The 57,671-nt window shown below is 35.1% G+C and carries 55 protein-coding genes, 1 pseudogene and 2 riboswitches; of the genes and pseudogenes, 22 read left to right on the forward strand and 34 right to left on the reverse strand.

Translation table 11 applies throughout. The annotated features are described in order from the left end of the window. Nucleotides 1–1,283 (reverse strand): M1 family metallopeptidase (locus tag ACTXGU_RS01910; RefSeq protein WP_443479808.1); only part of this gene is annotated, 1,283 nt, incomplete at its 3' end. 277 nt (nucleotides 1,284–1,560) lie between these two features. Here ACTXGU_RS01910 and ACTXGU_RS01915 point away from each other — a divergent pair. Next, the gene (locus ACTXGU_RS01915; RefSeq protein ID WP_443479809.1) at nucleotides 1,561–2,271 is read left to right on the forward strand and encodes a DUF3298 and DUF4163 domain-containing protein; all 711 of its coding nucleotides are present in this window, start codon (nucleotides 1,561–1,563) and stop codon (nucleotides 2,269–2,271) included. A gap of 23 nt (nucleotides 2,272–2,294) precedes the next feature. Here ACTXGU_RS01915 and ACTXGU_RS01920 read toward each other — a convergent pair whose 3' ends face one another. After that, entirely contained in the window at nucleotides 2,295–2,816 is a 522-nt protein-coding gene (locus tag ACTXGU_RS01920) for an HAD family hydrolase (RefSeq protein WP_443479810.1), read from the reverse strand. Between the two features lie 230 nt (nucleotides 2,817–3,046). Between ACTXGU_RS01920 and ACTXGU_RS01925 the strand changes: the two genes are divergently transcribed. The 4 genes from ACTXGU_RS01925 to ACTXGU_RS01940 all read left to right on the forward strand — a co-directional run bounded on the left by ACTXGU_RS01925 (nucleotide 3,047) and on the right by ACTXGU_RS01940 (nucleotide 5,918). Beyond that, complete coding sequence (locus ACTXGU_RS01925; protein ID WP_443479811.1) at nucleotides 3,047–3,373, forward strand: hypothetical protein; 327 nt, start codon at nucleotides 3,047–3,049, stop codon at nucleotides 3,371–3,373. Between the two features lie 379 nt (nucleotides 3,374–3,752). Then, nucleotides 3,753–4,628 carry a LysR family transcriptional regulator gene (locus tag ACTXGU_RS01930; RefSeq protein WP_443479812.1) on the forward strand — a complete coding sequence of 292 codons (876 nt, stop codon included), beginning with the start codon at nucleotides 3,753–3,755 and terminating at the stop codon, nucleotides 4,626–4,628. Between the two features lie 229 nt (nucleotides 4,629–4,857). Then, entirely contained in the window at nucleotides 4,858–5,226 is a 369-nt protein-coding gene (locus ACTXGU_RS01935) for a CidA/LrgA family protein (protein ID WP_443479813.1), read from the forward strand. Beyond that, a complete protein-coding gene (locus tag ACTXGU_RS01940; protein ID WP_443479814.1) occupies nucleotides 5,223–5,918 on the forward strand; it encodes an LrgB family protein in 696 nt (231 codons plus the stop codon). Before ACTXGU_RS01935 ends, ACTXGU_RS01940 begins: the two co-directional genes overlap by 4 nt. Nucleotides 5,919–6,103: 185 nt before the next feature. On the opposite strand, the gene ACTXGU_RS01945 is transcribed toward ACTXGU_RS01940, so the two are convergent. After that, the gene (locus ACTXGU_RS01945; RefSeq protein ID WP_443480158.1) at nucleotides 6,104–6,307 is read right to left on the reverse strand and encodes a cold-inducible protein YdjO-related protein; all 204 of its coding nucleotides are present in this window, start codon (nucleotides 6,305–6,307) and stop codon (nucleotides 6,104–6,106) included. A gap of 322 nt (nucleotides 6,308–6,629) precedes the next feature. On the opposite strand from ACTXGU_RS01945, the gene ACTXGU_RS01950 reads away from it, so the two are divergent. Further along, on the forward strand, nucleotides 6,630–6,917 hold the full coding sequence (locus ACTXGU_RS01950) for a DUF6509 family protein (RefSeq protein ID WP_443479815.1): 288 nt from the start codon (nucleotides 6,630–6,632) through the stop codon (nucleotides 6,915–6,917). 92 nt (nucleotides 6,918–7,009) lie between these two features. Here ACTXGU_RS01950 and ACTXGU_RS01955 read toward each other — a convergent pair whose 3' ends face one another. From ACTXGU_RS01955 to ku, 7 genes are all read right to left on the reverse strand, one after another. Next, on the reverse strand, nucleotides 7,010–7,402 hold the full coding sequence (locus ACTXGU_RS01955) for a cytosolic protein (protein ID WP_443479816.1): 393 nt from the start codon (nucleotides 7,400–7,402) through the stop codon (nucleotides 7,010–7,012). Between the two features lie 706 nt (nucleotides 7,403–8,108). Next, a complete protein-coding gene (locus ACTXGU_RS01960; RefSeq protein WP_443479817.1) occupies nucleotides 8,109–8,309 on the reverse strand; it encodes a cold-shock protein in 201 nt (66 codons plus the stop codon). A gap of 159 nt (nucleotides 8,310–8,468) precedes the next feature. After that, nucleotides 8,469–9,923 carry a DEAD/DEAH box helicase gene (locus ACTXGU_RS01965; protein ID WP_443479818.1) on the reverse strand — a complete coding sequence of 485 codons (1,455 nt, stop codon included), beginning with the start codon at nucleotides 9,921–9,923 and terminating at the stop codon, nucleotides 8,469–8,471. Nucleotides 9,924–10,409: 486 nt separating this feature from the next. After that, a complete protein-coding gene (locus tag ACTXGU_RS01970) occupies nucleotides 10,410–10,610 on the reverse strand; it encodes a cold-shock protein (RefSeq protein ID WP_248559582.1) in 201 nt (66 codons plus the stop codon). Nucleotides 10,611–10,899: 289 nt separating this feature from the next. Next, nucleotides 10,900–11,739, reverse strand: a complete 840-nt coding sequence (locus ACTXGU_RS01975; protein WP_443479819.1) for a bifunctional 5,10-methylenetetrahydrofolate dehydrogenase/5,10-methenyltetrahydrofolate cyclohydrolase — start codon at nucleotides 11,737–11,739, stop codon at nucleotides 10,900–10,902. A gap of 40 nt (nucleotides 11,740–11,779) precedes the next feature. After that, nucleotides 11,780–11,863, reverse strand: a riboswitch (ZMP/ZTP riboswitch). Between the two features lie 895 nt (nucleotides 11,864–12,758). After that, the gene (locus ACTXGU_RS01980) at nucleotides 12,759–13,412 is read right to left on the reverse strand and encodes a phosphatase PAP2 family protein (protein ID WP_443479820.1); all 654 of its coding nucleotides are present in this window, start codon (nucleotides 13,410–13,412) and stop codon (nucleotides 12,759–12,761) included. A 137-nt stretch (nucleotides 13,413–13,549) separates the two neighbouring features. Beyond that, nucleotides 13,550–14,380: a non-homologous end joining protein Ku gene (ku, locus tag ACTXGU_RS01985; RefSeq protein WP_443479821.1), complete on the reverse strand. Its 831-nt coding sequence runs from the start codon at nucleotides 14,378–14,380 to the stop codon at nucleotides 13,550–13,552. A gap of 136 nt (nucleotides 14,381–14,516) precedes the next feature. Here ku and ligD point away from each other — a divergent pair, with 136 nt between their 5' ends. Next, complete coding sequence (ligD, locus tag ACTXGU_RS01990) at nucleotides 14,517–15,725, forward strand: DNA ligase D (protein WP_443479822.1); 1,209 nt, start codon at nucleotides 14,517–14,519, stop codon at nucleotides 15,723–15,725. Nucleotides 15,726–15,935: 210 nt separating this feature from the next. On the opposite strand, the gene ACTXGU_RS01995 is transcribed toward ligD, so the two are convergent. Next, on the reverse strand, nucleotides 15,936–17,003 hold the full coding sequence (locus tag ACTXGU_RS01995) for a PQQ-dependent sugar dehydrogenase (RefSeq protein ID WP_443480159.1): 1,068 nt from the start codon (nucleotides 17,001–17,003) through the stop codon (nucleotides 15,936–15,938). A gap of 174 nt (nucleotides 17,004–17,177) precedes the next feature. Next, nucleotides 17,178–18,275, reverse strand: a complete 1,098-nt coding sequence (locus ACTXGU_RS02000) for an MBL fold metallo-hydrolase (protein ID WP_443480160.1) — start codon at nucleotides 18,273–18,275, stop codon at nucleotides 17,178–17,180. Nucleotides 18,276–18,932: 657 nt separating this feature from the next. Between ACTXGU_RS02000 and ACTXGU_RS02005 the strand changes: the two genes are divergently transcribed. Beyond that, a complete protein-coding gene (locus tag ACTXGU_RS02005) occupies nucleotides 18,933–19,871 on the forward strand; it encodes an SDR family oxidoreductase (protein ID WP_443479823.1) in 939 nt (312 codons plus the stop codon). Between the two features lie 494 nt (nucleotides 19,872–20,365). Here ACTXGU_RS02005 and ACTXGU_RS02010 read toward each other — a convergent pair whose 3' ends face one another. Together ACTXGU_RS02010 and ACTXGU_RS02015 are read right to left on the reverse strand one after the other, a co-directional pair. Further along, complete coding sequence (locus ACTXGU_RS02010; RefSeq protein ID WP_443479824.1) at nucleotides 20,366–22,942, reverse strand: GH32 C-terminal domain-containing protein; 2,577 nt, start codon at nucleotides 22,940–22,942, stop codon at nucleotides 20,366–20,368. Between the two features lie 305 nt (nucleotides 22,943–23,247). Then, nucleotides 23,248–23,466 carry a hypothetical protein gene (locus tag ACTXGU_RS02015; protein ID WP_443479825.1) on the reverse strand — a complete coding sequence of 73 codons (219 nt, stop codon included), beginning with the start codon at nucleotides 23,464–23,466 and terminating at the stop codon, nucleotides 23,248–23,250. Between the two features lie 444 nt (nucleotides 23,467–23,910). Between ACTXGU_RS02015 and ACTXGU_RS02020 the strand changes: the two genes are divergently transcribed. Next, complete coding sequence (locus ACTXGU_RS02020; protein ID WP_443479826.1) at nucleotides 23,911–24,852, forward strand: ATP-dependent DNA ligase; 942 nt, start codon at nucleotides 23,911–23,913, stop codon at nucleotides 24,850–24,852. Between the two features lie 352 nt (nucleotides 24,853–25,204). Here ACTXGU_RS02020 and ACTXGU_RS02025 read toward each other — a convergent pair whose 3' ends face one another. Both ACTXGU_RS02025 and ACTXGU_RS02030 read right to left on the reverse strand, forming a co-directional pair. Continuing rightward, nucleotides 25,205–26,017, reverse strand: a complete 813-nt coding sequence (locus ACTXGU_RS02025) for an alpha/beta fold hydrolase (RefSeq protein ID WP_443479827.1) — start codon at nucleotides 26,015–26,017, stop codon at nucleotides 25,205–25,207. A 409-nt stretch (nucleotides 26,018–26,426) separates the two neighbouring features. Beyond that, nucleotides 26,427–26,648 carry a hypothetical protein gene (locus ACTXGU_RS02030; protein ID WP_443479828.1) on the reverse strand — a complete coding sequence of 74 codons (222 nt, stop codon included), beginning with the start codon at nucleotides 26,646–26,648 and terminating at the stop codon, nucleotides 26,427–26,429. Between the two features lie 227 nt (nucleotides 26,649–26,875). On the opposite strand from ACTXGU_RS02030, the gene ACTXGU_RS02035 reads away from it, so the two are divergent. Next, nucleotides 26,876–27,607, forward strand: coding sequence for an endonuclease/exonuclease/phosphatase family protein (locus tag ACTXGU_RS02035; RefSeq protein WP_443479829.1), 732 nt, complete (start codon nucleotides 26,876–26,878; stop codon nucleotides 27,605–27,607). A gap of 167 nt (nucleotides 27,608–27,774) precedes the next feature. Then, complete coding sequence (locus tag ACTXGU_RS02040; RefSeq protein ID WP_443479830.1) at nucleotides 27,775–28,332, forward strand: YkoP family protein; 558 nt, start codon at nucleotides 27,775–27,777, stop codon at nucleotides 28,330–28,332. A gap of 31 nt (nucleotides 28,333–28,363) precedes the next feature. On the opposite strand, the gene ACTXGU_RS02045 is transcribed toward ACTXGU_RS02040, so the two are convergent. Continuing rightward, nucleotides 28,364–29,215: a metallophosphoesterase gene (locus tag ACTXGU_RS02045; protein WP_443479831.1), complete on the reverse strand. Its 852-nt coding sequence runs from the start codon at nucleotides 29,213–29,215 to the stop codon at nucleotides 28,364–28,366. 106 nt (nucleotides 29,216–29,321) lie between these two features. Between ACTXGU_RS02045 and ACTXGU_RS02050 the strand changes: the two genes are divergently transcribed. Further along, a complete protein-coding gene (locus ACTXGU_RS02050) occupies nucleotides 29,322–30,458 on the forward strand; it encodes an MGDG synthase family glycosyltransferase (RefSeq protein ID WP_443479832.1) in 1,137 nt (378 codons plus the stop codon). A 66-nt stretch (nucleotides 30,459–30,524) separates the two neighbouring features. On the opposite strand, the gene ACTXGU_RS02055 is transcribed toward ACTXGU_RS02050, so the two are convergent. Both ACTXGU_RS02055 and ACTXGU_RS02060 read right to left on the reverse strand, forming a co-directional pair. Continuing rightward, a complete protein-coding gene (locus ACTXGU_RS02055; protein ID WP_443479833.1) occupies nucleotides 30,525–31,943 on the reverse strand; it encodes an MFS transporter in 1,419 nt (472 codons plus the stop codon). Between the two features lie 3 nt (nucleotides 31,944–31,946). Continuing rightward, nucleotides 31,947–32,333 carry a MerR family transcriptional regulator gene (locus tag ACTXGU_RS02060; protein ID WP_443479834.1) on the reverse strand — a complete coding sequence of 129 codons (387 nt, stop codon included), beginning with the start codon at nucleotides 32,331–32,333 and terminating at the stop codon, nucleotides 31,947–31,949. Nucleotides 32,334–32,568: 235 nt separating this feature from the next. On the opposite strand from ACTXGU_RS02060, the gene ACTXGU_RS02065 reads away from it, so the two are divergent. After that, entirely contained in the window at nucleotides 32,569–33,276 is a 708-nt protein-coding gene (locus ACTXGU_RS02065) for a DNA alkylation repair protein (protein WP_443479835.1), read from the forward strand. A 241-nt stretch (nucleotides 33,277–33,517) separates the two neighbouring features. On the opposite strand, the gene ACTXGU_RS02070 is transcribed toward ACTXGU_RS02065, so the two are convergent. The 6 genes and pseudogenes from ACTXGU_RS02070 to ribE all read right to left on the reverse strand — a co-directional run bounded on the left by ACTXGU_RS02070 (nucleotide 33,518) and on the right by ribE (nucleotide 39,059). Beyond that, complete coding sequence (locus tag ACTXGU_RS02070) at nucleotides 33,518–34,240, reverse strand: thermonuclease family protein (RefSeq protein WP_443479836.1); 723 nt, start codon at nucleotides 34,238–34,240, stop codon at nucleotides 33,518–33,520. A gap of 119 nt (nucleotides 34,241–34,359) precedes the next feature. Continuing rightward, nucleotides 34,360–35,346, reverse strand: a complete 987-nt coding sequence (dapF, locus tag ACTXGU_RS02075) for a diaminopimelate epimerase (RefSeq protein WP_443479837.1) — start codon at nucleotides 35,344–35,346, stop codon at nucleotides 34,360–34,362. A 202-nt stretch (nucleotides 35,347–35,548) separates the two neighbouring features. Beyond that, a complete protein-coding gene (locus ACTXGU_RS02080) occupies nucleotides 35,549–36,784 on the reverse strand; it encodes an EAL and HDOD domain-containing protein (RefSeq protein ID WP_443479838.1) in 1,236 nt (411 codons plus the stop codon). Nucleotides 36,785–37,285: 501 nt separating this feature from the next. Then, the gene (gene ribH, locus ACTXGU_RS02085) at nucleotides 37,286–37,753 is read right to left on the reverse strand and encodes a 6,7-dimethyl-8-ribityllumazine synthase (RefSeq protein ID WP_443479839.1); all 468 of its coding nucleotides are present in this window, start codon (nucleotides 37,751–37,753) and stop codon (nucleotides 37,286–37,288) included. Nucleotides 37,754–37,779: 26 nt separating this feature from the next. After that, nucleotides 37,780–38,376, reverse strand: a pseudogene (gene ribB, locus ACTXGU_RS02090) (3,4-dihydroxy-2-butanone-4-phosphate synthase); the annotation flags it as partial. A 29-nt stretch (nucleotides 38,377–38,405) separates the two neighbouring features. Further along, nucleotides 38,406–39,059, reverse strand: coding sequence for a riboflavin synthase (gene ribE / locus ACTXGU_RS02095; protein WP_443479840.1), 654 nt, complete (start codon nucleotides 39,057–39,059; stop codon nucleotides 38,406–38,408). Between the two features lie 414 nt (nucleotides 39,060–39,473). Beyond that, nucleotides 39,474–39,620, reverse strand: a riboswitch (FMN riboswitch). 165 nt (nucleotides 39,621–39,785) lie between these two features. Here ribE and ACTXGU_RS02100 point away from each other — a divergent pair. Further along, nucleotides 39,786–40,586 carry an EcsC family protein gene (locus ACTXGU_RS02100; RefSeq protein ID WP_443479841.1) on the forward strand — a complete coding sequence of 267 codons (801 nt, stop codon included), beginning with the start codon at nucleotides 39,786–39,788 and terminating at the stop codon, nucleotides 40,584–40,586. Nucleotides 40,587–40,884: 298 nt separating this feature from the next. Here ACTXGU_RS02100 and ACTXGU_RS02105 read toward each other — a convergent pair whose 3' ends face one another. Then, the gene (locus tag ACTXGU_RS02105; RefSeq protein WP_443479842.1) at nucleotides 40,885–41,670 is read right to left on the reverse strand and encodes a hypothetical protein; all 786 of its coding nucleotides are present in this window, start codon (nucleotides 41,668–41,670) and stop codon (nucleotides 40,885–40,887) included. Nucleotides 41,671–41,900: 230 nt separating this feature from the next. Here ACTXGU_RS02105 and ACTXGU_RS02110 point away from each other — a divergent pair, with 230 nt between their 5' ends. Next, nucleotides 41,901–42,464 (forward strand): YdcF family protein, encoded by a 564-nt coding sequence (locus ACTXGU_RS02110; protein ID WP_443479843.1) that lies wholly within the window; start codon nucleotides 41,901–41,903, stop codon nucleotides 42,462–42,464. A gap of 961 nt (nucleotides 42,465–43,425) precedes the next feature. Here ACTXGU_RS02110 and ACTXGU_RS02115 read toward each other — a convergent pair. Then, nucleotides 43,426–43,761, reverse strand: coding sequence for a DUF4870 domain-containing protein (locus ACTXGU_RS02115; RefSeq protein WP_443479844.1), 336 nt, complete (start codon nucleotides 43,759–43,761; stop codon nucleotides 43,426–43,428). Nucleotides 43,762–43,987: 226 nt separating this feature from the next. On the opposite strand from ACTXGU_RS02115, the gene ACTXGU_RS02120 reads away from it, so the two are divergent. The 5 genes from ACTXGU_RS02120 (at nucleotide 43,988) to ACTXGU_RS02140 (ending at nucleotide 48,643) form a co-directional block, all read left to right on the forward strand. Next, nucleotides 43,988–44,572, forward strand: coding sequence for a DedA family protein (locus ACTXGU_RS02120; protein ID WP_443479845.1), 585 nt, complete (start codon nucleotides 43,988–43,990; stop codon nucleotides 44,570–44,572). Nucleotides 44,573–44,874: 302 nt separating this feature from the next. Continuing rightward, complete coding sequence (locus ACTXGU_RS02125) at nucleotides 44,875–45,435, forward strand: GNAT family N-acetyltransferase (RefSeq protein ID WP_443479846.1); 561 nt, start codon at nucleotides 44,875–44,877, stop codon at nucleotides 45,433–45,435. A gap of 125 nt (nucleotides 45,436–45,560) precedes the next feature. Further along, nucleotides 45,561–46,919, forward strand: a complete 1,359-nt coding sequence (locus tag ACTXGU_RS02130; RefSeq protein WP_443479847.1) for an MATE family efflux transporter — start codon at nucleotides 45,561–45,563, stop codon at nucleotides 46,917–46,919. A 771-nt stretch (nucleotides 46,920–47,690) separates the two neighbouring features. Continuing rightward, nucleotides 47,691–48,173, forward strand: coding sequence for an Hsp20/alpha crystallin family protein (locus tag ACTXGU_RS02135; RefSeq protein ID WP_443479848.1), 483 nt, complete (start codon nucleotides 47,691–47,693; stop codon nucleotides 48,171–48,173). A 44-nt stretch (nucleotides 48,174–48,217) separates the two neighbouring features. Then, entirely contained in the window at nucleotides 48,218–48,643 is a 426-nt protein-coding gene (locus tag ACTXGU_RS02140; protein WP_443479849.1) for an Hsp20/alpha crystallin family protein, read from the forward strand. 116 nt (nucleotides 48,644–48,759) lie between these two features. On the opposite strand, the gene ACTXGU_RS02145 is transcribed toward ACTXGU_RS02140, so the two are convergent. Next, complete coding sequence (locus tag ACTXGU_RS02145; protein WP_443479850.1) at nucleotides 48,760–49,263, reverse strand: GNAT family N-acetyltransferase; 504 nt, start codon at nucleotides 49,261–49,263, stop codon at nucleotides 48,760–48,762. A 588-nt stretch (nucleotides 49,264–49,851) separates the two neighbouring features. Then, nucleotides 49,852–50,712 (reverse strand): CAP domain-containing protein, encoded by an 861-nt coding sequence (locus ACTXGU_RS02150; RefSeq protein ID WP_443479851.1) that lies wholly within the window; start codon nucleotides 50,710–50,712, stop codon nucleotides 49,852–49,854. Between the two features lie 479 nt (nucleotides 50,713–51,191). Here ACTXGU_RS02150 and ACTXGU_RS02155 point away from each other — a divergent pair, with 479 nt between their 5' ends. Then, nucleotides 51,192–51,434 carry a DNA alkylation repair protein gene (locus ACTXGU_RS02155; RefSeq protein ID WP_443479852.1) on the forward strand — a complete coding sequence of 81 codons (243 nt, stop codon included), beginning with the start codon at nucleotides 51,192–51,194 and terminating at the stop codon, nucleotides 51,432–51,434. A gap of 87 nt (nucleotides 51,435–51,521) precedes the next feature. Here the strand turns inward: ACTXGU_RS02155 and ACTXGU_RS02160 are convergent, their stop codons facing one another. The 5 genes from ACTXGU_RS02160 to deoD all read right to left on the reverse strand — a co-directional run bounded on the left by ACTXGU_RS02160 (nucleotide 51,522) and on the right by deoD (nucleotide 57,067). Further along, on the reverse strand, nucleotides 51,522–52,355 hold the full coding sequence (locus ACTXGU_RS02160; RefSeq protein ID WP_443479853.1) for a hypothetical protein: 834 nt from the start codon (nucleotides 52,353–52,355) through the stop codon (nucleotides 51,522–51,524). Between the two features lie 118 nt (nucleotides 52,356–52,473). Further along, entirely contained in the window at nucleotides 52,474–53,379 is a 906-nt protein-coding gene (locus tag ACTXGU_RS02165; protein WP_443479854.1) for a CobW family GTP-binding protein, read from the reverse strand. A 128-nt stretch (nucleotides 53,380–53,507) separates the two neighbouring features. After that, a complete protein-coding gene (locus tag ACTXGU_RS02170; RefSeq protein WP_443479855.1) occupies nucleotides 53,508–54,971 on the reverse strand; it encodes a S41 family peptidase in 1,464 nt (487 codons plus the stop codon). Between the two features lie 486 nt (nucleotides 54,972–55,457). After that, entirely contained in the window at nucleotides 55,458–56,312 is an 855-nt protein-coding gene (locus ACTXGU_RS02175) for a M15 family metallopeptidase (protein ID WP_443479856.1), read from the reverse strand. Nucleotides 56,313–56,365: 53 nt separating this feature from the next. After that, a complete protein-coding gene (gene deoD / locus ACTXGU_RS02180; RefSeq protein ID WP_443479857.1) occupies nucleotides 56,366–57,067 on the reverse strand; it encodes a purine-nucleoside phosphorylase in 702 nt (233 codons plus the stop codon). Nucleotides 57,068–57,286: 219 nt separating this feature from the next. Between deoD and ACTXGU_RS02185 the strand changes: the two genes are divergently transcribed. Beyond that, nucleotides 57,287–57,415 carry a hypothetical protein gene (locus tag ACTXGU_RS02185; protein WP_443479858.1) on the forward strand — a complete coding sequence of 43 codons (129 nt, stop codon included), beginning with the start codon at nucleotides 57,287–57,289 and terminating at the stop codon, nucleotides 57,413–57,415. Nucleotides 57,416–57,671: the final 256 nt, after the last annotated feature.

Genomic DNA, 57,671 nt, shown 5'->3' on the forward strand with positions numbered 1-57,671 from the left:
GCTGCCCTTTTTCCTCCTTGTTGATTAAAAATTTGTGCTAATTTTGAATAAGACTGGCTATAAATATAGTTGCTTTGTGTACTTTGTTCGTATTTATCTAAGGGTAAGTTAGAAGGCATTGGTTTAAGATTATCCAAATTTCTATACTTTAAAAGCTTATTACCCTTAGGCATAAAAAATAACGAGCTAGCGATTTCAGCAAAGCCTTCGTCTAACCATGCATTCTTGTAAGGGTCATTACTAACTAGGCCATAAAACCATTGATGAGCAATTTCATGTACAATTATTTGCTTGATAATATCTTCGTTATAATTGTAATCATAAATTGAAGCTGCTGTTACTATTCCCGGGTATTCCATTCCATTTCCATCAATTATAATATCAAGTTGTTTGTAAGGATAAGTACCTATTGTCTTTTGAAAGTATACAAAGGAATTGGCAGCGATTTTAATATATTCTGCTAAGTTTTCATCAGTTCCATTCATAGTAAATACTCTTATATTCACATTATCTACTTCTTTTTGCATAATTTGAGGATTTTTTAACAAAGCAATAAAAACGTCTTTTACATTATTAATCCTGAACAAACTCTTATTCTTACTAGGAAATATATCATTACTACTCGTAGTGACAACCGTATATTCTTTAGGTATATCTAAATTTATTTTAAAGTTGCAAAATGCTGTATGGTAAGATTCCCCATTAAATGAATAATCCTGTTTATTCCAATCGTTACGATATGTGGGAACCATAGGATACCATTGAGCAAGGTGATAATTAGAACCATTTTTTGTGAATCTGAACCCGTTTTTAGGTAAAGTAAAAGTATAGTTCATTTTAAAGGTGATGTTTTCTTTATGTGGAAGTCTTTCTTTTAGAGGAATACTGAGTTTATCCTTAATAAGAGTATATACCGCTTCTTTATTGTCAATTTGAATAGACTTTATTTTCACTTCAGAGGGGGAATCTAAACTAGGTGAGTTTTTATTTACGAACATATTTGGAATAAAATATAAGGTTAAATTATCCCAGCTTTCATTCGAAATATTTTCAATATTAATAGAAACATTAGCAGTGAATAATCCGTCTGTATCCATAACTAAATCAATATTATAGTTACTTTGACTTCCAGGTGATATAGTTTTTGGAGTATAGTTACTTTTGCTTAATGTTACTTTTGCTTCATTAGAAGTTAACTTTTTTTCTTTGTTAAAAAAGGTACATAAAATAATAACAACAGAGATTAATGATAACATAGATACAAATAATTTATATTTTTTCACTTACCTCTTCCCTCCTCCATTTTAATCAAATCACTATTTAAAAATATATTCTACTTGAAAACCTTCAAACCTCTACATATATTAAGTTTCTTTAATTGTATCTGTAGTGAACTTTAAAAGAAGATTATCAAAAATTTATTTTATTCTCATTTTCAACTATTCCCCCTTCATCCGTGATTATCAATAACCTTGTCCATTATTATTCCTATACACTTTTTTCAACTCCTAAGTATGCTTTCCTCCTAGTTACACACAATAAAGTAAAAAGGAGTCATGTATGAAGAATTCAGTTAAATATCTCATTGTAATTTCGCTTATTCTTTCTTTATTTTTTTATACGTTTCCTCTGCAACATAGTCATGCTTCTCGTTCTGCAAACGCTGCAATTACTACGAAATATTATCAAAACAATAAAAATTTAAAATACCCAATTGTATCAAACATACACAATAAAACCGCTCAGTCAAAAATTAATGCAGTTCTGACTGCTCATATAAAAAAATCAGCAAAAGCCTATCATCAGCTGATGCAACAAATGGAAGAAGATAAAAAAAAGGATTTTTGCAAAGATTCCCCTTCTCGTTGTCAGTATGAATATGTTACTAATTTTGAAGTGAAAAATAACAAAAAAGATAAACTGAGCATTCTATTTTTTGATTATCAATTTACAGGTGGAGCTCATGGAAATACAGTCGTAACTTCTTATAACTTTTCTTTAAAAGATGGTCATCTTTATTCATTAGATGATTTTTTCACATCAGCCAAAACGTATAAAAAGGTAACCTCCTATGCAAAAAATTATATGCTAAAACACCCTGACATTTTTTATCCTGATCCAAAGGAATTTGACTCTTTTCAGATAACGAATCAAACACAGTTCTATTTTGCAGATGACGGTTTAAACTTAATCTTTCAGCAATACGAAGTGGGTCCATATGTTTCCGGACATCCCGTTATCAAGATTCCTTCCTCCCTGTATAGCAAGTAATAAAAAAGCGAAGAAAAGCAATATTACTGCTTTTCTTCGCTTTTTTGTTTTTCAATTTCCTTTTTTAATTTAGCCTCTGGTGCGAATTGCTCTTCCCAATGCGGCGGTTTTATTATTTTCCCATCCTCTTCTCTATATCGAGGCTTTCCATCTTCAAATAATTTTCCCATATTGGCATCTTGAACAATCTTAAATAAATTAAACGGCTTTACACCAGCAATAACAAAACTTCCTTGATTGAAATATTCAATATCTGTTAATGCATCCATTTGCGCAACAAGTACATCTTCAACTGGTTTTTTTTCTTTTAATATTTTCTTCGCTGCATCGTTTAAACCAGAAAGAAATCCTGCAAATAACGTATTAAATGACTCTTCATTACCATTTGCAGTTGCATATAAAAATTCAACCAATTCTTCACCCGTCCACACAGCACGATTCAGTGCCGTTTTTTCATTTAAAGCGGTTGGAGCTTTTGCTACTTCATGACCAAACGCTTCATGAAATTCTTTCACCATATCAAACATTTTATTATTTTGACTCATAGTATCTCCCTTAAACATCTTTTTTGAACAGCACCTATTTTACCATGGATGACATTACTAGTATCATCTTTTTTAAAAAAAGTAGCAGAAGAATTTTAAGCGCAAGTAATTCTTTTATATAACAAGATGTTTTCTTACGAACTTTATATAGTTTATCATACTAGCAAACATTGATTTACTAGTATTTAAGCTCCTGTTATAATACTAATATGGAAAGAGGTGTGTGATCAATGGAGATATTTAGTATTCGTGAGTTAACCGAAGTAATACGTCATGTCGAAATGGAAGGTCAAGGGGGTATTTTCAAAGAAGAAACTGGTCTGCAACCGAAGAATCATCCTAAAGAATTTCTAAATCGAATGAAAAATTATTGTACGGATACGCAATTATTAAAAAAAATTGCTGCATTAACCGAGGATGAAGCACTTCATATATTTGTAAAATCCGTATACGTCGTTCGTTTAAAACAACTAGAAACCACTCATCACCTTGAAGAAAATAGAATTATTGATGAAGTATTTGCCGATTATTTAGTGGAAACTCCTACACTTACATAATGGTAATATTACAACAAAACGTCCCAAAGAGTATGCTCACTTTTCGTACAATCGGAAAATCCGGTTATAAAAATTGATATACTTTCTTTTGGGACATCTCTTTTTCTTCTACAACTAGCAATCATTTTTTTAACCCCCTTCATCCGACATGATCAAATCTTCCTATACGTCTTTATAATAGATTATTAATATTATTTCCAACTATTGTGAATGATCTTCTTTTTCCTTTTGAAAATATTATATCCTATATACGCCCCCTTAAAAATTTTACTCATTTGTAAAAACGTACAAAAAACTAAAATTGTTTTCCGCCCAAAAAATAGGTAAAATAAAGTGAATCTTTTTGAAATTCTCTTTGTCTGAAAGGAAAGTTGTCTCCATGGAAATTCGTCAGCTTAAATATTTTATTGAAGTAGTAAAACAAAAAAATATAACAAAAGCATCAGAATCATTACATATTTCTCAGCCTGCCCTAAGTAAAGTAATAAAAAGCCTCGAGGATGAAATTGGCATTACGTTAATTCACCGCTCCAATAAAACACATGAGTTAACTGATGCTGGTCAAATTGTATTTGAATATGCAAAAAAAATTATCGCTCAAGTGGATGAAATGTCTACCACCTTACTTGATATGACGAATTTAACGAGAGGAAGTATTAACATTGGCATTCCTCCGATAATTGGGAGCTTATTCTTTCCAAAAGTAATTGCTGCATTTCATCGATCTTACCCAAACATACATATTAATATTAGAGAATATGGCGCCGCAAAAGTTGCCAAAAGTGTAGAAGCAGGAGAATTTGAAATTGGTGTATGTGTTCTGCCTGTATCCAATGAAGCGTTAACTATTTTTCCACTTGTTCAGGAAGAAATGAAATTAATTGTGAATGAACAACATCCTTTATCAACGAGAAAAGTCGTCCATTTAAAAGAATTAAAAGACGAAGAATTTATTTTTTACAGTGAAGAGTTTGCTCTTTATGAAATTATGAGAAAAAGATGTATTCTTGAAGGATTTGAACCTAATATCATTTTTAAAAGTTCTCAATGGGATTTTATAGTGGAGATAGTTGCCGCAAATTTAGGAATCACGATGCTTCCACAATCAATTTGCAATAGAACAAATAACAAGCAAGTTCGCATTATTGATTTAAAACCTGTAACAAAATGGGAGTTAGCTATTATTACAAAAAAAGATCGTTATCTTTCTGTTGCTGGAAAAAGATTTATTGATTTTATGATGAAAAAGGAATGAATAGTAAGTGCTCACTTTTACAAATATACCGTTGACAGCAATTTTAACTTTGTAGATGCATTATTACCTTCATGAAAACCATTACATGATTACCATAACTTTTAGTTATATTAAATATAATATCTATGTATTTTACGAATAACAATAAAAGTCGTATGATTAATTTATCAAAATTAACAAGAAATTATTGGTATGTCTTTATTTTTCTTATGGGAAGGGAAATGATCATTTGAAGTTTATTGTTATTATTGGGCAAATTTTATTTATCCATGTCTTTCTTTTTATCGGAATGGCAATTAAATTGGTCGTACCTGTTCCTATTCCAGCTTCCATGATAGGTTTAATCATATTATTAGTTTGTTTACTAACAAAAATAGTCAAAATAGAATGGGTGGAAAAAGGTGCAGCTTGGCTATTGGCAGAGCTATTATTGTTTTTTATCCCATCTGCAGTTGGAATAGTAAACTATGAGGAAATTTTAAACATGAAAGGAATTGAAACAATATTATTAATTGCCGTAAGTACATTTGTTGTAATGCTGGCTACTGGCTTTACTGCTGAAAAAATTTACAATAGAAAGAGACGTTTTTCCAAATGAAAATAATCTTTTTAACAGCACTTACGTATTTATTTTATCTTTTCTCAAAATGGGGCTATAAAAAGTTGGGTAATCCATTATTTAGTCCCTTGCTTTTAACACCTTTATTATTAATCGCTTTTATTACAACTTTTCATATTTCAGCAGGAAGTTATTTGCAATCTTCCAAAATCTTAACCCATTTATTAGGACCCGCGACAATTGCGTTTGCTGTACCCATTTATAAGCATAGACTATTATTAAAAAAATATTATATGGTTATATTAATAAGTGTTACAACTGGAACAATAGTGGCTATTATCTCTTCTTATTTCTTATCTTTATTAATTAACTTGCAATCAGATTTTATTATCAGCATCATTCCTAGATCTATTACAACACCGATTGCCATCGAAGTTTCGGAAGAAATTGGCGGGCTGCCAACTTTAACAACCGTTTTTGTTATCTTAACAGGGATAATAGGCGGAATAATTGGACCATATGCAATTAAGTTATTAGCGTTGAAATCTTCTATTGCGAAAGGATTAGCACTTGGTATGGGTGCTCATGGTGTAGGAACGGCCAAAGCAATGGAATTTGGAGAGCAAGAAGCAACTTTTTCAACGTTAGCAATGATCTTAGCAGCAGGGATTACAGTTATATGGGGAGGTTCTTTAATTCCCTTATTAATGAATGTGATCAGCAGCAGTTAAAGTTTTATACTAAAATAAAAATATCTTTAGGTATGTGAACAAATGTTGTTCACATACCTTTTTTGTACAACATATTGTTTCCATCCAAAAAGAAAAGGATAAAACCATAATATCTGGATTTATCCTTTTTATAATCGGTCAACACCTATCAACTAATGAACTTAGCTAACCTGGCGCTTACGCTATTACTTTGAATATATACTATTATTGTTAACAACTTGAAGTTCTCTTGTTGTTGCTACCATGTCACTTCCGCAAATTGGGCATTTTGGTGTTTCACTGCTTTTAAAATTGTCCCGAATCCAACACTTACACGTTTCTGATACACAATCCCAAACCATCACTTCTTCTTTAACAACTTCTTCGTTATTTTTTCTACCAAAACCCATTGCCAAATGAAGCACCTCCATGAAGCTTTTTTATAATAAAAAAACACTTGTCAACAAAGGAAAAGCAAATAAAATTCCTTACAACAAGCGGATAAAAATAAACTTATCTTTTTATTATAACATATTTCATATTTTTGTCAAGAACATGCATTTAATTCCTCTTTTGTACCTCATCATTTTACTCCCTGTAAAAACAGTTAGCTATCGTGGAAAGAATATGATATTATTTTCAAGGATAATAAAGAGTTTTTATAGGGAGATAAATGACTTATTAGATGAATAGTACTTACTTTATTATGTGAACGAACTGAGGAGGAAAATAATGAAAATAATGGAATATACGGTAGAAAAATTAAATGATCCAACAGGAATCCTTACAGGTGATCGATTTGAGTATTTTTTGCAAATTGAATTAGATGAAGAAGATGAACTTTCGACCATACAAGGTTTGCAGCTGAAAGTTTTATTTTTTGTAGAGGGAGAAAACAGCAAAATTTTAAATTATCACTTTTATAATAGTATGGAGGATAAATATTTAGATTTTGAATTAGATGAAGAAGAATTAGATAAGGTTTTTGTTTTCTGTAAAGAACATTATCAAGACATATAATCAAGAATATAGGCAAAATAATTAGGCTGATTGAAAATGGTTTACGTGATAAACGTTTTCAATCAGCCTAATTTTCGTTTATATGTATTTTCCTACACTTCAACCGTTTTGCCGTCTTCTATAATATGGTGCATTAAATGTGCTAAATAATGTATCGGCCCAAAATCATCTTCTTCCAACTCTTCTTCATCCAATTGAAGATCATTTAAATGTAGTGCGATAAACTGATAAAAGTCTTTTAATTCGAAGGAATAACAAGCTGCTGGAGCTTCTTGATCCTCTTCATATTGAAGGACAAGGTAAGACTCTTTCCCTTTTTCATCAACCGCATCAAAATAAATAAAAAAGCCAATATTCGTATTTAGTTCGAATAACTGTCTTGTACCACCGCTTGTTGCTTGATTAAAATCTTCTTCATTTAACTTCGTAACTACCATATTTGCGATTCCATCTTCTTTATGAAATTCAACTGTATATTCTTTCATAACATTTCACCTCTTTCCTTTCCATTGTAAACAATCTTAACCTTTATAGCAAAAATTAGTTATACAATCTCTTGATTCTTTTTATCTCCATCTTTTTTGTACGCTGTTTTCGTATAGATTGTTGTTATTTAACTCGTAGCCTGAATACACTTCGCTTTTCGCGGACGAGTGCCGAGCCTCCTCGTCGCTATGCTGAAGCCACTGAAAAAGTGATGCTATAAAATATAGTTAGTGACAATCCAAGTAACGAAGAAGTTTTCGTTCGGTTTTCCGAGGCTTACCACACGCTTTCCGCGGGGCGAGCGCCGAGCCTCCTCGTCGCTTTGCTCCTGTGGGGTCTCGCCTTTCTCGCTAATCCCGCAGGAGTCGTGCGGACGCCTCTCCTAACCAAAATAATGGTCGTTTTCAAACTCTCTATACCATTTTCACCCTAATAAATTTAAGTATTTCACCTATAATTTATCTAATTAAACACTTTTACAGTGCCGTCGCTATGCTCCTGTGGGGCCTGAGTCTTTCTCGCTTTTCTAAGCAGGAGTCTACGTGTATTCAGGCTGCTAAGTGCTTCAGCCATGTTTATTATTTTATTCAAAAACAACAAACTTTTAGAAAACATCCTTTTTGTAAAATCATCTTAATCCTGCCTATTATTTGGCTGAAATAAAGAAGCCCGCTAAAAAATTAGCGGGCGTTGCTTCTATAATGGTTAAAGTTTCGTTACTTTCACAGCTTGTGGTCCACGTCCACCTTGTTCAATATCGAAACTAACTTCTTGGCCTTCATCTAATGTTTTAAATCCTTCTGTTTCAATAGCAGAATAGTGGACAAATACGTCCTCTCCACCTTCTACTTCAATGAATCCAAAGCCTTTTTCAGAATTAAACCATTTTACTTTACCTGTTGCCATTTTACTGCCTCCTAGATTTAAATAAAGAAAGATATACTATATATCCTACATTTATTAATTTTACCCAGTTGGCTGATTTTTAATCGAAATGTATGGAAAAAAATCTAGTTCTTGATTCAGAAAATAATAAACAACGATAAAGATCAATAAAGGAAAGAATTATGCTTTATTACGACTTCTGCTTCTTCTTTCTCCACCTGAACCTTTGCGATTGCGGTCATAACTGCGTTCTCCGCCACGGTCATTGCGACGACGACGGCCACCACCGCTAGAACGGTCTTTTTTCGGCTTTTTGCTGCGTAGCGGTTCAACAGCTGTTAATTTAACTGGTGTAGCATCCGGCTCTTTTGTTAATAATTTTAATGCTGCAGCTAATAGTGTTACAGAATCTTGGTCTTCCAATAATGATTCCGCTACACGTTTATATTCTGCATATTGATTTTCTTCAATTGTTTTCTCAATTTTGTTGATAGTAGCTTGCTGATTTCCAGCTAAAACATCTGTTAAAGATGGAAGTGGCTTTTTCGCCATTTTCTTTTTCGTTACATTTTCAATAATACGTAAATGATCTAATTCTCTTGGAGAAACAAATGTAACAGCCAATCCTTTTTTACCAGCACGTCCAGTACGGCCGATTCGATGCACATAGCTTTCAGGATCTTGTGGAATATCAAAGTTATAAACGTGAGAAACTCCGCTAATATCCAATCCACGTGCAGCTACATCTGTTGCTACCATGATATCGATGCTTTGTTCCTTAAAACGACGGATAACTTGATCACGTTTTCCTTGAGGAATATCTCCATGAATTCCTTCTGCAGAATAGCCGCGTTTAATTAAACCTTCCACTACTTCATCGACGCGTTTTTTTGTGCGGCCGAAAACGATTGCTAATTCTGGTGATTGAATATCTAGAAGGCTGCATAATACATCAAATTTTTGACGCTCTTGCACTTCCATGTATTGCTGCTCAATATTAGTAACCGTCATTTCTTTTGCTTTTACTTTTACTAATGCTGGCTCTGTCATAAAACGTTCTGCCAAAGATTGAATTCGTTTTGGCATTGTTGCTGAGAACAATAATGTTTGACGGCTGTCAGGCGTTTCACTTAAGATTCTTTCGATATCTTCAATAAAGCCCATATTTAACATTTCATCCGCTTCGTCTAAGACGATCATTTTAATATCTTGCAAGCGAATTGTTTTACGCTCAATATGATCGATTAAACGGCCAGGTGTTGCTGCAATAATTTCTGGTTTTTTCTTTAATCCACGGATTTGTCGGTTAATATCTTGCCCTCCGTATATCGGCAATGTACGGATGCCTTTCACTGCACCAATACGGTTTAATTCTTCCGCAACTTGGACTGCTAATTCTCTAGTCGGCGCAATAACTAAACCCTGTACTGCTTTGCCAACTTCCACTTTTTCTAATAATGGCACACCAAAAGCTGTTGTTTTTCCTGTTCCTGTTTGTGCTTGTCCAATCATATCTTTTCCGGAAAGTGCAATTGGAATAGATTCTGCTTGAATTGGTGTCGGTTCTTCAAACCCCATGTTAGATAATGCTTTTTCTAAACTATTACTTAAATTAAAATCTGAAAAAGTTGTCAATACTTTTTCCTCCTTAGTTATTTGCTCTGAAATCGATACTTCTTAAGTAGGAATATGTCGAAGCATACAGAATGTTTTTATTGTTAAAGGGATTTAATGCCTTGTTCTCTTATAAAACAGAAAGCATCAATCATCTTTATTTTTCCCTTTATTATGGAAAATGAATCTGTTTCGAAAAAATATCTTTAGCAGAGCGTATTGTAATTTTATAATGTATAAATATATACTCTCCATTTTATTTCACTTTTTTTCATTTCCAGAATAATTAAGGTAAAATCATTCAAAACATTCGGTATACCTCGTTAAAGTGGGAATTATGTGGATAGAAAACTGATGAATAAAAAGGATGAATATAGTTAGAAGAATCATTTTTATTAGATATCCTTTGATTCAGACTAGAAGTTTTTAACTGAATCGCTGGAGTTAGACAGTAAAAAAGGTGATGCATTATGGAAAGGCATCACCTTTAAACTTTACAAAACTGGATTAAGCTTTAGTTACGTTAGAAGCTTGTGGTCCACGGTTACCTTCAACGATTTCAAAAGTAACTTCTTGACCTTCTTCTAAAGTTTTGAAACCTTCAGTTTGGATAGCAGAGAAGTGAACGAATACATCTTGACCTTCTGTAGACTCGATGAAACCAAAACCTTTTTCTGCATTAAACCATTTAACTTTACCTGTGTTCATTGTAAAACCTCCAAAAATGTGTTACACCTTTAAGCACCTAATATAATCTTTAGGAATCGATAAATCTTTGCTACATAAAAGGTCGTAGCCTTTAATGATGCAGGGATCAAAATCGCCTACATTTTATTGCAGCTACGACCACTTATCCATAAAACATATACCGAACTTAATAGCGTTAATTACATGATATATAACTTTTGACCATTTGTCAATCAAGTTTTATCGAAGTTATTATTATAAAATAATTCCCAATACTTTATAATAATGACAAGATTAAAAATAGAACATCTTACAAACAAGCTTCTGCTGAGTCCACCGTATGTTTCAACAGCATACTAATCGTAACTGGTCCAACACCACCAGGTACAGGTGTAATTGCTGATGCCGGTTCATAACATGCATCATAATCAACATCACCAATATTGCCTTTATTGTAGCCAGCATCTAAAATAACTGCTCCTGGTTTTATCCAGTCACCTTGGATAAAATTCGGTTTCCCAACTGCAGCAATTACTATATCTGCTTGCTTTACATGACTAGCAAGATCTGTCGTTCTTGAATGACATGTTGTCACTGTTGCATCTTCATTTAGCAGCAATGCTGAAACAGGTTTACCAAGAATAGGACTTCTTCCTACCACTACAGCATGTTTTCCACTTGCACTAATATTATAATATTCCATTATTTTTAATATCGCTGCAGGTGTACAAGATGGATATTTTCCAAATCCTAATGCAGTTTGTCCATAACCGAAGCTTGTAACGCCATCCACATCTTTGTCAATATCAATCGCTTCAAATGCTTTTCTCTCATCAATTTGATGTGGAACAGGATGCTGAAGTAAAATACCATGAACGTTTTTATCTTCGTTTAATTGATAAATTGTTTCTAAAAGCTGTTCTGTTGTCGTATCTTTCCCTAAATGAATTTTCTTTGAATCAATGCCAAGTCTTGCACACGCATTACCTTTCATTTTTACATATGTTTCAGAAGAAGGATCATCACCTACTAAAATAGTTGCTAAACATGGTGTTATTCCTTTTGTTTTTAATGCCGCTATTCTGTCTTTTAAATCTTCTTTCACTGCGTTTGCTACTACATTACCATCTAGTATTAGTTTCTCTGACATGTATATCCCTCCGGAAAAGTGTTAAAAGATGACTTGTCCCATCTTTTGCCCAGACGACCGGCGATACAAATACACAGCTCCCATATGGTTTATTCCATTATTGTCGTCAGTTACTGTGCAATTTACCTTTTACAAAGGTATCATAACACAGCTGCAGAGCATTTTGAATATAGTTTTTTCTTTTATTATTATACTTATGTGTGATTATTCTTTCGATTTTTATTTCCCTTATAAATCTTTATCTCTTCCAAATTCATTATATCCTTAATCTTTTTGGTTCTTTTCGTATAAATTGTTGCTTTTAAACGCGCAGCCTGAATACACATCGCTTTCCGCGGGCGAGCGTCGAGCCTCCTCGTCGCATACGCTCCTGTGGGGTCTCGTCTTTCTCGCATTCCCACAGAAGTCTACGTGTATTCAGTCTGCTAAGAAACGCTTTCTCAAATGTTTTTTTGTAAAACAAAAGAGCACTCTTGATAAAAAAATCTTTATTCTATATCAATTGAAATACTTTGATATAGAATAAAAACAATTTACCTCGAGATACTCTTTTATTTTATGCATATATTTAAGGATATACACTTTTTATGCGTTAATAATAATGTGTATTCCTAAAACAACGAAAGCCCTGCCTCTCTTTCATCTTTACGGTTCCTAGACCGCGCCAGTGTGAATATAGGATTATCATATAGAACGGCAAAAAAACATTTCTGAAATTAATTAAATGGAAGGATTAATCCGCGATTAGAGAAGAATATAGAATGTGTTTTTGAAGATAGGTTGAAGTGTAAATCTAAATTTAGTAATTGTTCCGCGTTATAAAATGAAAAACTTACACGATTTTCTACATATTTCCGTTCAAGCCTCAAATACATACAATTTGCATCATATCTTATTATTAACAAATAGTCAAATGGAATTTTGATTTTGATTTTTGTTCTTTATGTATACTCCTCAAAAAAATAAAATCACTTTTTCTACTTATTAATCAGTATAAAAGTGATTTTTTCTTACCTAAACTATCGATTGCTTCTCTCTTCATAATAACGAAAGCAGATGATGCAAAGAAACAGAAACGCAATGCCTATTGAAAATCCGCCTAATACATCTGTTGGATAATGAACACCTAAATAAATTCTGCTTATCCCAATACACAAAATAATAAAGGCCAAAATTAATACGGCTGCTAATTTCATGTTCGTTGTTTTTACTAAATGAATAATAATATATGCTAAGCTGCCGTAAAATAATAAAGATCCCATCGAGTGACCACTTGGAAAGCTGTAGCTTTGTTCCACTACAAGAGGCAAAATATCAGGACGTTCCCGTTTAAAGTACCATTTTAATCCTTTATTTAATAGCGCTCCAATTCCAGATGTGCCTACCAAAAAAATAGCCAGTGCCCATTTTTTCCTCCAGCATAATATACCAGTAAGCAGCACAATAAAAAAAGTGATCCCTTTTATCGAACCAAAAAAACTGATGACGATCATAATTGTAGTAAAGCTTTCTGTAACATACGATTGAATAATTGCAATTATCCGATGGTCAAAATCAATTACTTCATTGCTTGTAACACCTTTTGCGATAAGAATAAAAATGCGACTGCAAACCAACGCGACTAATAAAAAAAATAGGACGTAATTTATTATTAGTCTTTTTCCTTTATTCATAGATAACCTCCCAAAATATATTGTTGTTCTTAAATGGCAAAACAAACGTTTTTATTTACGATAATAATATTTATTTGAAATAAAATACAAAAAAGCTCCGTGGAAATCCGGTACTTCCACGGATTTGTTGAATCTTATTACGCCTCTTTCACCGCTTTTTTTCTTGTTCTTTTTTTCTTTTCTACTGTTTTGGCTGGTTTCGTCTTGTCAATAGATGCTTGAAGTGCTGCCATCAAATCCATTACATTCGTCGTTTCCACTTTTTCTTTACTAGTAACTATTTCTTTGCCTGTTTTTTTGCTTTCAATCAGCTGTAATAATGCCGAACGATATTCATCGGTGTATTTACTTGGATCAAATGTAGTCGTTAATTGATCGATTAAAAGAATAGCCGTTTCTAGTTCTTTTTTAACAATTTGCCCTTCTGCAGGGACATTTGGCACATCCTCTGCCTTTCTAACTTCATCAGGAAAATGGATAGTCTCCATGACAAGCGTATTTTCATAAACACGGATTACCGCAAGCTGCTCTTTCGAACGAATGATAATTTTTGCAACCCCAACTTTTCCTGATTCTAATAATGCTTGTCTTAATAAAGCATATGCTTTATTACCACCATCTCCTGAAGATATATAGTAACATTTTTCATAATAGATTGGGTCGATTTCTTCCAAATTCACAAAGTCAATAATTTCAACCGCTTTATCCTCGTTTTCTTTCCGAAGTTTTTCTAACTCCTCATCATCCAAAATGATATATTTCCCTTTTGCGTATTCATATGCTTTCACAATCTCCTCAGGAGCGACTTCTTTTTGACAAGCAGAGCATTTTTTTTCGTATTTAATCGGTGCATGACAGTCTTTATGAAGAGTTCTTAATTTTATATCTTTATCTTCTGTTGCTGTATGCAATTTAATAGGAATCGTAACAAGCCCAAAGCTAATATTTCCTTTCCACATTGTATGCATGATATTATCTCCTATCTGTTTTCTAGCTATTTTTAAAGTGGCTTTTCTGTCATGGTTTCATTCAATTAATAATTGGTAATGCATGAAATATAAAGGAGAGAGAAACGATAAGCAAAAGAGAAGGTTTAAAGAAGGAATGAAAAAGATGATTTACTCTGCTAACTTTATTATTGTCAGCTATGATAAAAAAGAAGATTTATTTATTGTCGCTGTTTGTAAAAAAGAAAAAGTAGTTAAAGTTGGTTCCTTTCATAAAGGTATCAAGGATACAGAGAAAAATGCAGTATTAAAAATAATGGAAAATAATAAAATAAAATCCGATTCTCGTTCTTTAACGGTGAAACCTGGTATTTGTGTGGATTTAACATTTAGTGCTTTTCAAAATGGTCAGTTAGTAAATGCTTTTTTTAAACAATTTTTGCTTCCTTTTAATTGGAAGGATTGTACATATGAACAATTGACCCAAATTCTCAAACCAAAAAAAGTGGAAATAACGAACCCTGATAAATTATTGTTTCCGAAAAAAAATACAACGAAACAAGACTATATAAATTACTTAGAAACAATCGCACCCTATTTGCTTCCTTATTTAAAAGATCGATTATTAACGCTGATTCGCTTTCCACATGGGCTTTTTGGCGAATCTTTTTATCAGAAGCAATGCCCAGATTATGCTCCTGCTTTTATTGAAACATGGAAAAAGGATTCGATTGATTATATTGTTTGCAACAATATCGAAACCATAACTTGGCTAGGCAACCAGCTAGCATTTGAATTTCATATTCCCTTTGAGACGATTTACTCAGAAGGAAAACCTTCAGAAATAGTTTTTGATCTCGATCCACCTTCTAAAGAGTATTTTTCGTTGGCAATTGTTGCTGCTAAGCAATTAAAAATAATTTTAGACAACTTGCATTTGCTTTCCTTTCTAAAAATATCAGGAAACAAAGGGATTCAAGTATATATTCCGCTGCAGGAAAAAAACTTTACCTATGAGGAAACGAGAAGATTTACAGAATTTGTAGCTCACTATATGGTTTCCGCTGAACCTGATTTATTTACAATAGAACGGCTTAAAAAAAATCGCGGCAATCGGCTGTATATTGATTATATTCAGCATAGTGCAGGAAAAACGATTATTGCACCGTACTCGCTAAGAGGAAATGAAGATGGCAGTGTTGCCTGCCCTATTTATTGGGAAGAATTAACCGAACAATTAACACCAAATACATTTACGATGGAGTTTGTATTATCACGATTAAACAACAATGAAAATCCATTTGCAGATTATTTTGATGCAAAAAATAAACAGCCTTTTCAAAAGGTATTAGATTTTATAAAGTAACCCTTCCTTATTATCCCTAACGGAGAGCAAACAAAAGCCTGTTATTCCATGTGAAGCTTAGCAAAGAATAACAGGCTTTTTCGTTACTAATAATAATAAATATACTTTGTATGTTTTTGCATTTTGTTGATGTTTACTTATATTTATCAAATACTTTTCAAACGATGGACTTAAACAATACAATCATTCTTTAATAATACTCCATTCATTTTAATTTGATTCTGAAAGTGGAATTCTGTACAGCTTATCGTCATTCTCCCGAGGAGTACCACGCCCGTCTGTATTATTGCTAATGAAATAAAGGGAGTTATCTTCAATTAGCACATCCCGAATTCTGCCAAGCCCAGTTATTACTTCTCGATGTTTACCTGTATCAAGGTCAAATTCTAAAACTGCAGATCCTCTAAGTGCTGCAACGTACAATTTGCCATCATAATAGTCCATGCCAGATGGTGCCCAAGTGGCTTCATCTCCTGAAGTGAATAGCGGTGAAACCATTCCTTCTTGTTCCTCATAGCCTTCAATAATTGGCCAGCCATAATTTTGACCGGCTTCTATTTTGTTGACCTCATCATTCGCATCGTTGCCGTGGTCACTTGCATATAGAGTACCATTAGAGGACCAGGCAATTCCTTGAGGATTTCGGTGTCCATAACTATACATGTAGGAATTTGGATATGGATTATCACTTGGTATAGATCCATCCAGATTCATTCTTAAAATTTTTCCACCTAATGACTGTAGATCTTGTGCTATATCCGATTCAGTTGCATCTCCAGTTGTTGCATAAAGTTTTCCATCAGATCCAATTTTAAGCCTCCCTCCATGATGGACGGGACCACTTGGGATTTTATCGAGAAGCAAACTCTCTTCTCTCCAAACGTTATCTTCCAAACGGAGTGTTATTATACGATTAAATTGTCCGGAGCTGTCTTCATATGTATAATAAGCATATGCTAAATTCGATTCCGGAAAGTCGGGAGCGAGCACAAACCCTAATAACCCTGCCTCTGCAGCTGTCGCAAGTTCTTTCTCGAGTTCAACGCCTTGCCGTTCTATTTCTCCCTTTTCTATTTTTACGATGTTTCCTGGTCTCTCTGTCAAATAGAATGTATCTTCAAGTTTTTCAATAGACCAAGGAACCTCAAGGTTTTCCGCAATCACTTCTTGTTCTCTAATAGACACGACTGCCTCTTCAGATTCTTCATTTTTCTGCTCATTTGAAGAGTTTTGCTGTTCATTTACAGAACAACCAGCAATTAGAAATATTGCAAACATAGATACGACTAAGACTCTTTTCAACTCCAATCACCTCTATCATTTTAGAATTAATTTTTTCTCGAGCTACGAAATTAACGCCATCCTCTTGTAAAGACTTGGTCACCTTGTTAAAAGACCCTGTTTTTTAGTCGGAGAGCGTCCAGTAACTAATAATTTGTGTGGTTTTCCAACTTATTTTTCCCACCATAAAGTAATAGGAATGGATAACTCTCCATTTAATGGAACAGTTTCACCAATTTTAGGAGCGAATAAATTCACACCTTTTTTCTTTGCCTCTATTAATGCTCGTTCTATAGGTTCTGTCCAACTATGATACGCAAGGGTAAATGCTCCCCAATGAATTAACATCATATTCTTCCCTTTTACATCTAAATGAGCCTGTACAGATTCTTCTGGTTTCATATGGACCCAAGACCATCGTCTATCATATTGACCGCCTTCAATTAAAGCGATATCAAAAGGTCCATATTTTTCACCGATTTCCTTAAAATGTGCATCATAACCTCCATCTCCGCTCGTATAAAAACGGGTATGTTTTCCAAGAATAACCCAACCACCCCATAGAGTCGTATCTCGATTAAAAAGACCTCTACCAGAGAAGTGTTTGGATGGAGTCAATGCAACGGTTAAACCTTGGAACTTGGTTTCATCCCACCAATTAAGTTCTGTAATTTTTTCTTTTGCAACTCCCCAACGGATCAAGTGAGCACTTACACCGTAAGGAACGAAAAAATGCCCTACCTTGTCCTTCAGCTTTCGTATGGATGGATAATCCAAATGATCGTAATGATCATGGGTAATAAAGACAGCATCAATAGGCGGCATTTCATCAATAATATCCAACATATCTTCACTGTAGCGTTTGCTTCCTGCAAAAGAAACTGGAGAAGCAATTGGACCTAGCATAGGGTCTACGAGTATCTTTTTATTATCAATACTAAGTAAAAAAGCAGAATGCCCAAACCAAGTTAAACTATCTTCTTCACTTTTAATTTTGTTCCAATCAATCTCGGAAACAGGAATTTGGCCGGCAGGATTTCGATCTTTACTCCCTGAAATAGATTCCTTAAACATGGAGAAGTAATCAGATGCACTCAAGTCCATCTTTGTTGGCACTTGATTAACAAATTTCCCGTTAACATAATTATCAAACTTCTCATATTTCTCTTTTTGTTCATTACTTGGGTTTCCTCCGAATACTGGATGTAAGTTTAAATACAATAAAATGACAGTACATAATACAACTAAAAAAACGAATAAATAAATCATTATTTTTTTCATAATTCCTTCCCTTTTTTTGCTATTTATTTAATTTTCTTTCGAAAACATTTCTTTTGCAACTATAATGCCTTCAACCAGCATTAAAAGAAATAAACAAACTACATTTAATAAAAACACATCAACATAAAGGTAAAACAGCCCTTGTTTTTATTAATCAAACGAGGGCTGTTTATGTCTACTAAAAACAACATTTGCGATCTAAAAAAGTCATTTTTTAATGTACAAAAAATCGACTTTTTTAGGTTTAAATTCGCTTAGCATAAAAAATATCCGAAATGTTGGCGTTACTCCTTTTAAGTACGACTAGATAACAGGATAATACTGTTCATACCGTGGATTACAATAATATGGGGGTCTAGGTCCTATTTTGGGCATTTGATAAATATAAGGGTTGGAATCATATAGCACCTCCACTTTTTCATCAGAATGAGCTACTAACAATAACTTTACTTCAGGATTATAATATTGTATAGAAATAACCTCCTTGAAACGATTCTTTTATACTCACCTTATTCAATTTTCTATGGTATTGAGCCCGTACCAGCAATAATGGTTATACATCTAGGCAGTTAAATAATACCCTGCACTTTATTAGCCTATATTACATAAAGTAACTGGAAAATGGTTATTTAGGGGAGGACAACTATGTCACAAGATGACTACAAAAATCATAAAAGCGGAAATGAAAAAGGTTATCCAATGTATCCTAATTATGGAAAAATAACACGCTACGAAGATGTTCCGATCACTGTTCCAGAACAACGTCAGTTTCGCCAGCCAGGTGTAGAAAAGTTAATGGTTCCAAGACCAATTATTGAAAATCCGAATTATAAAGGAAGCGGAAAATTAGCAGGCAAGGTTGCACTTATCACTGGTGGTGATAGCGGAATGGGTGCAGCAGCAGCCATCGCTTTTGCTAAAGAAGGTGCGGATGTTACCATTGCTTATCTAGATGAGCATGAAGATGCGAATCGTACGAAGACAAGAATTGAAGAACTCGGACAACGCTGTTTATTATTGCCAGGAGACTTAAGAGAAAAACAGCAGTGCATCGACATCGTGGAAAAAACTATCCAAACATTTGGGCAGCTAGACGTTCTTTGTAACCATGTTGGTATCCAGTTTCAGCAATTGAGCTTACTTGACATTACTGATGAGCAGTTCGATGATACTTTTAAGGTGAACATCTACTCTCATTTCTACACCACTCGTGCAGCACTTCCATACTTAAAAGCTGGAGGCTCCATAATTAATACTTCCTCTGTTGTAACATATGTTGGATATGAGCAATTGATTGATTATACAGCTACTAAAGGAGCTAATATTGGTTTTACACGTGCATTAGCGAATAATTTAGTAGATAAGGGCATCCGGGTAAACGCCATTGCTCCTGGCAGGATATGGACTCCCCTCATCCCAGCAAGCTTCTCTGCAGACGAAGTTACACTAGTGGATAATCCAATGCAGCGTCAAGGTCAGCCTTTTGAAGTTGCCCCTACCTTTGTATACCTCGCGTCCGATGATTCACGTTTTGTGACCGGGCAAACGCTTCATGTTAATGGAGGGCAATGGATGTCATCTTAACTAATACACACAAAGCCCTTAGATTAATTCCCCCTCAAACTTAATGGTATTGAAGTGTTAATTTGGTCCTTAATGGCTACCAATGTTGTTTGTTTAATATCCGGATTTTAATTAGACAAAGTATAAATAACAATCTCTTAATAAGGGGCTTTCAGAAGTCGATTTTTCAACTTCTGAAAGCCCCTTTTCATATTCGAGAATGTTGCTATATCACCATCTTAAATTTTAAATTTTATTGATTTTGTCCTATTTCTGACAGCCCATTTCACTTGGATACACGTTTTTGCCTATGCAAAAACACCTCCGATTTCAGTATTTATTACAATGTACCATTTTGGAAGGTGCTTTATTGTGCATCATTATTTAAAATTAGCCCATCAACTCTCTGAAGAATACACAGCATAAATCCCCCCATGCTTTCAAAAAGCAGAGTATGAGGGCTGCTATGGACCTTCATTCGAGATCTCAATTGAAACAAAGCTCATCCATTTGACTTAGTTATCAATATTCTTATGGAACCAGACAGAGGACATTGCCGAAACCTCGAGGTTATCAACCACAGCTTCTCCCCCTGTGGAGAACAGCTGAATACCATCACTGGTAGCGCTAGGGAAAATCTGGTCGGTTATGGCTACTCGGCCGCCATCGGCGAAAATTTCCACTGAGGACCAGTCCACATAGATCTGCAGTGATACCTTGCCATCGCGGACGGGTACCGCTACGCGTTTCACACTAGGAAAAGATGAGTTAAAATTGACTTGTCCCGATTGTGTTCTGTCAAGGTAGAGTTGTTCACCTGCAACATCGTACCCGATCACAGTTCGTTCACCATTTCCGGTTCGGACATTCACCCCAAAGCTTTTGGCCGTGTTAGGCTTGAACGTGACATCCAAGCGGTATGCTTTGCCCGAGGCTTTAGAGCCGAGATTGGTTTCGCCCTCAGCAAGAGTTGCGTGTCTAAGCTTGTATTTCGCCTCTCGTGCCAAATGCGCAGCAGATTGTATAGGTGACTGAACGATCTGAGGCGTACCGTCAATGGTTTGTAGCTTCAGTTCTCGTGGAAGAGACTGCACCCCCCGCCAAGGCGAAGTTGGGATATCATTAGCATAGTTCCAATTGTTCATCCATCCAATCATAATCCGCCGATCTTTTGGTGCATCATTGTAGGTAACCGCCGCATAAAAGTCCTGTCCATGGTCAATCCAACGAGCCCGCTGTAGAGCGTTGGTGGCAGGAGCAGCGGCCAGGGTGAACTGGTCAGCCAGTACGTGTCCCCATCCCCCTGTGTTTCGGTCAACTATTTGAATCTGAGCCTGTTTCCCCTGCAGATCGCGCAAATCCCAGGACGTCCAGTCTAACGCAGCGCTGTCGTTTCCAGTTGCGGTACGCACAACCTGACCGTTCACCAAAAGATTTACAGCGGTTTCCATAGCCCATGGTTTAGCCTTCACATCGGAAAAGACGATGTTATCGATCATGAGATGACCCCAACCGGTGCTTCCATCGTTTTGATCAATGATCTGTAATGTCGCCTGCTTACCGCGATACTTCGAAACATCGAAGACCGACCAGTCCAAATTTGCACTATTATTACCGGTAGCGCTGGCAACAACATTGCCATCGATAACAAGGTTGAGAACCGTAGGATGACCCGTTGAGGCAGGATGATCTCCTCCGGCAATAAGGAAATTAATGAAATCAGAGCCAATGATGAACGTCGGGGACGTCACGGTACCTTCTGCTCTATCACAACTGGCGGTTTGACACGTGTCCAAAACCTGATTTCCCAACTGACCACTCAAATTTTCCCTGGTCGGTACGATTCCAGCGAAATCACCAGTCCCAGTCCAGCTGAACAGGCTGGATTCTTCAAAGTCTTCCAAGACCTGTCCGGGAGGCGGGGCGGTCGAAGCACCATCTACATAAGGATGGTTACCGCCTGCAATAAGAAAATTTAGATAATTTTGATTGATCGTAAATTCCGGCGATATTAGGCTTCCTACCTCGCTGTCGCTGCCATGGAAGCTATCTACAAACCCGTGTCCGAGGTATCCTATCGGACCAAGATCGTCCTTGACTGGACCTGTGCCGAAAGCCGTTCCTGTTGTCGTCCATAAACCGTAGTCTGGACCCTCAAAATCGTTGAGAATGGTACCGGTTGGCGGAGTATACACCGGTTCATCATCAGTGAATCTGGTTCCGTTGAAGTTCCCGATAAAATACTCGGCTTTTCCAGCGACATTGACCGTCATTACCCATTTCATGTTGTTTTTGTTGCCGTCCAATGCCATGGGAAATAGGTCTGGGCACTCCCAGACAGAGCTAGTGACTCCCGCAGGACCGAACTCGCTAAGCAATGACCAGCTTTTTAAGTTCGGTGAGGAGTAAATAGCCACCTTATGCTGATCCGACAAGGCTACTACCATTCGCCAGCTTTTTGTCGGTTCGTACCAAAAGACTTTGGGATCTCGAAAATTGTGAGATCCGATGTCAAGCACCGGATTTCCGGCGTACTTCGTCCACGTGGTACCGCCGTCGGTGCTGTAGGACAAGGCTTGCTGCTGAAGTCCACTATCCTTCACAGCACGAGTATAAACGGCGACCAGCGGAGGATTCTCGGATGTTCCTAGCCCGCTTGAATTGGTCTTATCAAATACAACACCACCCGACCAAACTTCCTCATTGGCATCTACTGGAATAGCAACAGGAAGTTCCCTCCAATGCATAAGATCCTTGCTCACAGCATGACCCCACGAAGCATGCCCTCCCGTCATCCCATACTTGTTATATTGATAGAACAGGTGATATTCGCCTTTATAATAAATTAATCCATTAGGATCATTCATCCAGTTTTTGGCCGGCGAATAGTGAAACTGAGGCCGATAGGATTCCTGATAGGTGTCCTGATCTCCCGGGACGTGCCCGGAACCTGTGGATATTCCAACAGCGTACGTTCCGAATGGATAACCAACCGTTAGGCCGGTCAGAGCAGCCAATCCGACTGCCGCCCTAAGCAGGTGACGCTTACGGGACGACATTTTTAAAGATATCAATGTTTTAAATGAAACCACGATAGCACCTCCAAACATGTGATAAAAAGCGTTAATTGATACTTTCTTTCGTACATTCAGTAGATTTTATTTGGGATTGTTCCTCCAGTTGACACTGGTAATATTTGTAATTTTATACAGCGTCCATGTAACCAATAACGACAACTCTAAAGACAATAAACCAGATGAAATGTTATATCAAACACATTTTGTTTAGTTTGAACATTCACTTTTCTAACATAATATTTAACTCTCGAAACAATGCTTGGGATATGAATATGAGTCTACTTGAACAAAGGTTATCTACCATATATGCAGAAACTGCGTTATACAATGTCCCTCCAAATATATCCACTAAAAAAGGAATCCCTCTTTATCTTCAGGTATGTCCTTTGGCATCTGTTTAGATTTTCTTGAAGTGTTTGTTTGTCTTTTCCTATTAAGAAAGGCACTGTCATCAGGTTGACTTCGCCAAATCCCATTCCTGCAGATCCTTTTAATACTGCATCAACCCCCCCATAGTCACTATTAGTCACTGAAATCATATGTGTTGCTCCCCTCTTTTAATGTCTTGCACTAATTAACAATGCAAGTTACATGCCACAAAAGAGTATTAAGCGCTTTCATTATTTTTTAACTCTTTGTTTTTATGTTTTAATACACATTTATCTGAAAATTTTTTCTTTTAATACGCATTTATCTGAAAACTGTTATTCACTGTTATTCTTTGATACACATTTATCTATAAAAGCAAACCTGTATTAAAAAACGTATCCTTTTAATAAAGGTTTACTTTTGACTCCTTCGTTTTGTAAACGACCAATGGGTTTCACTACCAACCGTGGGACTTTTCTTCACTTAATGAATCAACAAGCAAATCAAAACTCTTAAAAAATACTCTGAAAAATCCATTTATAATATCTGTATCCTAAGACCCTAATATTTTTCATATATTATGTTCAAACTATGGAAAAAATAGAGGTGAATTTATGAATTTAGAGCCTATCATTCCATTTGAGCCAGTAAGTACAGACCAAATTCCAGAAGGTGACCAATGGATTGCCCAAGTTAAGTGGGATGGCGTCCGGATACTTACATACTATGATGGAAATACTGTACGCTTATTCAACAGAAAATTAAATGAACGTAGTTTTCATTACCCAGAAATATCGAGCATTAAGACTTTTTGTAAGTCGCAATCAGTTATTTTGGATGGGGAAGTTATTGCATTGGGGGAAGACAGAAAGCCTTCTTTTCACGAGGTAATGCGCCGGGACGGAATTCGAAGGTTAGAACGAGTTAATGAATTGAAAGAACAAGTACCTATTTCATATATGATTTTTGATGTTATTTATTGTAATAATGAGTGGAAAAATAAACTTCCTTTGAAAGACAGGGTTTCTTTACTTGAGCAAATAATTGTCCCGAATGAGCATATCCAAGTTGTGCCTTCTTATCCTGATGGTGATGCTTTATTTGAAGCTATAAAACAGCAAGATATGGAAGGAATAATCGTAAAAAACCTTGACAGCCAGTATCTTATCAATGGTAAAGATAGCCGATGGAAAAAAGTGAAGAATTATAAAGATTTAATAGCAGTCGTAGGCGGTGTAACTTTACGGAGTGGCATTGTAAATTCTCTTTTGCTTGGCTTATACGATAAAAAAGGAGCATTTTTATACATTGGACATGTTGGGACTGGAAAATTAAAAAAGTCAGAATGGAGAGAATTGACTGAAAAAATAAAACCAATTTTAGTTAACCAACGTCCATTTATTAATAAACCTGAAAGGTTAAAAGATGCAATATGGATCAAACCTCAAATTACAGTGAAGGTTCAATTTATGGAATGGACCAAAGGACATACACTTAGGCAGCCGTCTATACAAGCTTTTGTTGATACTCCACAAGACAAATGTACTCTTACATAAGTGGAAAGTTAATATTTTACAGTTTATAACAGGAGATTTCATCCCTTCTCCAACAGGATTTAGTAAGTTTTTAAAAAACTTACTAAATCCATATGAAGTTTATACCAAAATTGCTTTCCCAATACACTTGTTTCTTTTTTAATAATTATGTAGTCATTATAATCATAAAGTTTGAACAAAAAACGATATCTGAAGTCCTTCAAAAAACAATAAAGAGCTTCCTTTTCTATTCTGTATTTTTGAACGTATTACTATTTTTCATTGTTAACAAGCACACCAAAAACCCGCTCCTGTATAAGTAACGGGTTGATTACAAATTCCTAACATTTTCTTTTGCAAGATTTCTCCTCCGTTATCCAATAAACTTTGCCAATTCATTATTAAATTTATCCCGCTCCTCCCAAAACAACCCGTGGCCGCTATATTTAAAAGGTACAAGCTTAGCATTTTTTATCCCTTGTTTTTGCGCCTCGGCCAGCGGAAAATGACATACTTTGTCATGAATTCCGTGCAGAATAAGGGTTGGAACGTGAATTTTCCCCATATCTTGAAATAGGCTTTCTTCATGTAGCCAAGTATTTGCAACCATAGCGGTGGACCAGCTTGCGGCTTGTAGTCCCAATTGAAAAAACCAATTTGAAAAAGGCTCTGTTACATGTTGAAAGAAAAACATATTACCAAATCCTTGCAGCATATTTGGACGGTCATTATAAGTCCCCTGTATGATTTGTTTTACATCCTCAGTTTTTTGACCATAAGGAAAATAAGGCCGTTGAATAAGACTAGGTGCAGCAGCTGCAAGTAGAGCTAGCTTTGAAACCCCATGTCCATGGTGCCGAGCCACATATCGAATGGCAACAGCTCCCCCTGTGGAATGACCGGCCAGCGTAATATTTCGCAACTTCAAAGCGTCTATAACACTTCGAACATCATCAGCCAAACGATCATAGTCATATCCTTTCCAAGGTTTATCTGACTGGCCAAATCCCCTAAGATCCATTCCGATACAACGATAACCCATTTGAGGAAGTTGATTAAATTGATATTCAAACATCTTATGATTTGCAGGCCAACCATGAATAAAAAAGATCGTTTTCTCATTTATCGGATTTATATCTTCTACATAAATGTTAACATCCGGCTCTACCCTAACATAGTACCCCAAGCCAATCCCCCCAATAAATAAAAGTCTTCTGATAGAGACTATATTCAAAAGGACCTATTCTTTTAACCAAAACCATCAAAACTATTGAAATATTTTTTAAGTATAATTATTTAGAGACAACTCACTTATTTTCATGTAACAAAGTGATAACCCATCCCTAAAGTGGAGCACACGGAAATTTTTAGGAATAAGTTTTAAAAGTAAACAAGGAATGCGACCGAAATCAGCATTTTTTCACTTAATAATAAAAAGAAAGTGTAAAGGATCTAAACTATTCTTAAATTTTACAAGGCAGAATGTTTAGTAATAAAAATGAAATGGACGATGCTTTCGGCCATACTATCGGTATCTCTAAATATTAATAATAAATCCCTGCAACATATGAGTCACAGGGATAAATGCAGCACCTTTATTCAGATTTTTGGGCTATAAAAAAAGCACTTTGAACCTGACTAACTGCTGTTTGGGCTTGTGCAATTTCAGTAGCAGCTTGTTTGATTGCTTCTTGAGCTAAAGTTGGATCAGATGAAGACTTTTCAATCGCTTGATTTAGTAAATTTTGAGTAAGAGTTACATTCGCCTTTGCTTGATTTAATTGGTTTACATCAATTTGTTGATTATTTTGGGTCATTAGTATTCTCTCCTTTAATCTTTGAATTAAATTACTTCTATATAATTACCTAACTCGTTTCGTTTATTATTAAAATAATCTTCCAAGAATAACAACTTCTTTTTTGGCTATATACTACATGTTTTTTGCTTTGGGTGGGGATAGTTAAAGTATAAATTTATTATTCTTGCGGTTCTTAGTAACAAAAGTATGTAAATAAACTTAGCATAATAGAGGAGGATAAAATAGTGGAAATCAGAGTCATGACGTTTAACATTCATCACGGCAAAGGAATGGATAAACAATTAAATCTTAACAGAATAGCTGAAGTAATTGAAAATAGTGAGGCTGATATTATTGGCCTTAACGAGGTGGATAAACATTTTTCTAAGCGAAGTCTTTATCAAGATCAGATTAGTTGGCTTGCAAAACAATTAAAATTAGAGTACGCTTTCAGTCCTTCTCTCTCAGTAAAACATAAAAATTCAACACCAGAACGGCAATATGGAAATGCTCTTTTGTCACGATATCCAATCGTAGCAAAAAAGAGCCATTCTTTTCATTTGATATCTGGACTAACTGAAGGAAGATCATTGCTTGATGCAACCATTCAAATAAACAAAAAGTTATATCGAATCATGGTTACTCATTTAAGCCTCAACCCTTATCTCCATAGAAAGCAAACAAATTATATCTTAAATCAGTTTCATGAGTCTCCATATCCCGTTATTATCATGGGAGATTGGAATATGAAACCTGGATCCAGACAATGGAGGAAATTAACTAACAAGGTTCAAGATGCTTGGCAGATTGCAGGAATTGGGCCAGGCTATACTTATCCATCGATTCGCCCAAGGGCTAGATTGGATTACATATTTGTCAGTTCCGAACTACAGGTTGTTGAAGCAGAAGTGATCATAAAAGAAACAACAGCTTCTGATCATTTACCGTTAAAAGCAACCATATCTTGTTGTCGATAGGTAATTAATCGTCCGATGTTGAAGGTCAGCTAAAGGTATTTAGTAATTTCCCCTCCCCCCTCCTTTCTAGTAAGTTTTAACAATCACATAAATCATTACCATAAATAATTCCTTACTAAAATTTTAATACTATAGATAGTAATTGAATTTGAAAAGGAGAAAAAAGAATGAGGGGTTATCTGTTGTCCATTTGGAGTATTTTAGATCCCATTTACTATAAATGCAGTCGTCTTACTTATCTCCCAAAAACAGGATCTGACAGAAATATTTTTCGTGTTCGACTTACAAAATACAAAGGAAAAAACATTATATTATCAGATGGTACTAATATAAAAAAAAATGATCTATTAATCAAAATCCATCTGCATAATGTAAAACTTTTGAAGGAGTTAAAAAATACAAAAAGTGAATTAAAAAAAGCAAAGATTATTTTTCGCTCTGTTCAACATTCATTGCCAGGAATAGAGCTTTATATCCGTAACCATAAAAAATCACAACAAATAAAAGGAATTATTGGCATCACAAACCTAAATAAAAGCTGTGATAGATTAGGGTTTGAAGTCGTTCATTTTACTAATCGAATCTATAAATGGTTTAAATGGACAAGCTCTTTACCAATCACATTACTTTCACGAAACAGCCCTTTCAAGAACAATATTTTTAAGTATCAGCCAAGTTATTTACTCATGTCCAAACATAAACTATCAAGTTTGTATCGAAAATAAAGGTGGCTTGTTAACCACCTTTTAGTTCAAATTAGATTGCATTCGCTTCGTCTTTTTCTATAGCTGCTAATGACAGTTCATGCAATGTTATTTCCGGTCTGCTACCGACACGGATATTAACACCTGTTTGTCCAAGACCTTCATTAATATAATATGGTTTACCATCTTGTACATGAAGACCTTTCACAATATTCATTCTAGCTAGCTTGCCCATTTTTACAAGGTGATAGGCTTTCGGATAGCAAATTTGTCCGCCATGAAAATGACCTGATAACAAGTAGTCAAAATGATATTTTTTCATATGAAGAACAATGTTTGGATCATGTGTTAATACTAAATTTGTCCCAAACTTGATATTCTTGTATGAAGCTGGTAAATCACTGCGCTTAGTACTAAAGTCATCAATACCAATAATATTTAACAGTTTCCCCTTGACGATAATCGTTTCATTCTCATTATTCATTACCTTACAATTGTGCTGTTCAAGTGTTTCAATTAATAGTTGAAGGTTATTATTACGTAAAACATAATCATGATTGCCAAGAACTGCATAAATGCCATATTGTGCATTTAATTTATTCAAAACTTTTAAATAAGGAACTAGTTTAGGTATCGACCGTTTGCGGTCAAGGAAGTCTCCTGTAAGTGCAATTAAGTCGATTGGTTCATTTTTTAATTTTTCATAAAGCTGATCTGGAGTGATGGAGATATTTTCAAGATGTAAATCAGATAATTGGAGAATCTTTAAAGTCGGTGCATTTTTGATGGACTGTACGGAATCTATTTTAATTTTATTAAGAACGACATCATGTGTATTTTTATAGGCTTTTTTAAAAAGATAAAATAAAACGACAATGATTGCTGTCAATATAATCAATTTCATAAACATCACCCTTTCTAAGCTTTCATTATAAATGATATAAGCTGCAATTTGTTTCGGGAATTGATGGAAACAAAAAGTAATCCTATATAATATTGTGAGGTTTATTATGAAACAAGCAAAAAACATTTTATTTTTTCCCTTTTTGCAAATTCCTTCTGGCCATCATCAAGTAGCTAATGCAATCATGGAAAAGATAACAACTAAACATCCACAAATCAAATGTGAAAAAATAGATATTCTTTCTTACAGCTATGGAAGAGTTGAGACTTTTATTTCAAAAACATATATAAAGTGGATTCAAACAATTCCGCACTTTTATAACTGGATCTATCAAAACAGTGTATATAAAAATATTAATAAGAGTAAACGTTATCGTTTATATGAGCTATTATTCTTAAGCTTTATGAAGAAGGTTATTAAAGAAAAGCGACCAGACCTTATTGTATGTACACATGCCCTCCCCTCTTATATGGTAAATATGTTAAAAGAAAAAGGAGAACTAAATACACCAGTTATTAATATTTACACTGATTATTTTATTCATCGTCTTTGGGGAATGAAAAATATTGATTATCACTTTATAGCCTCTCATCATATGAATGAATTTTTAAAACAAAGAGGATTAAAAGAGGAACAAATATTTATGACAGGAATTCCTATTCATCCAAAAATTAAGAAACAAACAAAACCCATTTCCTTACAAAACACTTCTAGCTTGTCACTATTGATCACTGGAGGAAATTTAGGTGTTGGTGAAATAGAAGAACTAGTGAATAGGATAGAGCTTAACCTAAATGTAAAGTTTTTTGTTCTATGCGGAAAAAATGAAAACTTATATAAAAAAATCAAACAAACAGGAAAATCTAACATCATCCCTTTAAAATATATTCAATGCAAAGACAAAATGAATATGCTTTACGACGAAATAGATGGAATTATCACAAAACCAGGTGGAGTTACCATTAGTGAAAGCTTATTCAAAAGAAAACCTATTTTTATATACCATGCATTGCCAGGACAAGAAATAATAAATGTGCAGCAACTAAAAAAACTCGGTGTTATTTTTGATATGAGCAATTGGAAAAACCAAAAACAACCATTTGATCAATTCATTTTTTCATTTTTTCATAAAAACAGCCGCTTATTGGATCATTATCAAAGGTGTATATCTAATTACCATAAACAACTTTCAAATAAAGAAGCAGCACAAATAATCGAGGAAATTTTACTGAAAGATATTTAAAGTAAATAACGCCCAAGTGATCGTAACACTTGGGCAAAATAGTGATGGTATTTAAATCTATCCGTTCTAGTTTTCAGATTTATCAAGTTCATTACGCAATTCTTTCATCGTTTGAGGGTTCTTTTTTCCAAATGTAAAGTAATACAAGATCGCACTCGCCAGAACAACAAAACTTAATAATAGGATGAGATTACTGTACAAATACGCCTCGGAGTTTAAGCTGAACGGATGCAACGGAAAAGCGAGCACTGCCTGTTCCATTACTCTGGCAACTATAGCTGTTCCTACTGCTCCGGAAATAAACGACGTCATGTTATAAAAACCCATGCCGACTCCGATTCGATCAGGAGGCAATATTTGCGTTACACTTTCCGTTAATGCCGTTTGCAAGAACGAGAATCCAATGTACATAATGATGAGAGACAACGCAATGTACCAGACCCAATGACCGATGGATGAAGACTGCAAAAGCAGACTTAGGGCAATCAATGCCAGACCCAAGTATACGACAAAATGACTACCTCTCTTAACCGTCATCTTCCCGGCAACTCTTCCGAATATGACGGCGCTAAAAGCTCCCGGAAACATGATGAGCCCAATGTTCTCTGTCGTTAATCCGTACATTTTACTTAGCATCAGCGGGATCACAAACATCATCGACATAACCGTGCTAAAGGTAAGAAAGCCAATGATGAGTCCGCTGCGGTAAAGCGGATTGGTAAAGAGGGCAGGATCGACAAACGGTTCATCAGCCCGTCGGATACGTACGATAAATAGAATGAGCGTTATCACACCAATTAGTAAATAAAACCAGCTAGCTTCTGTCGTAAATAAAATCAAGGTTGAGACTGTGATTCCCACTAGTACGGCTCCAAGGACATCTACTTTTCCTGACCCAGTATTTTCTACAGGAAGGAACTTTTGGAAAAAAGGAATAGCGACTAGTGCAGGAAGCGGCACAAGAAATAAAAAGGACCAGTGGAACGATCCGGCGATATAACCTCCGAGTACCGGCCCGATGCCGATCGCGAAGGAAACGGTAGATGTAATGATACCAAACATGTTCCCACGTTCTGATGGTGAAAAATATTTGGCGACAATGACCATAATAAGTGCTGGAATGGCGGATGCGCCGGCTCCTTGAATCGCTCGAGATACTATAATCCCAGGGTACCAGGATTGCAAAGCAAAGCCCAAAATAGAGCCCGTTCCATATAGGGTGATTCCGATTGTGATTAATTTTTTGACGCTAAACAAATCAGACAGCTTTCCGAAAATAACGGATCCCATACCGAATATGGTAATGAAGACCGTAATTACCCAGCTCACTCCGGAAGCACTCAGCCCGAACTGCTCGGCAATATCGGGGGTTGACACATTAAAAACCGATTCGTTCAATACGGCAAAAAACAGGATGTAATAGATCCAAAATACACTTTTTTTCATGTTTGATGAATTCGTTTGGGTATCGGTGCTTCTCTCCATGTTTTACGCTTCCTTTCTTTCTAGAGGGATCCCCTGATTTAACCGATCCTTAATTTCTTTCCAGCATGACAGCGTTTCAAATAATTTGTTTTCTTGCTCTTTGAGTACCTCTATTTGCTGCTGGACTTCTTTTAGCTTCCTTTCATAGAGTGAGATTGCCTCGTATGCGCATTGGTAATGATCGACTGACTCGTTTTCAGGACATTCTACGATACGTGCGATTTCATTCGTCCCGAGCCCAAGCCCTAAGTAAAATTTGATCAGTTGGATGCGCTCGATGTCAGCTTGACTGTAATGCCGATATCCATTTTTGGTTCGCTTCGGAATCAACAGCTTCTTTTTCTCATAATACCGAAGGGAACGTGCGCTAACGCCGGTTTGCCTTACCACTTCATTTATGGTAATACGGATCTCCTCCTTGCTTTTTGAATTATCTTGATTATAAAGATTGACATTGTGTCAATGTCAAGTGATTTTTCCTGCTGCATGGTAGTTTAGGTTTTAAATGTAAAGTGTGGTTACAAATAGTTTTGCTGACAAATGGTAGTTTGTTATAGGATAATGGTGATGTATTTGCAGGGCAAAATATTAGGGAAAAAACTCCAAACGAAGGAAGTGTTAAACGATGAATTTAGAAATAGTAATGCAGGAGCTTGAAGCCCTTGGCAAGGAACGAACGAAAAAAATGTACATATCCAATGGTGCCCATGAGCCGCTTTTTGGCGTGGCAACAGGTGCAATGAAGCCAATAGCTAAGAAAATAAAAATAAATCAAACTTTAGCTGATGAGCTTTATGCCACAGGGAACTACGACGCAATGTACTTTGCAGGCATTATTGCAGATCCAAAAGCAATGACTGTGTCGGATTTTGATCGTTGGATGGATTCGGCATATTTTTATATGCTGTCCGATTATGTGGTAGCAGTAACTTTAGCGGAAGCAGATATTGCACAAGAAGTTGCTGATAAATGGATCGCAAGCGGTAAAGAGCTGAAAATGTCAGCGGGCTGGAGTTGCTACTGTTGGCTTTTAGGGAATCGCTTAGACGTTGAATTTTCCGAGAGCAAGATTGCCAACATGCTTGAAATTGTGAAAAATACGATTCATGATTCGCCAGAACGAACGAAATCTGCTATGAATAATTTTCTATATACTGTTGGGATTTCCTATTTGCCGCTCCATGAAAAGGCAGTCGAAACTGCAATGGCAGTAGGTCCAGTAGAAGTCAAACGGGACAAGAAAAAAAATAGTATCCTAAACGCTTACGAAAGTATTCAAAAGGAAGTAGATAAAGGGAAGCTTGGTTTTAAACGCAAATATGTAAGATGTTAAACAATAGCCTCGCATCACGAACAATATTCCATTATCGACGGCGTTGATCCAAGATGGATTGATGCCCTTTTTTGTTGTAGTTATTTAATTGCCCCTTTAGTTTAATAAGTATTAAGATATGGTGATATACACAAATTTAACTTGTGCATAACATCATTCTTTTTAAGGATAAGAAGTAATGCAAGTGAGAGTTATATATTTTATGCCAAAGATGTTCAATCAACAAAACTGGAACTCATCCTCATTGCTTAGGAGGACGAAAACCAGCTTTAACAGCTTCTTCCTCTGTGCAAAACATCACTTCCGCTTTTGTTTGTTTATACGAACGAGAATTGGGCGTATGATAAATTTTCGCGGATGATGTGATATTTCCTTTAATAAGGCATGCATTAGTCGTAGCCGTTGTTTTTTCTGACTTTTCACTTGCTCCAATTAATTCTTTATGAAAACCATCTTCTTGTGCATAATTTTCTACTTTCCATATTCCAATTCCGTCTTGCTGCGCCTTTTTTTGAATAGCAGTAAATGGATCTACATAGCGGGTATTTGGTGCGTAAACATAAGCAACCCTTGCCAGTCCTTTTTGCAGCAATTGTTCTTGAATCATTTGGCCGTCCGCATATACATAGGCTAATAATCGTCCATATTTATCCCGATTTTGACCGATATCAAATTCAAGCTCCAGAGTTTTCGCCTGTTCGACAAGTTCTTTTGTAAACTCTTTTGCTTCCTTTCCATATGGCTGTTCCCCTAATCGAGGATGGGAAGTTTCCGGAGTATCTACTAACAAAAACCTTACTTTTTCTGATTTCCCTTTATAAAGAACAGTAATAGTATCCCCATCTATTGCTTTATCTAGTTTCACTTCCACTTTCTTGTAAGTTGATTCTTCCTTATCTTTGAACGAACAGCCTGCCATTATCATTAAAATGACAACGAACCAAATTGTTATTACTTTTTTCATAACCCCTTCTCCCCTTTTTCATAAACAAAAAACTGCCCCTTACATAGCATCACACCCAACCGGCATATTGGAACAGTTGTAGCGAGACACTATAGGACAGCAGTTTTAAAAAAACCTTTTTAAACTAAATTTTCTTGCAAAAATTGTTGTGCATTTTGTTGAAGCTTTCCATATAAAACTGCTTCTTCTTCCATTACTTTTTTGTTATTGATAGTGAAATTTTCCGATTTGTTTAGCTCTACTTCAACTTCCGCATCGTATACATAAGTCGCATTGCCAATTAAATCAATTCGATATTTCCCGTTTGTTTCATGTACAAAACAGCGTACTTTGCCGCCATTATTGTAAACAGTTATATATTCGCCTACTTGATTATACCCATTTAGAATCGAAACAAGAGAAGAAGCCGACATCGCTGTTCCACAAGCGTTTGTAAATCCAACCCCTCTTTCAAATGTACGGACATAAATGCTGCCTTTTTCTAAAATATAGACAAAGCTTACATTTACTCCATCTGTAAATAAATCATTCGGACCGTTTACAAAGGAACTTAAATTTTCTTGAAGCGACGAATCAATTTGCTCCTTATTGACAATCGAAATAAGGTGTGGATTTGGTACTGCCAATGCCGTAAAGCTTAACTCGTCATTTAATGCCGGCAGCTTTTCATTTAGCAGCGTATTTTGGTTGATATGCAGCGGTAAATCCTTTACATCAAATGAAACTGGCGAAATCTCAACTAAATAGGTTGGGATCTCTGGAAAAATATCTTCTTCCTTTTTCACTTCCAAATTTGCTTTCATTGTTTCAATAACCGCTTCTTTCACATCCAATAATTCACAAACATAGCGTGCAACACAACGAATGCCGTTGCCGCACATAGAGGCTTCAGAACCGTCTGCGTTAAAAACACGCATTTTTGCATCGGCCACTTCACTTGGCAAAACAAATAAGATCCCATCTGCACCAAGAGATGTATTTCTGTTGCAAAAGACCTTAGCCAATTGAGCACGTTCTTGCTCAGAAAAGTTATATGGGTTTGAAATTTCATCTATGATCAAAAAATCATTTCCACTGCCATGACATTTTCTTACATTAATTCTCATACTAATTCCTCCAACATTTTCGCATCTTTCTCTCCCATTTTACTGTTCTAAACATAATCCTGCAATTATTTCCTTTCCGATTATGTAGAAAAGCACCATCGCCTTGAGCTAGCATCACCAAATATCAAAAATTTTTCTAATCATTGAACAAAAATAGAGCAAATACTCATCCGAAATATCGGTTAAATATTTGCTCTATCTCTTATCTAGTTCTTTCTTCTAATAATTGTTTCGACCAATTAACTGACTCTGTATACGTATGCAACAGCTCTTTTTCTTCTATCATTAATTCCTTACAACTATTCGAAACCGTAGTCCATTCTGCTTTCTCAACAGCCAGCACTAAATCTAATACGTCTCTTTGTATATTCTTTTTTCCTACTAATGCATCAGAAATCGTCTCATCTAACGGTACTTGTTTTAATATCGTTTTCATTGGTAAATTCAATATACTATCCATTAATGAAAACATTCCCGTTAAAAAATATCCCGATTGATTCGTACTAGTCGGTAAAAGTTTTGCGACTAATTCACACATTCTAGCTCGAACTAAACTAAGATTCATTATTTCTTGTGAAATCCCATTTTGAGAATCCTTTTCTCGAACGGCTAAAACATACAGCCATTTTTTTAGCTCCTTTAATCCAAGCAAGACGATAGCCTGTCTAATATTCGTCACTTTATGCTTTAATCCATAGCCAATGGTATTAATTAGTTTTAGTAGTTTGTATGATAAGGAGACATCTTGTTCTATCAAGTCTGAAATAACATCAATTTTAGGGTTTTTTGCAGAAATAAATTGCATAATATTAATGTAAGTCTGAGAACAGGTTGGTACATCCTGTGTGGAAATAATATAAGGTTTAGAAAAAAAGTATCCTTGAAAAAGTTCATACCCTAAGCTTTTTGCTTTTTCATACGCTTCTCTTGTTTCCAGTTTTTCTGCAAGCTTGATAATATTTAACGATTTCACAAGCATTTCCAATTCCGTTCTCGTTTCTTCTGATGTATTCATAAAATCAATTTTCACAATATCTGCAAGCAATAATAATTCATAAGCATAGGAGTTATGTTTATCAAAAACATAGTCGTCTAATGCAATTTTATACCCTAAACTCTTTAATTCTTGGCAAATTCTAACGATTTTCTCACTTGGTACTACTGTTTCTAAAATTTCAATAACAAAATCTTTTGGCTGAAAATAAGTAGGTAATTTTAATTCTAATAAATGCTGCGTAAAATTAATAAAACAAGGTTTTCCATGGGACAACTTTTCTATGCCTATATTTAAAAAACTGTTGATAATTACATCTGCCGTTGCTTGTTCCCCATCAATATTTGGAAAATGATTTATTTCATTATTTCGATATAATATTTCATAACCATATACTTCTTCCATTCTATTAAACAGCGGCTGTCTCGCCACAAAAACTTCCATTTCATTCCCTCCGCCATTTTATGACCTTGACATTCTGACTTGGAGCTTTATACAATTTAAACTTTGTAAGTTTCCACCGACATCTTTCTACATAGCTCTTACTATATTGCCATTTTTTTCATGAAACAGCTAGAACTATTTTAACATATGGTCTCTTTCTTTTTCCATTTATTACGTATATGGGATACGCCAGGCTACATTTTTTAAAAAAAATCAGGGTATCCCAATTTAACAAAAGGACACCCTGATAAGTCTTTATAATAGGCTGTTTTCTCAAAGTTTGTTGTTTTTTACATAAAAAAACATTTGAAAAGTGTTTCTTAGCAGACTTAATACACGTAGACTCCTGTGGGAATGCGAGAAGGACGAGACCCCACAGGAGCGTATGCGACGAGGAGGGTCGTCGCTCGCTAAACGGACGAAGTGTATGCAGGCTGCGCGTTTAAAAGCAACATTCTATACGAAAACAGCCTTATGATAAAAATGATTCGAATCGTCTTATTACTTAAATTGTTTATAAAGGTTGCCCATTTCAATCGCTCCGACTGCTGCTTCCCAACCTTTATTTCCTGCTTTTGTACCAGCTCTTTCAATAGCCTGTTCGATCGTTTCCGTAGTAAGAACACCAAAAATGATTGGGACACCAGAAGATAAAGAAGAACTCGCAACCCCTTTCGCCACTTCATTGCTCACGTAATCAAAATGCGGGGTCGCACCACGGATAACTGTTCCTAATGTGATCACTGCATCAAATTCATTAGAGTCTGCTAACTTTTTAGCTGCTAACGGAATTTCAAAAACACCTGGCACCCATATAACAGATATATTTGCTTCTTCCACTCCATGCCTTTTTAACGCATCTTCTGCACCTGCTAATAATCTTGTTGTGATAAATTCATTAAATCTGGATACAACGATCCCAACTTTTAATTCACTGCCAATTAAATGACCTTCATATATTTTTTTCATTTTGCAATCTCCCTTGTATGTTGTAATTTTTGTTTATATTTTACTAACTCTTCTATAGTGATCATTTTGAGATCAAACTGTTTTGCCACTTGAATCAATTCCGGAACTCTTGCCATCGTTCCATCTTCATTTAAGATTTCACAAATAACCCCTGCATGGACACTTCCACATAACTCAGCTAAATCAACCGCTGCTTCTGTATGTCCATTGCGTTCTAATACTCCGCCATCTTTTGCAATTAACGGAAAAATATGTCCTGGTCTTGTAAAATCGGTTGCTTTTGCCTGATTATCAATCATTTTTGTTATCGTTAAAGATCGTTCAAAGGCACTTATACCAGTAGTTGTTTCTTTATGATCAACACTGACAGTAAAGGCTGTTCCACGAGGATCATTATTGACAGCAACCATTGATGACAGCTCCAATTGTTCTGCCAACTCTTTTTTGATCGGCACACAAATTAATCCTCTGCCTTCTTTTGCCATAAAGTTGACCATTTTTGCTGTTGCGAACTCAGCAAGTCCAATAAAGTCTCCCTCATTTTCCCTGTCTTCATCATCACAAACAATGATCACTTTGCCTTTTTTTAAATCTTCTATTGCCAATTCAATAGAATGAAACATATAACCCCCGCCTTTTCTTACACAAATTACTAATAAAATCCATTTTCTTTTAAAAATGTAGATGTAATACTCGTCTTCTTCGTCTGTATGTCTTTGTCATTTTTCATAAAAGAATAAAAATATTTTGCCATCATATCAAACTCCAAGTTTACAATATCTCCAACTTGTTTTTTTCCAACAATCGACAAGTCCGCCGTGTGGGGAATGATGGAAACAGTAAAAACATGTTCTCTTATTTGAAATATTGTTAAACTCGTTCCATCAATACTTACAGACCCTTTTTCTATCAATAGATGTGTATATTGCTTCGGTACTTCTACATCGAATACAACACTATTTTCCACCTTTTTTTTATGTAAGATGGTACCAACACAATCTACATGTCCTGTGACAAAATGCCCGCCAAATCTGCCATTTGCATGCATAGCCCGTTCGAGATTGACAAGCGCTCCTTCTTTTAATAAATGCAAAGAGGTTTGTTGAAAGGTTTCCGGCATTACATCCATTGTAAATATATTTTGATCAAAAGAGGTTACCGTTAAACAAACTCCATTCACTGCGATACTGTCCCCTAAATTCATGTCTGCCATGATTATTTTCGCTTGAAGTGTTAACGCAAGAGAATTTCCGCTTTTTATGATTTTTTTTACAGTACCTCTCTCTTCAATAATTCCAGTAAACAATACACACCCTCCTTCATCCCGTAAATAATACATATGGGGAAAGATAAATAGTAACTTCGGAGTATAATAAGAGGTTTAGCAAGTGGAAAATAAACGGAATAGGTGCTATCTGATATTTTAATACGAAACCGATTTTTTATACTAATGGTCTTGTATGAAATAATGGAAATAAAAGAACCATCTCCCTTAACCTTAACACGGAAATCTCGTTCATAACGCAAAAAACCCGTATATAACTATACGGGAAAATTCCATAACAAATAATCAGAAAAAAATCATTTTTTTAGCAATAAACATTGCTTATCGGTTCTTTACAAAAAATATCCCCGTAAGAAGCAACACTATATTCAATCCAAAAAAAGAATGACTTTTCACCCAATTCTATCCGCGCCAAACAAATTGACAGCAGCTTCGTTATTCCTTCTCCCATCCAGACTTTACTGTCGGCTTTGGTTTCTCACCAAATCAACCAGATTATCAATTAATAAACTGGGTCACGGGCTTAGAGTGATAACACTCATCACCGTCGGTTGGGAATTTCACCCTACCCCGAAGGCGATCATATTTACTATATGATCCTTTGCTATTTAATTTATATAATAATACTCTAAAAATTTAGGAAAAGCAATAACAATGATTTAGACTGTAACTTTTTTGATTCTTATCCGTATAAAAAGTACAATCTTAATGTAATACAAGTAATTTTCTTTTGAAGGAGCTAAATAAATGGAAACTGTAGATAACTTAAAAAATGAATTAGCCTCCATAAATAAATGGGAAAAGGAACAAGGGGATTTATGGTTTTGGGAAAAACTAAGTCGCTTGCCTTTTAAAATATTGGATAAATGGACACCAGCTTTTATTCAAAATAAAATCGGACAGCTGTTGGATGAAATGGGAAATTATATTCAAAGCGGCGGAACAATATTAAGTAATGTATCTTCTGTAAAAAAATATTATCAGCATCTTTCTGTTGCATCCCTTGATGAAGTAAGAGATTTACCGATTGATGAAATGAAAAAAGCAGGCGAAAAAATTGCAAAAAGCAGAAAAAATTGGGCAACATTTCAAGGAGCCAGCACTGGTATTGGTGGTTTTTTAACGTTAAGTCTTGATATACCAGTATTATTGGCTATGCAAATTAAATTGTTGCAAGATATTGCGATCTGCCACGGATACAATCCGAATGAAAAAAAAGAAAGAATTTTCATCGTGAAATGTTTACAATTTGTGTCTGCCGATATTGTTGGCAAAAAAACGATATTAGAACAATTAAGCGCTTATGATCAAAACAGTGACCAAGTACAGAGAGAAGTTATTTCTGAAATACAAGGTTGGCGTGAAGTAGTCTATGCCTATAGAGACTCTTTTGGATGGAAAAAACTTTTTCAAATGGTACCGGTAATCGGCATTGTATTTGGTGCTTTTTCCAATCGTTCCAGCATGGAGACAATTGCTGAAGCAGCCATCATGTTCTACCGAAAAAGACGAATAGTAGAACGTTTGACAGTTAAAGAAATAGAGTGACTGCTTTTAGCAATCGAAACCTCAGAGGGACTTTAAATAGCCATCAAACTAACGGAAAGATAAATTATTCTGTTAGTTTGATGGCTTTACTTGATGGCTTTGAGAGACTTTCTCGATAATTAGAATGAATGTACTTTCGAAGAAGTTACATGCAGTAACCTCTTATCTTTTATGATGTTCGTAACGTTTAACAAGCTTTTGAAACATATACGGACAGCAACTCCGCTTCCTTTATGATGGAAAATTTTATGTTTAAAAACTGAAACCAATCGAACACTCGATCCGTCCAATTATTTGTTCAATGATTTCTGTAAACATATATTTTTGTCAGCAATGCATAAAGATGGATAATTTCTTTATTCTTTGCAGAGTGATTGATAGATAATAACGGCAAATTAGGGTTCATAAAGCGGTAGCTCCATTCTTTCGGCATCCAGCCTTTTTTTAGAGTTGCAAGCTCAATCCCTTTTGCATCATTAAATTGATAATCTGTAAATGCCAAGCTTTTTTTCATCATAATTTTATTTTTTTCATACATAAATTCAGTTTTCGTCACATTTTCTGTTTTTTGTTCTACTATTTTGCTGATCCTTTTTCCTTCTTTATTTTTAATTTCAATCACATTCCCTTTTATTGTAAATATATATTGAAGCATATCATGACTATTATAAAAGCCGTAGCTTTTTGGATAAAGCTTGTCCACAAAATAAGGAAGATACCAACGCAGCAGATGAAATTTTTCGTCTTTAATTTCTCCAACAACTATTCCTTCCTCGTCAAAAATCAACATTCTTAAAGAAGGTGCCGGAAGAAAAGTAAGTACAACCGTTTTTTTTTGCAAAAGGGATTTCTCTGCTCCTGTTGACCTAATAGCAGCTGCCTTTTGAGAGCGCTTTTGATGTATATAATAGAAAATATACGATGTTACACTGTAAACAACAAACGGAAAAAGATACCACAAACCATATTTACCGAAATGCATTTTTATAAAAAATATCACTAAAAACAAGAGAGGAATACAACTTATTAAACTAGCATTTAAAGAGGCTGCAGCAGTTTGTTTGTAATATTTTTGAATATCCATTACTTTATTCTCCTTACAGTAACAAAAGTTCAACAAATTGTGACGGAAGAAACATTTTTTTCTCAAGTGCATCTATTTTTATGTTCTTTGCTATCCACTTGCAAAGGAAGCTTAATAATATAATCTTCATTTACAAAAAAAGGTCCCTCTCCTTTTCAAGGATAAAGAGGCTAATAATAGTTATTCTATTATTTAAAAAATGAATCTATGAATAATTGGAGGAAGATTTTTTGAAGAAATTTTATTATTTACTATTATTATTGGCTATTATTGTTTTAATGATATCAACTTACTATTTTTATCAAATTAAAAAAACAGCGGATCAAACTCCACCTGATGATAGTCCGTATATAATTGTGTTAGGTGCAAAAGTAAATGGAGATACATTATCAAAAGCGCTGCGTTTTCGTGCAGAAGTAGCTTTTCAATATTGGGAAGATAATCAAAACACAAAAATAGTCGTTACAGGTGGACAAGGACGAGGAGAAAATATTACTGAAGCTGCTGCTTTAAAAGCTTATTTTCTTGATAAAGGAGTGGATGAAGATCATATATTAGTAGAAGACACTTCCACGACAACCTATGAAAATATTCAATTTTCACAAGAACTGTATGATATCAAGGAAGCAGTTATTGTAAGCAACGACTTTCACTTGTTTCGTGCAGTGACGATTGCCAAAAAAGAAGGAATAAAAGCATATCCACTTGCAGCTAAAACACCTGTAAGCGTCAAATTCCCTTTATATATACGTGAATATGCAGCTATTATTAAAATGAAGTTAAAAGGCTATTAAGTTAGGCTGTTTTCGTATAGATTGTTGCTTTTAAACGCGCAGCCTGCATACACTTCGTCCGTTTAGCGAGCGTCGAGCCTCCTCGTCGCATACGCTGAGGCCACTGAAAAAGTGAATGCTATAAAATATAGGTAGTGACAACCCAAGCAACGAAAAGGTTTTCGTTCGGTTTTCCGTGGCTTACCACACGCTTTCCGCGGGGCGAGCGCCGAGCCGCTTCGTCGCTACGCTCCAGCAGGGTCTCGCTAATCCCGCTGGAGTCGTGTGGACGCCTCTCCTAACCAACATGATGGTCGTTTTCAAACTCTCTATACCATTTTCACCACTTTGCATCAGCGAATTCTCGTTCAATGGTTTCTTTTCGCTTTGAAAATATTTGTTTGTCTTCTTGATGATGATGAAGATGATCTGTTTCTTCCACATACTCTTCCCACACATGTCTCTGATGCAGCCTCTATTTTACGAACTAAATGATTTTGTGGTACTAGTTAAATCTAAAGTGATCATTCCTTGTTGATCCCTTTGGATAGAATGATGTTTGGAAAGCATGTAGTCACCTCAAAAAATTTATTTTCTATTATTTAAAAACAAGGCTGTGTTCCATTCTATTGTTGATTTTGGTACTAGGTTGATTGGAGCGGAAGGCGTGAGACTCCTGCGGGATAAGCGAGTCAAAGGGAGACCCCACAGGAGCAAAGCGACGAGGAGGCTCCCGGACCGCCCGCGGAAAGCGAACGCCTGGAGCGGAAATTAACAGCTAAGTTTAAGAGAGCCTAAAACAAAAAAGACTGTAAGCAAACTCCCCTAAATGGGGTTTGTCTACAGTCTGAGGGGCTGTCACAAAAGGGTAAATCCATTGAAAATTGAAAAAAAGAATGTTGATATATCAGTAATCTTGAACATAAAAAGGGGCATCCAATAGCTGAAAAATCGACTTATTGGACAGCCCCTTTTAAAATTATTATTTAATAATCCGAAACACAAACGGAATTCGGTATTCTTTTCCTTCATAGCCTTTAATTGCGGCAATGATAGTAAACACAAGTATAAGCAAACCTATAAGTGGAGTTGTAACAAAACCAATCAAGATCAACATTAATATTCCGCTTATAAGAAGATAAACAGCATAGGATATCAAAAAGTTAAAGTACTCTTTCCCATGATAATCCACAAATTCGGAATCTCTTTTCAGCAGCCATATAATTAATGGCCCAACGATTACTGTAAACAGACTTGATACATAAATAAGCATAGCAAATAATTTTTCGTCATTGCTTACATTTTTTGAATATTCCATTATTATCCCTCCATAATAATAAAACTTGGTATTATTTCACTAACTAGTACAAATAATTGCCTCTGCTTATTAATACGGTCAGTCGTTAAAAATGTTTCATATAAATTTATAAATTTGTTGTCAGTTACAAGAAATATTTCTATCTTATAGACTTGTCCTGTATACTAATAAAGACATCCTATAAAATGTAAAAAAGATGTTGGAAAAACAAATGGGAGAGATTATTTTGAGTGAACTGGTTTCAAGTATTTTTGACTTTTTATCATCATTAGGTTATTTTGGCATAGCAATTGGCCTAATGATTGAAGTGATTCCAAGTGAAATTGTATTAAGCTACGGCGGGTACCTTATTCATTTAGGAGAAATCAACTTTATCGGCGCTCTGATTGCTGGTGTTATTGGCGGTACATTTGCGCAATTATTTATTTATTGGATTGCTTATTACGGCGGCCGTCCTTTTATTGACCGTTATGGAAAATACATACTAATCAAAAAAAAACATGTGGATGCTTCAGAGGCATGGTTTTTAAAATATGGGACTGGAATGATCTTTTTAGCAAGATTTATTCCTGTTGTCAGGCATGCCATTAGCATCCCGGCAGGATTGGCTAGAATGCCTGTCAGCAAGTTTCTTTTATATACAATCTCAGCCATTATACCATGGACGGTTCTTTTTTTAATGCTTGGAATGAAGCTGGGAGACCATTGGGACAATATTGAAACATATGCAAAACCGTATTTGACTCCCATTATTGTGATTGCCGCTGTTGCTATCTTGCTTTATTTTCTTTTTCAAATTCGCAAAAAATAATAATATAGGTAATTACAATTATTTAACATAAAATTAATATTTTCCTATTTCTATTTTAAACAATCTTTTGTATGATTATGTTTGTTGTTTAGTATAACAATATAATAATATCAACTGACGTCGTTGAGATGATAATACATGTTTAGGAAGTATGGGAAGGCAAATGGTGCGCCACCAAATTGGTTCTAGTGGGTTCGATTCCCACCCCGAAATTTTTTAGAAAGATAAAAAATTTCGAGGGTGGATTTCCTTTTGCTTTAAAGAAGAACTGCCCTCAAAAGTCAAATTGGAGGGATTTTTTTATGCTGAAGAAAAGAGAGATGGAAGACTGCCACGTATTATATGAACTAATGACACATCCAGATGTTTTCCCATTTGTTCGACAAAAAGCTTATTCTTACGAAGAATATCTTTTTTTAACAAAACAAACAATCGAAGCGGAAGAACGAGGAGAATTAATTTCACGAACAATCCTTGATGAATGGCAGCATCCAATCGGAACGATCAATTTATTTGATATTAAAAATAACGCTGGCTTTCTTGGTACATGGCTAGGGAAGCCTTATCATGGCAAAGGATATAACAAGCCGGCTAAAGAACAGTTTTTTGCAGAAATTTTTTATGAGATGAATATCGAAACGGTATTAATGAGAATTAGAGATCATAATGTACGTTCTCAAAAAGCAGCGGAAAAACTTCCTTATGTTGTATCAGCAAATGAAACGAGAAAAACGTTATTAAACGAACTTAATGCTAATGGCGCAAACTATCATTTATATGAAATTCCAAAAGATTTATATACCCTGCATACACGTCGAACTAGTACAATCGATGAAAAAATCACAGGCCGTTTAGAAGCATAAAAATAAGAAAGATTTGTTATTGCAGAGAAATAGACGCAGTAACAAATCTTTTTTGTTTATGAGGGCTCTAGCCCCTTAAATTAATGTTATAATACAATCGTTACTTAATAGAAAGAGGAAAAAAAATGAAACAAACACAAACAACAAAACAAAAATTACAGCAATTATTTATGATTTTACTGCCGATACTTGTAACACAAATTGGCATGTTCGGATTAACTTTGGTTGATACAATCATGGCTGGTCATTACAGTCCTATTGACCTGGCAGGCGTTGCTGTAGGTAGCTCGTTATGGATGCCTATTTATACTGGTTTAACTGGAATTTTATTAGCAATTCCTCCGATTGTGTCTCAGTTAATTGGCAGAAAAGAAGAAGCAAAGGCAAGTTTTTCTGTTGTACAAGCCGGTTATTTAGCGATAGCAATGGGCGTTATCCTTATTATTATCGGATATTTTGCGCTCGATCCAATCTTAAACAGCATGGGCTTAGATCACGAAGTACAAACTATTGCATTTCGTTATTTAACTGCATTAAGTTTTGGAATCATCCCTATTTTTATCTATTTTGTGCTTCGATCATTTATTGATACTCTTGGACAAACACAAGTCACCATGTTTATTACCTTGTCTGCCATTCCAATTAATATCGTTTTAAACTATGTATTTATCAATGGCATATGGTTTTTTCCAGAACTTGGCGGTGTTGGAACTGGCGTAGCAACTAGTATTACTTATTGGATTATTCTTTTAATTGCACTACATATTGTGTATCATCATCAGCCTTTTAGCCGTTTTAAGTTATTAAAAACGCTCCATCCTTTGTCGTGGACAAAATGGAAAGAATTATTAGTGATTGGTATTCCAGTCGGTTTTTCGATTTTTTTCGAAACAAGTATTTTCAGTGCCGTTACGATCTTAATGGGACATTATAATACGAATACGATTGCTGCACATCAAGCTGCTCTTAATTTTGCTTCCTTGCTATACATGGTACCACTTAGCATCTCTACAGCCCTTACCATTCTTGTCGGTTTTGAAGTTGGCAGTAATCGTTTAAAAGATGCAAAAATGTATAGCTGGATGGGTGTTAGTTTAGCTGTTGTCTTTGCCTTTATAAGCGGCATTATTTTATTTACGTTCCGAGCAGAAATTGCAAGTTTGTATACGAACGATAAGAATGTATTGCAACTAACGGCTCATTTCCTTATTTACGCAATTTTCTTCCAGCTTTCCGATGCGATTCAAGCCCCTATTCAAGGAGCACTGCGCGGATATAAAGATGTAAACAGCACATTTATTATGAGTCTTATTTCTTATTGGATCATTGGCTTGCCGTTAGGCTACTACCTTTCTCAATATTCCAACTTTGGACCATTTGGTTATTGGATTGGATTAATAATTGGCTTAGCGACTGGAGCCATATTTCTTTCCAGTAGATTGTATTATATTGAAAAGAAACGTTTTGTGTTAAAAAGCGCATAATATCCATACTCTTTTAGAAAAAAGTGTTGCATTATCCTATAATGATGCAGCACTTTTTTCTTTTTCACTGACTACCCTGAAAATAAGCTCTGTTAAAAGGGGTTTTCCGAAGCTTATCGCTCGCTTTCCGCGGGGCGAGCGCCGAGCCTCCTCGTCACTTTGCTCCTGCGGGGTCTCGCCTGTCTCGCTAATCCCGCAGGAGTCGAGCGAACGCTTCTCCAAACCAATATCATTCTTAGCTCTAACTCCTTCTATCTTGACGCTGAATAAACACTACTTATTTTCATCTCCCATGGTGCGAATTTTTATTAACATGGGTGTCTCTGTTAAATTTCAGTGTTGATTTAGAATGGTCAGGAAATTCACTCGCTTTCTGCGGACGAACTGGCAAGCCTCCTCGCTTGTACCTCAAGGCCACTGAAAAAGTCCATAGGAAAGGAAAAAGATACGAATAACCTACTACATATAGAATGATAAACTCATTTATTATCTGTATATAGATAATAATTCAAGTTTTTTCAAAAATAATCAGTTTTTCAGTGGCCTATGTACCTCCCTGTGGGGTCTTTCCAGCCCGTTTTTCCGCAGGAGTCTCGCAAATTTCCTTCCAAAATCAACATTATCGTTTAACAGAGCCTTTTCAATAACAAATTGTTGTTATAAGCAACCTAAAAAATGAACAAAAATAAACACGATTTAGGCTAGGATGAATACGATAAAAAGAATGTAAAAATGATACATCGCGATTGATTAGGAAAGGATGAATTTCCAATGTTCCCATGGAATTTATTCCCTTTTAATAAAGATGCAAAATCGAAATTAAATCAAATGAAACCAGCAGATATCCAACAATATGTTCAAGAAATGATGGATAAATTAATGCCTGATTCTATGCAAAAAATGGATCCTCAAGATATGTTTCAAAGAATGTCTCCTACTAATGGAAATAATCAGCAAAATCAAACTAAGGTAAAAAAATTTGATTATGTCGCTTTTGAAACACATCACCATTGTTTTATTCGTATCCCGATTGTGGAGGAATCTTGGTTAAAAGTAGTCAGAATATATTATACTTCCAATCAAGTAATCATTGAACATATACCAGAACAACAAGATAAACATACGATTCTTCTGCCAACAACCGTAAGAAGAAAGGGCTCGACTGCTCATTATAAAGACAATATTTTAGAAATAAAAATTCAAAAAAACAACGACATGCAGTTTTCAGAGATAGATGTGTCAGACATTAATTAACAGGATAACGGATAGCTTATGTAGCATCGTTGTGGAGGAAGATAATGATGGGTTTTGATAATTTAAAAAAGATTTATCAATTTTCCGAAAAACATGGAGATGAAAATTATTGGAAGGATCTATTTCAACATCATACATTTCATAACTGGAATACAGCTAATTATTCTTCTATAACGAGTAGCTCCAATTTTCCTGCATGTGATGTTTATAGCAACAATTATTTTTTAGTCATTGAAATAGAACTTCCAGGAATGGATCTTTCTGCTATATCTATCAACTTGCAAGAGAATAATACGTTGGTTATAAGTGGTGAATATGCTACACTTCATGAAAATTGTGCTTACTATATAAAAGAAAGACAAAATCGTCATTTTTCGAAAAAAATCTCGATTCCTTTTCCTATAAAAGAGAAGGACATGAAGCATCGTTTTGTAAATGGTCTTCTTACGATTCAAATTGCTAACCATTAATAAACAGCAGATGTCCGTAAAGATTATTTTTCCATCATTCAATCTTTTATGTACAGGATAAAAGCAACTTTTTGGACATCAAATTTCTGTTTATTTCCATAGAATCGTCTATTCTCTCACAAAAATGATTTATCATAACAGTAAAATGGATTTTCTTTTCCCTCAAAATGAGTAGTTCCTACTTTATTATATCCATTTTTAACAAATAAGTTTTGCGCTTTATCATTTAAAGAATACGTATCTGTTTTTAAATAATAGATATCATGCTCAATGGCATAAACTTCTGCAAATGCCAGAAGCTCACTTGCAATTCCTCCCCCTCTAATTTCAGGATCTACCGCTAAGCGATGAATAACGAAAAAGTTTTTTTCCGCATATGTCCAATTAATATGTTCATAATTTTCGCCATTTTTGTTGTCTATTGTAATAGACCCAACTGGCCGATCGTCCTTAACAGCAATAAATAAGTTGTTGTTTTCGATATCTTTTTTAAAATCATCTTCTTGTGGATAGGTGCTCGTCCATTGATCATTTCCTTCGTTGCTCATAATATCAACCGTCTTTTCAACAAAATCCATAATAATTGGTAAATCACTTAATTGCCCTTGTCTTATTTTCACTTATCATTCTCCTATAACCATATTTCTTTTATTTTCCCCTTTCTATTTTAAAGTATTATAAAATGTTATGAAATGAAAAAAACAAAATAAGACTATTTTTGACTATTATGGTTATAGTAAGAAAAGCGTGAAACATCAGTCTAACGAACTTCAGAATACTTATGTTTTCATTGTAAAATGCTGGTTTCGTTCGGTTTTCCGAGGCTTACCACACGCTTTCCGCGGGGCGAGCGCCGAGCCTCCTCGTCGCTTTGCTCCTGTGGGGTCTCGCCTGTCTCGCTAATCCCGCAGGAGTCGTGCGGACGCCTCTCCTAACCAACATGATGGTCGTTTTTAAACTCCCTATACTATTTTCATCCACTAAATATAAGGGTTTTACTTATAATTTATTAATAAAACACTTCTTCCTCACATACGCTCCTGCGGGGTCTCGTCTTTCTCGCATTCCCACAGGAGTCTACGTGTATTCAGTCTGCTAAGGACTTCTTCTCCAATTTTTTATGTAAAAAACAACAATCTTTGAGAAAACAGCATTGTAAAAAAACCTAAAAGATCCAGAAATATCTTTTAGGTTTCATTCAATGACTATTATTTTCCAATAAATTGTTGTGTCCAGTAATTGCCGTTTTCAACATAACCTACACCGATATGCGTAAATTTATTGCTTAAAATATTTGCGCGGTGGCCTTCACTGTTCATCCATGCTTGGACTACTTCTTCCGGTGTTTTTTGTCCTTTTGCAATGTTTTCTCCAGCTGCTTTATAAGAAATGCCGAATTTTTTCATCATATCAAAAGGGCTTCCGTATGTTGGGCTATTATGGTCAAAATAATTATTTGTGCTCATATCTTGAGATTTTGCTTTTGCCACTTTACTTAATTCTGTATCTAACTGTAATGCTGGTAAACCATTTTTTGCTCTTTCTTTATTTGTTAATTCTACCACTTCTTTTTCGAAAGCACTTACTTCAGTTGCTGCTGTTGTTTCAGAAGCTGGTTTGCTTGCTGCTGGTGCTGGAGCATTTGCAGGTGCTGCTGCGTTATTTTTTGGTGCTTCTTCTTTCTTTACTGGCGCTGCTGCGTTATTTTTTGGTGCTTCTTCTTTCTTTACTGGCGCTGCTGCGTTATTTTTTGGTGCTTCTTCTTTCTTCGCTGGCGCTGCTGTGTTATTTTTTGGTGTTTCTTCTTTCTTTACTGGTGCTGCTGCTTTTGCTGGTGCTTGTTGTGAATTTTGTAATTCTGCTAAAACCTTATTAATGTCGATAGCATTCGATGTTTTATATTTATTTAAAATAGTATTTATTTGTTCTTGATTTAATTGTTTAGATTCTACTTTTACTTGATTCGCTGCAGGTTGACATTCTGCCGCTGATGCTTTGTTCACCATTGGACTAGACATTAATAATGCTGTAGCTGCTGCTGCTGATAAAATCATATTTCTTTTCTTCATATATTAAAATCCTCCTTGGATGTTGAACTTAGTAGTTTGTAAGATTGTTTGTTTCCGTCTTACAAACAAATCATAACACATGATTTTTGTCATTTTTGAGGAAATTTTTCTCAAAAACTCACAAAAATACTTCTATCTACAATAAAAATTCTATCTAAATAAGAGAATGCTAGATTTATCAATAGATAGCATGTATTTATTTTCCCTATAATTTCTATTGAAATATTATCCATAATTGGTTTCTACTATATTAACAACCCATAATTTAGATAGAAATTAGTATTGACACTTTTTCTTTAGCCTTTGAATTATGACTTTTATTACATAAAAATGACGAACAAAACATCCGAATGTTAAAAAAGACAATGTTTTTTACAGATTTCCGGAAAATTGATGGATACATTTTTTAAAAGGGATAATTTTAATGATGGAAGGAAAAATAAAATAGAAGGAATAATTGAAAGAATGGAGTAAATAAAATGAACACACCATATTGTTGTCCTAATTGTAAAACGAACAGAAGTCGTTTTAATATTATTGAACAAGTAGTACATTCCGTAAAATTAGATCCGCAAACTGGTGGTATTGTCGAAGAATATACTGCAGATAACTTATCACCTTTTCATATGGGCTATAATGGTCCCAGTTATCGAATACAATGTGCGGCATGTGGATTAGTGGAAGACGAAAAAACGTTTGCTAAATTTGGAGAGCGAAAGTAAGTTTGCAGTTGCATGTATTCAATAGTATATATTTTTGCAAACAAAACTCCCATGGAGACTCAGTTGACCTTGTCTCCATGGGAGTTTTTAGTGAAATAAATCTTTTGCTACAACTACTTTCCATTGTTCAAGTGGTGAGCAGCGCATTAAGGTTAGTATTGCATGTTGCTTAAACGGTTTTTTATTTTTTAGATACAACTGCCATTCTACTTCCACTTGAACCGAATTTTGTTTCATTGTTTCTTCTTCTGTCTTTTTTTCCTTGAGCTGTATTAATTGAATATTTTCTAAAGAAGATAGTTCTTTTTTCCAGTTAAGATTTTGCGCGGAAACATAAGATAAAATGAATTCATCTTGCTCTTTAACACCAGCAATAAAGGACTGTACTAGTTCCATTGCATTTAATTGATTTAAATAGCTTGGCAAAATTCCTGCTGCTTTATATACCATTAACATATGAGAAAGATCCATTTTATCTGTTTTATGAGTTGTGCTGCCAAGAAAATGAATGCAAAAGTGACCGGGAAAATTATTCTTTAATGCACCAGCACCATGAGGCATGCCGTGCATGGATGCAGCAATCCATTGATCATCTATCATTACAATAATAGCCCTCCTTTTCCAACTCCATTTCCCGTTATAAATATCTTTCATAATAGTTGTATCTGTTGGTGTTAACGGTTGAACATCTGCATGCTGGCTGCCAGCTCTTCTTTGTACTTGAAATTCTTTTCCTGTTTCGATATCAATAATTGAAAACTTGCTGTATCTCGGAATGAGGTAGTCTGCAGCTTTCCAATCCAGAAGTTGAAGCTCATAACTAATAGGAGAAAATAGCGTTTGTTGTTCGGCACTTATAGGGTCGTTTATCGTGCTAATGAAAAAAGAACAGAAAAATAACAGCATTATTTTTTTTATCATTTGAACCATCCTTCTTTTAAATCCTAATGAAAGTTTGCCCTTTTTTACAAACGATACTCTAAAGAAAACTTGGTAACAAAATGAAATTGTATACTCCTATTCCTATTCCTCTAATAGACTACAACGCATCTAATTGAGCTTCTATTTCACTCCAATTTATGCTTTCTCCAATAAACACCATGTTTAATGGCATCTTCATATATTCTTTCATAAAAATAGGTGTGCCATAAGAATATTGAAATAACTCTGGATAGTTTGACTGTGAAAAAAGAACATAGCCTTTTATTCTATAGATGGTTTCCGGCAAATTTCTTAAAAAAATGTCAAATTTATCAGCAGCAACCGCACGTTCAAACGTATAAACAAAAGAACTTAATTGCAAACGGGTAATTGTTGTTTTTTCCACTCTGCCATTAATATGTACATCCAATTCCTGTAATTTATGGTAGGGAACTTTGCTATAACTTGTTAAAATCGTAAAAGCTTGTGGATTAATCGACTGAATTTCAAAAGTAAGCGCTGCTTTTTCCTCTTCTTTTAATGTATCTTGTTTATTAATAAGGATTAAATTAGCATGTCGTGCTTGTTCTAAAAGCAATTGTTGGATAACAGGGCTATAACTTTTACGATTTAACCATTGTTTCCCGTCAATTACCGTGATTATTCCTTTAAGCTGCAGTTTGTCTATTAGAATTGGCGATAAAATACTATCCAATGTTTCAACTGGATGTGCTGCCCCTGTTGTTTCTAAATAGATGACATCAGGATTTTCTTCCATTAATAAAGTTTGAAGCTGTGCTTCTAATTTTTCTTGAATGGTACAGCATACACAGCCACCTAAAAGCTCCTTCAAAGGAATATCCTTGTCTACCTCATTGGAATCAATTGATATACTTCCAAATTCATTCATCATAACAGCTACTTTTCTGCCTGCTTCTTTTTCTTTTAATAGCAGCTCTTTTAATAAAGTAGTTTTTCCACTACCTAAAAACCCGGATAAAATGTACATTTCTGTTTTTGTCATTTTAGTTACTCCTTTAATCTGCGTTTTTAAAGGGTGAAAGCCCCCAGCTACTAGGAGAACTGACTATCCTACCTAGCCTATTTACTATAAAAAGCAGGGTGACACATAAATGTATCACCCCACGACGATTACTTTTTCATTTCCTCTTTTAGTACTTCTACCGCTTTTTTCATTTGTGTATCAGACTTTTGGATTTTGTCACGAAGCTCATTCATTAGCCTCACTGTCGTTTCCCCAGTAATTACGCCATTTTCCGTTAATTTCTCTTTTTTCTGGAATTCTATTGTTGCATTTTCAGTACTTTCATCAAAATATCCATTCGTATGATCTACCTTATATCCTAATGCTTTTAACATTTGTTGCGCTGTTTTTACTTCCTCTGAATTGCTGTCTTTTTTCAGTTTAGAATCAGGATTTATGATAGAAAGGCTTGCAAAGCTTGGCAGCTCTACTTTATAAGTTGGCTCAATCCCTTTGCCATGAATCCATGATCCGTTAGGTGTTAACCATTTATCTGTTGTGAATTTCAAATTGCTTCCATCGGATAAATCAGTAGCACGTTGTACTGTTCCTTTCCCAAACGATTTTACACCAACAAGTGGTACATCTGCCGATTGATTTACCGCAGCAGCTAATATCTCAGAAGCACTTGCACTCCCGCCATCAATCATAACAACAAGCGGAATATCTGTACCATTGTTATTTTCTGATACTGCTTTTTCCACTTTGCCATTTCGATGTTCTTCCTGGTAAATAATTTCTCCATTTGGAACAAATAAATTAGCTATTTTTTCTACTTCTGGCAATAAACCGCCTGGATTCTGCCTTAAATCCAGGACAATTCCTTTCATCCCTTTTTCTTGGAATTCATTTAATTTATTAACGAGCTCTACTGAAGTATTTTCAGAAAAACTCGTTATTTGTATTTCTGCAATTCCATCTTTTGTTAGCTTTCCGTAGACTGTTTCAATCGGAATTGTATCACGAACAATGGAAATATCCATCGGTTTTTGAACACCAGCTCTTTCAATTTCCAACTCCACTTTTGTTCCTTTTTTCCCTCTAATTAACAGCACAGCTTCCGAAGAACTCATCCCTTGAAGATTTTTTCCATCAACAGAAATAATTTTATCGTTCGGCTTTAATCCAGCTTTTTCTGCTGGTGACCCTTTGATTGGTGTAACAATCACAATATTGTCATTGCTTTGCTGAATCTCTGCCCCTATTCCTTCAAAAGAAGAAGAAATGCTTTCATGAAAACTTGCAGCTTCTTTCTCATTCATGTAATTAGAATAGGGATCATTTAAGGCAGAAAACATGCCGTCAATGGCTCCATTCACAAGATCCTTTGTATCGACATCTTTATAATAATTCTGTTTTAATGCATCATATGCTGCATATAATTTATTGAATTCGCTTCGATCTGTACCAACATTAACTGCTTTTTCATCACCAAATGATAAAGCTACTGTTGTAATACCAGCTGCTAATATAACTGTAAAAAAGAGAAGCATCACAAAATGAAATGTTTTCATCCTGATAAAACTTGATTCATTTTCTGATGGTTCCTTTACATTTTTTTCGTTTTCCAAATACTTTCACCACTTTCATTGACCAGAAACATTCTATTTGTAGTATTTTTTTTACAACTTATAAAGAAAAGCGGAAACACCTTGACCAGCCCCGAAGAAAATATTCTCTTTGCTCAAAAAGTTGTCATTTACTTTTAAAGCTAACTACAAAAATTAATGCTTTCTTAGCTTTTAAAAAAACGCTCTTTTCGTATAGATTGTTGTTATTTAACCTGCAGTCTGAATACACTTCGCTTTCCGCAGACAAGAGCCGAGCCTCCTCGTCGCATTGCTCCTGTGGGGTCTCGTCTTTCTCGCTTTTCTAAGCAGGAGTCTACGTGTATTCAGACTGCTCAGTGCTTCAGCCGTGTTTATTATTTTATTCAAAAACAACAAACTTTTAGAAAACAGCCTAAATAAAGATTAAAAAACAAATCGGAACTTTTTTGTAAAAAAGTATGAACAAATTATTAATATTTGTTCATACTGGTCACAATCGCTTCTTTATTATATTTTTCTCACTAATTGGAAATATTCTTCTAGTGTCCAACCATTCTCATATATATCTTTTGCTGATTTTTCCCCAACATAACGGAAGTGCCATGGTTCATATTTATAGCCTGTTACTGATTCCTTTCCTTGTGGATATCGTAAAATAAAACCAAAACGATGGGCGTTTTCACTTAACCACTTGCCTTCTTTTGTTTTGCCAAATTCATCTGTTAATAAAAAGTTAGAGCTTTCACTTGAAATATCCATCGCAAGTCCTGTTTGGTGTTCACTGTTTCCTGGATAAGCTACAGCTTGTATCGCCTTTTCTTTGCCTACTTTTTGAACTTCTGCATCATAGAGAACGGTTTGACGATTAAATGATCGATATCCTGAAACAGCATATAAGTTTATGCCAGCCTTTTTTGCTTCCTTAAACATATCTTCCAAACCTTTTGCCGCTTCTTTCCTTAAGTAGCTTTTTTCTATCTTTTCATCTCCAAAAGAAAAAGCAACATTCGGCCTTACTAAATCGTCGGGAGCATATCCATCAGGAAGACCAAATTCTTTATTTACTAATGAAACGGTATTAGTCGGATTTTGTATAATATTTCGTCCATCCACTACCTTTATTTCATTAAAATAAGAAGCTTCCAAAGTCCAAGGAAGTTCTTCCTGCGTTTGTTCCTCTTGTGGAGTTTCTTCTTTTTGAGAATCTTTTTCAGGCTGCTCTGGTGGATTTTCTGTTACATTCGTTTCTTTCTCTTCTGCTTTCTCATGTAAAAATGGAATTTTACTTTGTAATGAATCTAAATTTTTACATCCTGTTAATAGGAAAGCTAAAAGGAAAGTAACTACTGCTATTTTCTTCATTTTTTCACCTTAATTTTTATTAAATTTACATTTAATTACGTTATTTTGAACCATTATTTAATTGCTGCTTCTAACGCCACTTCAATCATGTCATTAAATGTTGTTTGACGTTCTTCAGCTGTTGTTTCTTCTCCTGTTAAAATATGATCGCTTACTGTTAATACAGATAACGCTTTCCGATTATATTTTGCAGCTAATGTATACAATGCAGCTGATTCCATTTCGATTGCTAATATTTGATATTTAGCCCATTTTTCTAATTCTGAATTATCATTATAAAACATATCAGCTGTAAATACATTACCAACTTTTAGGGGAAGGCCTTTTTCCAAACCTGAATCATATGCTTTTTTTAGTAACTCAAAATTTGCGGTTGGTGCAAAGTCAACACCGCCGAATGTTAATCGGTTCATTTGCGAATCGGTAGATGCACTCATTGCCAGAATGACATCACGAACCTTCACATCTTGTTGGATGGCTCCACATGTACCAACACGAATTAAGTTTTGCACATTGTAGCTAGCCATTAATTCATTAATATAAATAGAAATAGACGGAACACCCATACCTGTTCCTTGTACAGAAATTCTTTCTCCTTTATATGTACCTGTATACCCGAACATACTACGAACTTCATTATAGCATGTCGCATTTTCTAAAAAAGTTTCAGCAATATATTTTGCCCTTAAAGGATCCCCTGGCAATAGGACCGTTTCTGCGATTTCATTTTCTTTTGCTCCAATATGTACACTCATTTCTTAAACCTCCATAAATTAAAAAGCAATAGTTCATAATTATAGTATGATGATAATTTATCTACTAATTACTCCCTATTTGTACTATATCACATTCTATTTTTATGATAAACATATTTCATTTTAGGATAATATTACTCCCGGCGGATAAACTAAAGTTAGTTTTCCTTTTGAAGCGGAAAACAGGCTAGGAAAATAAACAGAAAAAAGGGGATATCCATGGGTAAAAAACATCGAAATCGTATAAATTCTCCGAAAAAAAATAATCATATTCCAAAAGAAGCGATTATTACAGAACAAGAAGCGCATGGAAAAGAATTTTCTGCAAACGAAAGAAAGAACTCTTAAAGAATATACTTGGCAACGAGCTTCAGTGGGAGAGAATGCATATCCACTGAAGCTTTACTGATTCCTAAAAATAATCCCTGTTAAAAGCGGTTTTCCGAAGCTTATCGCTCGCTTTCCGCGGACGAACTGGTAAGTCTCCTTGCTCGTACCCGTCTTGTGGGGTCTTTCCAGCCCGTTTTTCCGCAGGAGTTTCGCAAATTTCCTTTCAATCAACATTACCGTTTAACAGAGTCTATAAATAAAACACACTTCATGT

It is taken from the genome of Niallia sp. 01092, assembly GCF_052318935.1.
Taxonomy (GTDB): Bacteria; Bacillota; Bacilli; order Bacillales; family Cytobacillaceae; genus Niallia.

Bases quoted from the DNA above. Each gene is read 5' to 3' on its own strand.
- ACTXGU_RS02050 (WP_443479832.1), top strand. From the start codon at position 29,322: ATGAAACAAGCAAAAAACATTTTATTTTTTCCCTTTTTGCAAATTCCT.
- ACTXGU_RS01975 (WP_443479819.1), bottom strand. From the start codon at position 11,739: ATGTCAGAGAAACTAATACTAGATGGTAATGTAGTAGCAAACGCAGTG.
- ACTXGU_RS02030 (WP_443479828.1), bottom strand. From the start codon at position 26,648: ATGACCCAAAATAATCAACAAATTGATGTAAACCAATTAAATCAAGCA.
- ACTXGU_RS02070 (WP_443479836.1), bottom strand. From the start codon at position 34,240: ATGAAAAAAGTAATAACAATTTGGTTCGTTGTCATTTTAATGATAATG.
- ACTXGU_RS02100 (WP_443479841.1), top strand. From the start codon at position 39,786: ATGGAAACTGTAGATAACTTAAAAAATGAATTAGCCTCCATAAATAAA.
- ACTXGU_RS02135 (WP_443479848.1), top strand. From the start codon at position 47,691: ATGTTCCCATGGAATTTATTCCCTTTTAATAAAGATGCAAAATCGAAA.
- ACTXGU_RS01995 (WP_443480159.1), bottom strand. From the start codon at position 17,003: ATGTTTGCAATATTTCTAATTGCTGGTTGTTCTGTAAATGAACAGCAA.
- ACTXGU_RS02015 (WP_443479825.1), bottom strand. From the start codon at position 23,466: ATGATTTCAGTGACTAATAGTGACTATGGGGGGGTTGATGCAGTATTA.
- ACTXGU_RS02080 (WP_443479838.1), bottom strand. From the start codon at position 36,784: ATGGAAGTTTTTGTGGCGAGACAGCCGCTGTTTAATAGAATGGAAGAA.
- ACTXGU_RS02150 (WP_443479851.1), bottom strand. From the start codon at position 50,712: ATGAAGAAAAGAAATATGATTTTATCAGCAGCAGCAGCTACAGCATTA.
- ACTXGU_RS02160 (WP_443479853.1), bottom strand. From the start codon at position 52,355: ATGATAAAAAAAATAATGCTGTTATTTTTCTGTTCTTTTTTCATTAGC.
- ACTXGU_RS01945 (WP_443480158.1), bottom strand. From the start codon at position 6,307: ATGGGTTTTGGTAGAAAAAATAACGAAGAAGTTGTTAAAGAAGAAGTG.
- ACTXGU_RS01955 (WP_443479816.1), bottom strand. From the start codon at position 7,402: ATGAAAGAATATACAGTTGAATTTCATAAAGAAGATGGAATCGCAAAT.
- ACTXGU_RS02115 (WP_443479844.1), bottom strand. From the start codon at position 43,761: ATGGAATATTCAAAAAATGTAAGCAATGACGAAAAATTATTTGCTATG.
- ACTXGU_RS01970 (WP_248559582.1), bottom strand. From the start codon at position 10,610: ATGAACACAGGTAAAGTTAAATGGTTTAATGCAGAAAAAGGTTTTGGT.
- ACTXGU_RS02000 (WP_443480160.1), bottom strand. From the start codon at position 18,275: ATGATTTATTTATTCGTTTTTTTAGTTGTATTATGTACTGTCATTTTA.
- ACTXGU_RS02005 (WP_443479823.1), top strand. From the start codon at position 18,933: ATGTCACAAGATGACTACAAAAATCATAAAAGCGGAAATGAAAAAGGT.
- ACTXGU_RS02105 (WP_443479842.1), bottom strand. From the start codon at position 41,670: ATGGATATTCAAAAATATTACAAACAAACTGCTGCAGCCTCTTTAAAT.
- ACTXGU_RS01915 (WP_443479809.1), top strand. From the start codon at position 1,561: ATGAAGAATTCAGTTAAATATCTCATTGTAATTTCGCTTATTCTTTCT.
- ACTXGU_RS02055 (WP_443479833.1), bottom strand. From the start codon at position 31,943: ATGGAGAGAAGCACCGATACCCAAACGAATTCATCAAACATGAAAAAA.
- ACTXGU_RS01925 (WP_443479811.1), top strand. From the start codon at position 3,047: ATGGAGATATTTAGTATTCGTGAGTTAACCGAAGTAATACGTCATGTC.
- ACTXGU_RS01940 (WP_443479814.1), top strand. From the start codon at position 5,223: ATGAAAATAATCTTTTTAACAGCACTTACGTATTTATTTTATCTTTTC.
- ACTXGU_RS02155 (WP_443479852.1), top strand. From the start codon at position 51,192: ATGAACACACCATATTGTTGTCCTAATTGTAAAACGAACAGAAGTCGT.
- ribH (WP_443479839.1), bottom strand. From the start codon at position 37,753: ATGAAAAAAATATATGAAGGTCATTTAATTGGCAGTGAATTAAAAGTT.
- ACTXGU_RS02165 (WP_443479854.1), bottom strand. From the start codon at position 53,379: ATGACAAAAACAGAAATGTACATTTTATCCGGGTTTTTAGGTAGTGGA.
- ligD (WP_443479822.1), top strand. From the start codon at position 14,517: ATGAAAAAGATGATTTACTCTGCTAACTTTATTATTGTCAGCTATGAT.
- ACTXGU_RS02125 (WP_443479846.1), top strand. From the start codon at position 44,875: ATGCTGAAGAAAAGAGAGATGGAAGACTGCCACGTATTATATGAACTA.
- dapF (WP_443479837.1), bottom strand. From the start codon at position 35,346: ATGAGAATTAATGTAAGAAAATGTCATGGCAGTGGAAATGATTTTTTG.
- ACTXGU_RS02185 (WP_443479858.1), top strand. From the start codon at position 57,287: ATGGGTAAAAAACATCGAAATCGTATAAATTCTCCGAAAAAAAATAAT.
- ACTXGU_RS01920 (WP_443479810.1), bottom strand. From the start codon at position 2,816: ATGAGTCAAAATAATAAAATGTTTGATATGGTGAAAGAATTTCATGAA.
- ACTXGU_RS02175 (WP_443479856.1), bottom strand. From the start codon at position 56,312: ATGAAGAAAATAGCAGTAGTTACTTTCCTTTTAGCTTTCCTATTAACA.
- ACTXGU_RS02020 (WP_443479826.1), top strand. From the start codon at position 23,911: ATGAATTTAGAGCCTATCATTCCATTTGAGCCAGTAAGTACAGACCAA.
- ACTXGU_RS01950 (WP_443479815.1), top strand. From the start codon at position 6,630: ATGAAAATAATGGAATATACGGTAGAAAAATTAAATGATCCAACAGGA.
- ACTXGU_RS01960 (WP_443479817.1), bottom strand. From the start codon at position 8,309: ATGGCAACAGGTAAAGTAAAATGGTTTAATTCTGAAAAAGGCTTTGGA.
- ACTXGU_RS02065 (WP_443479835.1), top strand. From the start codon at position 32,569: ATGAATTTAGAAATAGTAATGCAGGAGCTTGAAGCCCTTGGCAAGGAA.
- ACTXGU_RS02130 (WP_443479847.1), top strand. From the start codon at position 45,561: ATGAAACAAACACAAACAACAAAACAAAAATTACAGCAATTATTTATG.
- deoD (WP_443479857.1), bottom strand. From the start codon at position 57,067: ATGAGTGTACATATTGGAGCAAAAGAAAATGAAATCGCAGAAACGGTC.
- ACTXGU_RS01930 (WP_443479812.1), top strand. From the start codon at position 3,753: ATGGAAATTCGTCAGCTTAAATATTTTATTGAAGTAGTAAAACAAAAA.
- ku (WP_443479821.1), bottom strand. From the start codon at position 14,380: ATGCATACAATGTGGAAAGGAAATATTAGCTTTGGGCTTGTTACGATT.
- ACTXGU_RS02140 (WP_443479849.1), top strand. From the start codon at position 48,218: ATGATGGGTTTTGATAATTTAAAAAAGATTTATCAATTTTCCGAAAAA.
- ACTXGU_RS02040 (WP_443479830.1), top strand. From the start codon at position 27,775: ATGAGGGGTTATCTGTTGTCCATTTGGAGTATTTTAGATCCCATTTAC.
- ACTXGU_RS02045 (WP_443479831.1), bottom strand. From the start codon at position 29,215: ATGAAATTGATTATATTGACAGCAATCATTGTCGTTTTATTTTATCTT.
- ACTXGU_RS01980 (WP_443479820.1), bottom strand. From the start codon at position 13,412: ATGAATAAAGGAAAAAGACTAATAATAAATTACGTCCTATTTTTTTTA.